We start from the raw sequence: 53,842 nt of genomic DNA, 5'->3' as shown, positions 1-53,842 counted from the left end.
AGGTCGGCGAACGTGTGGTAGGTATGTTCGTTCCAGCGTCGGAGACGACCGCAGCTCGCGCCGCGCAAATCCTTGAGCGATAATTCGATAGGCTTAACCTGCGATAGAATCTCCGGCTGCAAAGCCAGAACGATCTTCTTGGATGAAGATGAAGAAGATGCTGGTTGGCTCGTTCGCCGAAGGCTGAAGCCTTGAAGAACAAATTCCGATCCTCTGCGTTCTGGCGGATGACGGATGCGATGGCGATCATCGCCCGATCCTAAGCAAGCGAGGTTCGAGATGACGTCGAGGACGCAGAACAGCGAAGCGCAGCAGACCACCGATCACGATATCATCAGGAAGTGGACCGAGGAGCGCGGCGGCAAACCCGCAACCGTCAAGGCAACCGAGGAGGACGGCCATGCGGGCATCCTGCGCATCGATTTCGATCCGCCCGACGAAGGACTGGAGCGCATCGACTGGGAGGAGTTCTTTACCAAATTCGACGAGAGCGATATCGCGTTCCTTCATCAGGAACGGACCAAGGACGGCAAGCTGAGCCGCTTCCACAAATTCGTCCGCCCCTGATCGCGGCGCACCGACGTGACAAACGGCTGGGTCGATGCTATGCGGGCCGGCGATTTCGCACGCGCCTGGGTCATCAACGACCGTGATTTGGCGCAGCTCGCGCTTCAGCCCAAGCATACGGGACCGCGTCACCTCCAGCGGATCTGGCGCGGGGAGCCGCTTGCCGGCAAGCGTGTCCTTGTACGCTGCTATCACGGGCTCGGCGACACGATCCAGTTCCTTCGCTTCATGCGTCCGCTGCGCGACACGTCACGCCATGTGACGGTCTGGTGCCAGCGAGAATTGCTGCCTCTGGTCGAGCGCAGTCCTGGTGTTGATCGCGCAATCGCACTTCATGACGGCGCGCCGGAGACCGGCTTCGACGTCGATATCGAGATTATGGAGGTGCCGCATGCCATCAAGGCGACCCGCAAGCAGGTCGTGACAATTGCACCCTATGTGACCCTTCCGCCGAGCGAGATACCGGAATGCATCGGAGGCGAGGGCCTGTCGGTCGGCCTGGTCTGGGAGGTCGGCGCCTGGGACAAGCGGCGATCCATTCCGTCCGCGTTGCTGCATCGCCTTTCCGTCACCGGGGTGACGCTTTACTCACTTCAACTGGGGGCGCAGCAGAGCGATCTAGCCAAGGTTGGCGCGCGCGATGTCAGCACGCCCGATATCATTTCGCTGGGTCATCGCCTCCGGCGGCTTGATCTCGTCATCTGCGTGGACACCATGGTCGCACACCTTGCCGGAGCCATTGATTGCGAAGCCTGGATCTTGCTGCATTCCGATTGCGATTGGAGGTGGCCCCTGTCTGGCTCTCGGTCGCTTTGGTATCCAAACCTGCGTCTGTTTCATCAGACTAAGCCTGGCGAGTGGGAACCCGTCATCAAGAAGGTGGCAGAGTGCCTGGAAAATCGGGCCGGACTATCACCCGGTACTGCGTGAGACGGTCAAGCCATTTCGACCTCGGCAGACGTCAGCCTCGATTGGGTGGATGGCTGGTCGCGGTGACGAATACCAAGATAGGTCGGATCGAAGCCGGCAAGACGAACCAGCCCCCGCCAATCGGTAATGGTCAAGATCTTGCCCTGCCATTGCAGCAGCCGTGCGCGACGCAGCTCCTGAAGGGTGCGGTTTGCATGAACGGGAGAGATGCTGCAGGCGGCAGCCAGATCTGACTGGGTGAATGGCGACGACAATTTCAGATCCTTCGCGAGTCCGACATTTTGCAAGCGCACCGTGATCTCGCAGATCAAATGTGCGACGCGGGTCAGGGCATCGCGGCTGCCGAGGTTGACTGCCCAGTTGCGTTGCATGGCATGGTCGGCGAGCAGCATCAGTAGAAGCGCGCGCGACATGGCAGATGAGCGCTCAGCAAGGTTCCTCAGGAATCGATGCGGCACGAAGGCAACGATGGCCGGTCCCAGCGCGATCAGATTTCCGACGACGCGAGATTGGTGAAGCGAGTGGAGATCGGCAATATCGCCGGGGACGGCGATCGACGTAATTTGCCCTTCGGTACTGCCGCTGTCCTGCCAGGAGAGGTAGCCCTGAAGCAGCAGGCAGCAATGTGTCGGGTCATCGCCGTGGCGCAGGACCGCCTGATGGGAGTTGAAGTGCGCAATTGTGCTCGGCATCTCCGCCAGGAGAGCGAGGTCGTGGCTACTCAGGTCACACAGACTCGCCAAGCGGTCGGCGAGCTTGGAGAAGGAAAAGCCTGCCTGCATTTGTCGTCCGATCGCCCGCGGCCCAGATGCACTCTGACACCAAAAGCCAGCCGAGACATTAACCCTTGATACATTCGCATCATTCGCGCAGCGAAGCGTCGATACATGCGATGAGGAGATGAAACGTCGGACTTCGCCGAACCTCTGCTGCTCGCCGCAGCCTCGGCGTCTGTCGGGAATGAACGCCGGAGCGCGGTTGGTTCCTACGCTCGCTCATTCACGGCCCCGACCGCGATGATCATGCCTTCGTTGCCACGGAGCAGGATCGAGCTATGCGGGATGAGTTCGGACGGGCGGTCAAGATGCGTCGAGAGCAGCAGGCGGCCATGCCCCCGCAATGACCATTTTCGCGGCTCGGCGGCGATGTTGAGCGCGACAATCAGCTCCTGCTCGCCCTGAGTGCGCGCAAAGGCAAGTACGTCATCTTGCGATCGGATAGGCCGGTAGCGACCGTCTCGCAAGCCCGCGTGCTCACGCCGAAGTGCGATCAAGGCGCGAAACAGCGCGAGGATCGATCGATCGTCGCGCTGCTGCCCGGCCACGTTGGCCATGCTGACCGGACCGAGAGGCAGCCATGGCTCGCCGTTGGTGAAGCCACCTTTGGCGCTGTCGTCCCAGCGCATCGGTGCCCGCTCGGGATCGCGGCAAAGATCGTAGCCGGGTACAAGCTTCTCGAAGGGATCGCGGACACGTTCGGGCGGGATAGGAACACGTTTCCGGCCGATCTCATCTCCCATGTAGAAAAACGGCGTTCCCCACAGTGTCATCAGCAGCGTCGCCAGCACACGCATCTGCGGCTCGCCGAGCTTGCTGGCAATTCGTTGTTTGTCGTGGCCACCGATGACCCACACCGGCCAGGAGTGTTCGGGCAGGGCGTTGAAATAGGCATCGATCGCCGCCTGGAGCGACAACGCGTCCCAGGGTGTATCGAGCAAGGCGAAGTTGAGCGGCAGATGCAGGCGCGGTCGCTTCGTGCCGTAGAAGTGTCCGATTCGATCGATTTTCCCCTGGACCTCGCCGCACAACAGCCGTCCCGGATAGTTGTCGATCACGCCGCGGATGAATTCGATACACTGCATCGTCTCAGGCCGGTCGTCGGTGAAGACAGGCGTCTGTCGCTGTGGCGGCGGCTTGCCGTGCGCCTGCGGGTTCGGCGGATTGTCACGCAAATACCGATCCTTGATCAGAACCGCACTGGCGTCGACCCGAAAGCCGTCGACGCCTCGATCGAGCCAAAAGCGCATCACATCGGCGATGGCTTCGCGCACCTGCGGGTTCCGCCAATTGAGATCGGGCTGCTCGACGAGGAAGGAATGATAGTAGTATTGCCGCCGCGCTTCGCACCATTCCCACGCGCTGCCGCCAAAGCGGCTCAGCCAATTGTTGGGCGGACCGCCATTGTCGGCCGCATCGGCCCAGATGTACCAGTCGGCTTTAGCGCTGTGGGAGGAGCTGCTGCTGTCGACGAACCAAGCGTGATCGTCGGCGGTGTGATTGGGGACGAGGTCGAGGATGAGTTTGATGTCCCTGGCATGGAGCGCGGCCAGCAAGCGATCGAATTCGCCGAGGTCTCCAAAGGCGGGGTCGATGGCGCAGTAATCGGAGATGTCGTAGCCGAGATCGCGAAACGGACTTTTGTAGATCGGCGTCAGCCAGACCGCATCGACACCGAGCCAGGTCAGATAATCGATACGGGACATCAGCCCGGCGATGTCGCCCTTCCCGTCATCGTTTGAATCCTGGAATGACACGAGCGCGATTTCGTAGATCACCGCAGATTGCCACCAGGCCTTTCCATCACCGGCCATCCGATCGTTCCCGCTAATTCCATAGTACCGACGCGCCTGAGCAGCAGGAGTTCCTATGCCATGCGACTCGCCGTCAGCCTGCCGTCGAGCAAGCGCGCCACCATGGCTGGGAGTGTCGGGCGGACGAAACACCAAAGGCAGGTCAATCCGGCGGTCTAGAAATATTATCATTTCCGAAATTCGGAAATATAGTATGTGTCGCGACAGCCTGGCCCATGGAAGAGGGGCGACGCGGGCCGGGCGGCGGTGGACGTGGGTCACATCGGCGCGAACAGCTTCGCAGGGCGGGAAACTGAGCGAGGCCATCGCGCATACGACCGGTGTACTGCGTACGGCAAAATCGTGTGGTCCTTTCCGCCAGCTATTTCTTTGGCTGGTTGAAAGCAGATCAAGCGATTGAAATAAAAAGCGTATTTCTGGTGTTGCAGAGGGGCGAGAGGCCGGGACTAAACCTGCTGGGCTCTATTAGGCCCTATTTCACAAATGAGGGGCGCGACTGCCCTGCAATCGCCCCGGGGTAGCCGAAGTGCTGCGTTGCCGTGGGGTGCCGGTGGCTCAGTTGTTCGTTCGGAACGCGGCCTAATCTGATCAGTTTGCAATCTGCACCGTCGCTGTAGGACGAGGCTCAGGCAATGCCCCGAGCTAAAGCGCATGCCGCCGCCATCCTGCGGGAATATCACCAAGCCGAGGCGGAATTGATCGGCAAGGCAGTCGTGCTCACGGACGGCAAGGCGGGGACCGTCGAGGGATTATACTTGGACGAGGCACACGGTTTGCGTCTTTCCGTAGCGGGCCATCCCGGCAAATGGCCTGTGTCGACAATCAAGCTGGTGGCAAAGTGATAGGCTCACCGAGGCGGCCTCAATGGACCTCCGCCGCTGCACGCGCCCATAAGGCAATCATCAAGACGCTAGCCAATGGTGATGCCAGCACGCCCCGGACCTATAGGCATTCGTTCAGGTCTGATTTTAGTTCGCGAAGGATCAGATCGCGGTGCACGACGAATTGCACTTGCGTGCGGAGAAAGGTGTCCAAGAGTGCGCGGGCCAGAGTTACGTCATACCCCTGATTTTCAAAGTCTTCGATACGCTGCTCTTGGTCGGACACGTTCTGCTCGCCACGCAACACGTGACGCTGGGCTTGTTCTAGATGTTGAAGTTGGCGGGATCGATCCATCGGCTCCTCCCGACAGGCGGGAGCACAAGCTGTCTCTCAGCCACCGACGCCTACGAGCCGAGCCTTTGTCGGTGATGTGTGAACTATAGACTAGTTGGCGGCTTATTTCCGTCGTGGGAGCACATTTAATCCACGCTGCCGCGAACGGGCTTTGCCTTGGGAACGCGCGCTCAATTGACGAGACTGAGAGCACGCGATCTTGCGGGCCAATAAGTGCCATCACAATGAAAGACGAGGAAGCTTACTCTTGCGTCCTGTCCTGCCCTTGCTCTGAACAGGAGCCGAGGACTTTGAACGACTGCTCCAAGACGATTTGGGACTGTTTAACCGCTGCGCGGGTCTGCTCAAGCGCTCGCTGCGCTCGTTCATAGGCCAGCTTCGCCGCTTTGATCTGTTGCCGTATCGCGAAGCGATAATTCGGTTCATTGGGGGAATGGGCTTGTTGGCGATCTTGCATGAAAGTCTCCCTCGCGCTTGCGGGTCCTAATCCGCATGGTTCAGCACCGACGATTACGTAGCAAAGTGCAGGGAGCGGCGAAACGTTCCCTGTGTGCAGCGCACAAACGGAACCTCACGGCCTTCAATGTCCCCTCAGCCACTACTAACTCGGTGCATGTCCTCTATGCGCGCGCAAAGGACGACCCATGCTAGAAAACGGTGCACACCGTCAGCATGAGCGATCCGTCTAATTCCCACGCACAGACTGCCATGCAGCTCTTGGTCTGGGCCCTGGAGGAAATCGAAAAAGCTGGCAACATGGAAGCCGCACAACACGCGCGAAGCGCATTAGATGCGATCCGTAAGAGCATGCAGCCGGACAAATTAGCCGCGCGCCGCATCACGGAACCTGAAGCAAAACCAAAGTAGGCCACCGCGTTTCGGCAATTCATTTGGCGGATGTAGCTCTGAGGATCGTAGCCACTCGCTCACGTGAGAGCCGGTCTCAGCCTGTCGCCTCGAAAAGAACGCAAGAGAGGCCGGGAAAACAAGGCAAGCTTGCCCTGTTGCTGCTCTTTCTCGATCTGCGTGGAGTAAAGTCGCATGGACGTCATGGAGCAAGTTGACATCGAGGCGGCGGCGGATACCCCTCCAAAAGCGACCGAAGACATCGTCATTGACGTGGCTTTCGGCGCAAGCCTGCTGGTTGCGATGGCTGGCTGGCTCTACATTTTAAGCCGGGGCGCGCTCCTCGCAATAAGCTGGATTATTGGTTGATCATTCGCGCGTCCGATTTTGCCAAACTTTCCCGTTGGCAGCGTAAGGTAACGAATTTGAAGTTTAACCCAGGTACGACGGAGCTTCACTCGGTGCCGAAGGCCCGCCGCGAGATATTGCCGTGTCTCCAGAATGCGAAGACGCATTAGCTGCTCTCCTCCGGGAGATCGAAGCCAAGCAACTCCGTGTCAAAGATCAGGCCGTCTTGATTGAGGTTCTTGATCACGACGGACACGCCGTGGATGAGCAGCGAAAGGCTCTTGCGAAGGATCAAGCAGAATTTGCACGACAGATCGCAACGCGATCTGTTGCAGAACACACGGTCAACTCTGGGAGTGAACTCATGAATGTTCGTTAGCGCGCGAGTTCGGACGGGCTCGGGGCCGGTAGCCCATAGTCTTTCGCTCGTTTAGCGGCCAGCTTCCGATAGGCCTGCGCCTGAGTAAGCAATTGCTCTTCGAAGCTTGCATCGCGCTCGGTCGCGGCCAAACGTTCAAGCTGTACGGCTCGCTCCAAATATTCGACCAGAAGCTTCATCCCGCTCTCCCTCTATCGTCCTCCCCTTACAATACGAAACCTTGGAGCCGCTAGCTTGTCAGGCAGAACGCGAACGGGCGTGAACTTTGTGTCGGTTCGCTGAGCGCGCTTGCAATTGGGGCAGAGGAAAAGGTGCGCGATATAAGGTTCCTCCGCGTCTTGCACCAACTCCGAGCGAAACCATCGCATGGGGTCACGACAATCGGGGCAGTCCGGTTTTTCGAGGCGACCTAGCGCGTTCCTTAGACGATTCATACCTGCCCCCAAATGTCCGGGAAAAGTAGCAAGGAACTCGCCCTCGGAATGTATCAAAAGATACACTCGGCCGTATTAGGACGGCTGAAATAACAACCTATTCGGGGTGCAGCTCGGCCTTTCTTCAAATGATATAGATAGCCCTAAGGCAGATTAGACGGCTTTCAATTCGGACCAAATCAGGGGCGCTCTTACTGCTTCGGCACTCTGATTTCCCCGGACTGTCATCTCGGCGAGAGCGACGGCATCACTAACGCCGCGCACGTGGATGTCGATCATCCTCTTGGCGACTAGATCACAAATCGGGTCGCTTCGATCCACCAAGTCGAGCTTGCGCAGGGCGTGGTTGAAGGCCAGTTCAAAAACGTGTTCTTGCTCGCGGGCAAGATCGATATTCGCAATGAACCGTGAAATCGGCCTGATCATTGCTCCCTTGTTTAGGCGGGAGCGCAACTGGTCTCTCAGTCACCGATTGAAGCCACGGACCGCGGTGATCGAACAACCCTGTTCGTTAGCGGCTTAGCAGTCAATGCCTGAGGGTGAAAAAAGAGCTCGATTAGCGCGCTTTCAACGTCCTGTCTCGGTAAGGGTATCAGCTTGGGCCTCGAGGTTGTCGGCGCGTAGCCGGTACTCTTCCGCGATTTCGAGCAAGGCCGCCTTTGTGCGCTCGTCAGCAGACAGAGCTGCTTGACGCCGGGCCTGTTGTTCGAGGCTTCGGAGTTCTCGTTTCATGGGGAGAGACTACCAGGCCGAAACGGTCGCCGCATTAAACTGTGCAAATGTGGACGCATTGTCCACTCGCTCGGGGGATTAAGGTCAGCTTTGGGACATCAGCGGGAATGCTTATAAGGCATAAGTCTTCCGCTTTGTGTCTTGAACCCAACCTAGTCGCCCCAAGCAGCCGCCGTGCTGCATCATCCTTGCCGAGAGCGCTACGGATTGCGTCTCGCAAAAAGCGGCCCCAACCCGCAGTCTGAGTTGGGGCCGAATGCACTAGGTCGAGACCAGCAGATGGGGATCGTGCTGGCCAAGGCTCAACGTGCGACGGGCTCGGGCGTTCTAGCGATATGGCAACAGATGTATGGGGTGGCGCGGCCGGCTTGCTCGGAACTTGGAACTGGCGTTCCATACACGTCGCAGCGCGTCGGGCGACCCCAACTCGCTGTCGGGCTGAGCTGAGCCGAAGTCCAAGTTCACCATGCATCCGGCGCCGATTAGGTGGGTATATGGCGACCGATGTATGGGCATGGCGCAACGGGCCATCTAGGGCCGTCCGGCGAAGTGTTTATCTTCACCGCCTTGTTGTCTGGATCTGCTCAGCTCGGCGGGCAAGGTCAGCGTATTTCTTGGCCGCCTCGCGCAGCGCGCCCTTGGTTGACGCTCGCTTAGCATTGCCAGCTTTCGCGCGAAACAGCGCCGCGCGCTTCCTGAAATAGTTTGCTGAGTGCATGCGTTCGATGCCCATGAAGCTGTCCCTTGTCTCGCGGCGTTCATGAACCTACGCGGACGAGCTTGCTCCCATCGTATCATTTGATACATCGCGAGGCGCAGCTTTTGCGTCGGTTGCCATTTGCACGTGGCCATAAGTCCGCGTCGGGCGGCCCATGCGGGTCCACGAACGGCCGCGACCGTTCCCGCTGTTGCGAGCCAGACCCCTGCGACCTCGCGTTCAACTTGCCTCAACTGATCGAAGATCGAAGTTTTGTCAGCGCGCCCCACGGGAGATATAGCGACTTCTATCATTAGCCTGAACTGCTTGCGATCCGGCCCCACGAGGTCGGGAAAAGTAGGAACTTCGTGGCTCGCTGCCGCTTTATCCCCTGCAATGCCAACCGTCTTTTTTGACATCCATCGCGAGACCGGGACCACGTTCGATGAAGAAGGCATCGAACTGCCCCACACGGACGCGGCCCGCGACCTGGCTCTGGAATTGTTGGGGCAGGCGATTTTGGATGGTGCGCGCCGCCCCGCTGGCGGCATGACGAAGATCGAAGTGCGGGACCGCAGCGGACCATTCTTGCGAGTGTCGGCCGTCGTGATGTTCGAAAAGCTGCGTCGGACGGGAGCCGACAGCAACTAGGAACGCGAAGCTCGACGCGATTGCCTCTCGCAGGCTGCATCTAGAATTGATCGAGCTCGCGCCGATATGCCGGATGCTTCGCGTTCTTCACCCAGTCAAAGACTACCAGGGCGAGCGGCTCAGGCCGAACGGCGGGAATTTCCATGCGGATGGTGCTTGAAGAAGAAATCAAGCTTCACAGGTTCGCCGGTATCTCGCCAGAACAATCTTTTGCCCATGCTGCCCGCCACCGCCAGGCGATGGTGGCCCCCGAGCAGAACATGATCATCCGTTGCTATGGCGATGACCTCGCCGGTTTCATCAACGATGACTTTCATGCGGCGCCTCCAATGCAGCGCGCGTCCGCCAGCGCAGCGCGATGACGCGCAAATGTAAACCTTGTGTCGGTCCCTGCGTTCCAACCGTGAAGGTCGCCGCTTCCGTGAGCCCTCCGCGCGGACCGCCATTCTGTGCGAGTTGGTACAAAACGAAAGCGCAAAATCAAAAGCTGCAAATATCCTCACGCGGCGCGGTCGCGCGTACCCCGCATTTGGCCCGGCCCCGGAGGACCCGGCTTGATTTGCTACCGTTGACCATCGAGTGAGATAGGACAGCATCAAGTTCGAGCTGGGCGCAGCCCGACGCGACAATATAAACTGTTCATTTTTGCACGGACCCTTGCTCAGTGCATGTCCTATATGCGCGGGCGAAAGACGACCCATGCTAGAAACAGTGCACACCGTCAGCATGAGCGATCCGTCTAATTCCCACGCACAGACTGCCATGCAGCTCTTGGTCTGGGCCCTGGAGGAAATCGAAAAAGCTGGCAACATGGAAGCCGCACAATACGCGCGAAGTGCATTGGACGCGATCCGAAAGAGCATCCCGCCGGACAATTTGGTCCAGGCCAGCATCACTGAACTCTGACGCGAGCCCGCAGCGCGCCCCAGGGCTTCAATGTCCCGATCATCTTCTCTTTGGACGGACTGGAGGTTCGCGGCGTGCGCCCCTGCCTGACGGCATTGCCCCGTCTCCGTTGTGCCCGGCACGTTGTCCACCGCAATCTGTAGCGGCTTGCCTGTCCCACGCGGTCCGGCGATCCTCCCTGTTGGCATGGGCACCAAATCACGTGAGACCATTTTCGGCGGCTTGGTCAGGGCGGCTGCGGAGCAGGCGGCGGAAGCACGGAAGCAAGCCGACCGGCTTGCCTGCGAGGCATGGACCCTGCGCATGCTAGGCTTCAAGGGTCCGGCGCAGCCGTCGCCGACGTTGGGCGACGCGCTGAATGCTTAAACTGCTATCTCGAAGTCCGATGTCTTGGCCGCGACACCAATCAGACCCCTCTCTGGCCCTCTGGAACCTTCGGACGTGCAACTTATTGAGCGGTTATTCACGTGAGGACCGCTCTGTGAACCACTTCGCTGTTATCTTGATTTTACTCGTTGGCGGCGCTTCGCTCGCGTTCGGCCAGAGTGCGGGTGGATCGAGCAGTGGCGGCTCCGCGGCGAGTGGAAGCGCGGCCACCGGCTCCACAGGTTATGCGGGCGGCACCCTATCGACGGGGCATACCCTAAGCGGCACTGGGAGCTCCTCCGGTCCCAACCTCGGCAATGCGCTCGGCCACGCAGCGACCGGTGACGTGGATGCTTCCTCGGTTAGTCCGGCTCCAACCTCGCATGACAACGCGGTGGATACGCCCGCCGCTGAACGGGCCATAAAGAACTTGGGAAACACCGACGTTGGCATTCTCAAGAAGTAAGACCATTCTGCACGCGGGCCTGAGCCGGAATGAAAAGCCGCCGCCCGAGTCGTCCAGCGACGGCTAATTCTTCCGCTTACTTCAGCTTGTAAGTGCCAGTCTGATGATTGCAGTCCTGAAACGTCCCGGCCTTGATAACAGGAAACGGGCCTAGCGGTTCGACTGTGCCCGCCATGACCATACCTTCGTATTTTCCGGTTCCGGCAACGTGCGTTCTTGTTGTCTTCCCATCGCCAACCGAGAAATGCGAAAGTCGCTTGTCGCCATCCGCATCGATTACCTCGCACACGGTAGATGCTGTGCTCTTCCCGTCAAAGGAGGCGTTCATCCCTATACAGCGGAACGTGTTCTTGTCGAATGCGCCTCCAGGTGGATTACTGCGGATAGTTCCTGTCAATTCAGTCGTTGATGCGGTGTGGCTCTTAGAGAAACTGATCGGGTTGGCAACGCCGGACCAACACGAGATGTAATCGTAGCTGCCCTCCTTTGGCAGTTCGGCTGCGAATGCTGAAGGCGCCCAAGTAAACGTAAGGAAGGCTACTAGATACCTTTTCATGGCACTTCCCTCCTAAATCGGTTCGAGATCTGCCCCGCTTGAGCGGAACAGCGAAGTGGTAGCACAACGATTACATTTGGACCATTCAACCTCTACGGTGCGGCTGTCTTCGTGGTCGTCGGCTTCAGACGGAAGATCATGCTCTCAGTCGCGCTGTCCCTGCTTTCGCTTGGGAGCTGCCGAAGGCCGCTCGACTTCGGGCACTGCGCGAGGCGGCCGAAATAGCGAAGCTTGAGACCTCGCTCCGCTCCCGCTTGCCCTAGATTGCCCCACGAAGCCGCCCACGGGCATTCCTGATCATGCCACCGCCATCGTCCGAAGCTCGACGCCCAGTATCGCGCTCGGGCCGGTGCTCGATGGCATCGCCTTGCGCCTGCGCACGCCAGATGAGCGCCACTTGCTCACGCTCGACGCGCTGCCAGTCGCGCATAATCTCAGCGAGCGTCTCTTCCGCCTCTTTGAACAACAATCGCGGGCGCCCACGCTGCTAAGCACGCGCCTGCCGTTGCCTCGGCTAATGTGCAGCTCACGAAGTATTAGTTCTAGGGGCATGAGCGGCCAACGCCGTTAAGGAGCGCCTCGATCCGGTTGATGGTCTCGTCGTCGAGTTGGTCAATATTCATGCTCCTCAAATCATCTAGCATGGTTTGAACCAGAGCATTGGCGTCGGCATAATCGGGTATGTCGCCGTGCCAGCAATGCAGCAGTGCTTCACTTCACGATCCAATGCCTTGCCGCCGACGCGCCTTACCGCACCTTTGCTTCGGGTTTTGCTCGTCGTTGTCGGTGATGCTGGTCTGCCATTTCCGCTGCCCTTCGATGATCCCGATCTGGCCGGCGTTACGGTAGGAGAAGTGCTTGCCAAGCCGGATCAATTTCTCAGCAAGACCTTGTCCGATCCTTTCGAAGGCCCGGACTACGGTCGCGGCAAAGCAATTCTATACCGGCGCGAGGATGGATCGCTGTTCATTTCCTCGTTTGCTCACGGTGGCCGCTGCTACGAGTTAATCGAGCTGCGGCGCGAGTTTTGTCGCCTACATGCCTATGCACAAGTACATATTCTTGCCGACGCGAGAACTGTGGCCGGCCTCAAGCGTCAATGCGCGTCTAGCGCCGGTCAAAACCTCCGGCTCCGGCAGGCCGGTGTCGGCAAACAAATGGTTGGACCAGAATCGGCCGGTCGAACAGATGACATGGGCTCCGGGCGAGCCGACGCTTCTTGAGGGACATCTGATCTCAGAGGGGGGCTGGATCCCGCGCGCCGGCTGCACGATCCTGAACCTGTATCGGCCCCCAAGTTGCTGCAAGATGACCTCCTCGAACGCGCTGCCCGCGCGATTGCCGAGAGCAAGAAGCTCAAAGAGTGGACCGAGCAGATCCGGTAGCAGATCGAGCGAAGAGACCCGCCATTTACATATCAGCGAGAGTGACTCCGGTATCTCGCGCTTTGATCGAGGAGAGTGGGAGGTCGTGCGACAAGCACGGGCCGCCGAAGTCTGCCTCCAGAGGTGGAAAGACTCGTCCGGAACTATGAGTAGACGGCCTTTGCGTGATCCAAACACTTTATCACATCGCGTTCTCTTGCCGTTCGACTGGCGTTCTCGTTGACCTTGGAAATACAACCGGGAAAATGCGATTGCGGTTGTATCTGAGAACGCGCAGGAACTCCGGGCGCGGTTTTGCGTTCGTGAGTCATTGATTGAGGTAGGTAGACTGCCCGCTGTCGGCTCCAAGCCGACGGCGGGCTTTTTGTGAGTTGCGTGAGTGGCAAAGCGTACCAAGGCACCGGCAAAAAAGCCGGGTGCTCCACCGATGCCGGGGTTCATTGCTCCCCAGCTTGCGACCCTGAAGATGAAGGCGCCGTCGGGGACACAGTGGATTCACGAAGTCAAATACGACGGCTACCGCATCCAGCTCCGCATCAATGGAGATGACCGCTGCGCCTACACGCGAAACGGACATAACTGGGTCCAAAAAGTCTCCGTCATCGCCGGCGCCTTCGACATCGAAGGTCAGGCGATCGTTGACGGCGAGGTCGTCGTCATTCATGAGGGCCGCGCGAACTTCTCAGAACTGCAGGCCGATCTCGCTCGAGGCGACCAAGATCGGCTCGTCTACTTCGTCTTCGATCTCCTTTGGCTTGATGGCCAAGACCTCCGGAAGCTTTCCCAGCTTGCCAGGAAGGACCTGCTGAAGGAGTTGATCGAGAGCAATCAAATCAAGGAGCCGATCCTCTATAGCGAGCACCACGAAGGCGACGGGCAGGCGCTCTTCGAGGCCGCCAGTAAACTGAACTACGAGGGCATCGTCTCCAAGCGCGTAGATGCTCCTTACCGATCGGAGCGGGTTGAAGCGTGGCATAAGATCAAGGCCGTTCAGACGGGCAAATTCCCCGTCGTTGGCTTCATAAAAGATCCCACAGGTGTTGCCGCTCTCTACCTCGGTAAGAAGGAAGGCAAAGAGTTGGTCTATATGGGCAAGGTCGGGACCGGTTGGAGCCAGACCACCTCACGCAAGATCAGGGATGCCTTGGATACGGTCGTCAGCCCAAAGCAAAAGCTCACCAAGCCCATCAGGAAGCCAAAGGCCACATGGGTCGAGCCGAAGTTCTACGCTGACGTTGAGTACCGGGACATCACGTCGGAAGGACTCCTTCGCGCCAGCTCGTTCAAGGGCCTAACTCGCAAATGACGACTTCCTCCGACTTCAGGAACATCGGTGGCGCGTTGACGTTCTGACCTGGAGGACAGGAAGATGACCTTCGGCAAGCGTGTTCAGCCCGACCGCAACAAGATCGATATGAACGACGATTACGCAGTCAAGTACTGGACACATGAGCTCGGCATAACGAGAAGCAGACTACAACACATCGTCGAGAAGGTCGGCAACTCCGCTGCAGCAGTCCGCAAGGAATTGTCGAGGTAGCGTTGAAGCGAGCGGACAGAGAGCAGCTGCTATTGATGGTAGACGTCTGCATAGCTGCTTGCCTCGCGGGCCTCATCGTCGCCGTTCTCATTTCGGTGAGAAGGGTGTTCCTCGACTAATCGCGAAGTGCTGCCTACGACGCATTAGGATTCCTCGACGCTCGTTTGAATCTCCTCCCGATTGATCCGTCATCCCATCACCGGCGGGTGCGAAGAAGGCGCTCGTAGCCGAGGCAGATAGTCGCTCCGAGCCGACGGCCGCCTTTGCAGCTTGGATAAGCGAGGTCCGTTCACCGCCTGGTAGCGGACGGTGCGACAGTCCCGGAGACGGTCAGCAACGGGCCAGCAGCGGAAGTCACCGTGGGCTGAATGAAGGAAGCGCCAACTGAGGCGGGCTTACCTTGCCAGTTCACCTAGCAGGCACTTAATCCAGCTCATGTAGTTCTTGCGTGCGCCTCAACGTAGCGAGCACGCCTATGGCGGCCGTGGTGTCGTGGCCAAGGTCCAATTCTGCGCGATCAGCTGTTCCTGCCGGGCAAGGTGATGCTCACCCATCGCGGCATGTCGTCGGGCTTGGTTTAGGTGCTCTACAAGGATGGCACGGTCCATGCCGCACTGTTCACCTTAATCATCCCAGATGCGCTCGCCGCACGGCATTGGTAGAGCCGGACGGTCTTACCCTGCCGGGTGTCGAGCAGGGATTGGGTCAAACGGGGAATGCGGCGCAGGTTAGGGAACGTGGGCCATCCGCTCTGCCGCCATGAGCGGACCTCCGTTAGGCACGGCGCAACTTCGCCGATGGGCGACTTCCGGACGCCCGCAATTCAACAAGAAAGCCTATGCGGTCCGCACCGGTGCGGTGGGCGCTAGCGCCGCGACGGCATCCGCTATTCCCGCCGCATCTGCATAGGTAACCATGTGACCGGCATCCTCGACCAGATGAAGCAGGGAGCGGGGCAACACCGCGTGGAGGCGGCGCGACTGGTCGGCCACGATGAGCCGGTCAGCCTTTCCACGCACGATCCTAACTGGACACCGGATATCCCGATATTGGAGCCGCAGCTGCGCAGCAGCTGGAACAAGGAACGCACTCTCCTCGGCGGCCGCCCTCAACTGCTTGGGTCGGAGAGCCAACGAGATCGGAAATTCGTTCTTGAATTCCGGCGGGATGGCGCGCGGCGCGAACAAGGTGCGCATCAGCCTCGGCATAATGGCGCACGATATGATCGGCGAGATAGTGTAGCGCATCAGATCGCCGAGCAGCGGCAGTGCCGGAGCTGACATGAGCCAAAAGTCCGTCCGAGCGGTTGGAAAATAGTAGCCGGACACAAGCACCAGCCCACTCACGGCATAGCCGCTTCGCAGCGCAAGCGCGATCGCCACCAGCGTTCCCCAGGAGTGGCCGAGCACCACGGGGTTGCGCACCCCAAGCTGATCAAGAGCCTTCGCGAACAAGGCAGCTTGCCTTGTGGCCGTCCAGACGCGTGTGCGCGGACGGTGGCTGTAGTCAAACCCCGGACGGTCGAAGCAAACGACGCGATAGTTCTGGGCCAGGCGGTCGACCAAACCGCTTAGGACGAGATCCTGAACCATGGTGCCATTCCCATGAACAGGACCACGCAAGGCGCGGCGGGATCGCCTCGTTCGATATGGTGAAGGCGGACGCCGTCGCAATTGGTAAAGACGCCGATCGGGGGATTGTTTCGCTCCGCTGCCACCTGAAACGCGATGTTGGCGAGGATCAAAACGACAAGTCCGGCCAAAACGATCAGCAGCGCGGTTTCAGTTGTGGACATGGTGTCAACCTATTCGCCGATGGCAGGCACTGATTCCACTCCCTCGTTGTGAGCCGCGCTCCCCAGCCGACAGCAACCAACCGTGATCGGCGCGTGCGTGATCCGAGTTCGCGTCCATCCTTTGCCGCCAGTTATCATCCCGGCAGAGCCGTGAGCTCTCGGGGCGGATTGATGCGCCAGAACGGATATGCCGCCAGTTCTTTCGAATGCTGCCCGAACATATCGAACCGCCTGTTTGTAAACTCCGTAATGACGCCGAAAAATTCAGTTGGTGACCTGATCGACGCAAGTCTGAGGCCGAATTCAAAAGCTAATTGCGCGTTGGCCCCGGCAATCTCAAGAAGCTTCGCTTGATACGCCTGCATGTTTGCGGTCGCTAAAGCAAAGCCTTCCATTGGATCGCTACCCGTCATTCTCTGACTGAGGTCATCGGGTAAGGCATCCACCCGAGGCTCTTTAGGATCATCATGAAGCCCAAGAGGCGGCTCGATCGGGACTTCCGCAGCAGAGCGAAGTAAATGCTCTTTCTGGCTTCGAACAATGGCCTGCTTGTTCCGTTGGGCCTGAGCGGCCAATTTCGGATTGCGGGCGCGCTTCAGCGCTGTCGCCGGTTTGCGTTTGCTCATCTGACGCTCCCGGCAAACGGGGGTGCGACTTCATTTCTGAAGGTCAACAGGCATTGTGATGAGGCGTTCCAAACCCGTGGATTGTTGGAGCTTCGCATAAACGAGATCAATCGTGCGTTCTGCGATGTCGAGATGATTTTTGGTAGCAACTCCAACCAACAAACGTCCAGCTAGCGATCTTCCAGATCTATGCTCAGTGGCATCAGTTTGAGAACAATCAGCCCTCCGCGCGTTTAGTCTCCAAACGCCATTCTATCGCCGACGTTCTCATCACTGAGGTCAAGCTGCCGGAGGCATCGACGGATGGCTGATCGCCGAACGTTGCGGAAGCCGGCATCAGTGCCCCACTCGACGAGCGGCCGAACGCCGCCGCTCCTTCGGCAAACATTCGATTTCACGAGAAAGGGGAGTATTGCAGATGCGAAACATTCGGCGAGCCTTTTGCCAGCTCCTCGTCGTACATCCGTTTGATCCTCTGGCGCATCACACCGTAACACTCACAAGCGACGTTTTCGAGCCGCGGTCGATGGACCTCCAACACGCCGCGCCGCTCCGATATGATGCAGCCGACTGCCCGGAGTTTACGCATCGTTAGAGTCACGGTCGTTCGCCGCACCCCAAGAAGTTGTGCGAGCGCCTCCTGCGTCAATCTAATCTCGCCGTTGCCAACACGGTCATGAATCTCGAGCAGCCATCGTGCCGTACGGCATTCCACCGGGTGCACCGCGTTGCACGCGGCAACAGTCTGAAGCTGCAGCAGTTGAGTGCGGAGATGGAGGCGCAGAACTCGCTTTATGGCGCCACTTCGCTCAAACGCTTGGTGCAATCGTGAAGCGGGTATCTTAAGCGCAGCTCCAGCCACATAGGCAGTTGCTGTGACTGGCGAATGCGAGGGACTTAGAACAGTGAGAGCCCCGACCGCTCCTTCCGAAGCCATGAGAGTGGAAGCGACAATGTGTCCGTCCGACATCTCGACTAAGAACGCTAAGACCCCGCTAATGGGAAAGTAGACTTCTTTGAGCTCATCTCCGGTTCGCACCAGTACAGCGTCAGACGCGAACGATATCTTCTGAAGGTAAGGTTCAAGCAGGTTGAGATCCGATGGCGGCAAAGCCGCCAGAAGCCCATTCCCGAGGCCAGTCTGGAGCGCCATTGCGGATGTTCCTTAGCCACGCACAAGCACCCAAAGCCTCAAACCAGCGTTCGGGGGGCATGTTCCAAATTTTCCCGACAACCCATGGTGCGACGTGGTCGGCCACGCTTTCACGCTGCGCTGCTCCTCTGCGGGAACACTCCGCTGCCAAGCTGCAAGACCTTCAGCCCTCGCTCGGTGGGACAATGATCTCGTGCAATCGAGCGAAACGTGGCCCTCTTACGTTTAACGTTACCGGGAAAATCAAGACCATGAGTGCCACAGCAGGCTTTGTCCAGTTCCTGGTATGACGGAGTCTGCTAAGGGTCACGAGCGCCCCTCGGAAGGGAAGACTGGTCCGATCTACCCTAAAAAAATGACCTGAATTTTTGGCCTGACAGCGAGGCTAATTCGACGTCTTGTTCTGCTCCTGCGCGGTGCCCTGTTCGGACACAGCTTGATCGAAGGCTTCTTGGTCGGTCTGGGGACGTTTCGTTAGGAGGCCGAGCCAACCCTGAGCCACACGCAGCCATGAGGCCATATCGTCGTCATTACGCGCGCGATCCGCCATCTTCTGTGCCTCGGCAGCGTGCTGCCGATATTCACTTTCTTTGTTGTCCTTGGCGGCCTCTCCTATCTCGAACACGTACTTCACTTGCACCACCGGGCCATTGGCGTCGCGGACTTCGACTGCCATTTGATGACCCGTTCTGTCGGGTGAGCGGATTGCATCTCTGGCGATTTCCGACAGCGCTTTGGCTGCTTCTTGCTGCGCAGACAGCACGTCCGGCAACTCCATGCCCTCTTCATCGTGGGAAAGGTCGCTTCCATCTTTCAGGTCAAAATAGTAGCGCTTCATAGGACTAATCAAATCCATCAACCGCAAGCATTGAGCTTGGACGGGGATCGGGGGCCACATAGTTCCTGTAGGAACCGTCCATGCCCGAACTACCTTACTACTGTTTCCGCAAATTGCATCGTGCGCCGTAATCCATCGCTTACATTCCAGGGGTCTGACTCGGCTTACTGGGCGGATTTTGAGGCAATTCAGCCACTCGCGTTCCACCAACCTGCCCCCCACGATCGCCGCGACGAAGATGCCGGCGGCCAGTAAGCATACGCCCACAAATCCGTAAATGTCTCGACCATTCTTGACGTGGTGAGTCGAACGACGGGCATGGGGTTTACCGCAGTTGCCCGCGTCACCGAGGACAGATGGATCACCTGTGCATCGCGAGCGACCTTGCCTTCGGGCTGAAGCCGGGTGACGAGCTGAAGATCGAGAGCACGATTTGCCACGAAATTCGCCAAAGCCGCGAGGCTGTGATCATCGACAATGTCAGCGAGGACTCAGAGTACTGCAACCACCATACTCCGGCTCAGTACGGTTTTCAGAGCTATATCTCGGTCCCGATTGTTCTTCCGGATGGTTCATTCTTCGGAACGCTCTGTGCAATCGACCCGAAAACGCGCAAGCTAAATACCCCTGAAGTCGTTGGCATGTTCAAGCTGTTTCCGGAACTGATTGCAGCTCATCTCGACGCAGCCGAACGGATGGAATTGACCGAAAGTAAGCTTGCAGCGGAACGGAAGAATGCGGAGCTTCGTGAGCAATTCATCGCCATCCTCGGCCATGACCTCAGAAATCCGCTTGCCTCGATTCAGGGCGGCCTGCGGCTCTTAAACAAGAAGGTCGATCAGGAAGGGAAAGATTGGATCGCGCTTTTGCAGGGCAGCATCAATCGGATGGCGGGTTTGATAGACAACGTCATGGATTTCGCCCGCTTCCGCCTGGGTGCCGGGATGCAACTGAGGTCCGAACGCCAGGACTTGCGACCCATCATAATGCAGATCGTATCCGAGTTCGAAAGCGTGCACTCCGAGCGCCGCATTTTGTTGGATGTTGACGCACCAGCGGCGGTAAACGTTGATGCGGGTCGATTGAGCCAGATGATATCCAATTTGCTCGGCAACGCGATTACCTATGGTGCGCCCGACGAGCCCATCAATATCGTTGCGAGGTCCAGTGATGCGGGCTTTAGGATCCAGGTGATCAACAAAGGACCGCCGATCCCAGCGCAAGCGATGCCGCACCTTTTCACCGCCTTTCACCAAGGCGACGTTCTGCCTAACCAGAAGGGATTGGGGCTTGGTCTCTACATCTCACAGGAAATCGCAAGGGCGCATGGTGGACAGATCTCTGCCACTTCGACGGATGACAGCACGATTTTCACGGCAACCTTTGCAGCACGCACCGACCAACAGAAGCGATGAAGGCGCAGCACTCTCGTCGCAGAAGAGTGTTTTAGGCCAGCAGCAGACCACCACGGCGCACGTTCTACAGGAACCTCTCTGCTACGCTTTCGTTGTGCCACCGTCTTAAGAACGGCAAAGGAACACGATCATGGACCGCGAACATGTGAAGGGCGTCGCCGACAAGGCAAAGGGCGCGATCAAAGAGGGTGCTGGCAAGCTTACCGGAGACAAGGACCTCGAAGCCGAAGGCAAGATGGATGAGGCAAAGGGATCGGCCCACAAGGCTGCAGGAGATGTGAAGGACGCAGCGCGGGACGCCGCTGACGCCCTCAAGAGATAAGCAGAAGAAGGAAAATTGGAACCTAGCCGCCTCGGGGCGGCCTTTTCTTTTCTGTCATGAAAGCGGACAGGCTTGAATTTACTAGTACACGCCCTAATCAGAACTGATCCTGCAGGCGGCGATAGGCCGGATGCTCGGGGTTCTTGTTCTTGATCCAGTGATCGCAGCGGCCTTCGCGATAGGCGCGATCTGCCGCTTCGAGACCATGCCCTCCAGCCCCATGATGCAAGCGTGTTGGAATAGATCGGGGCCGACCTCGCCCTGCTCGAACAGTGCAGCGAAGACGCTCACGGGGCGGCGCGCCAGCAGCCGCGCGAGGTGTGGCTGCGCAGCTTAAGCGGCAGGCGGCGGTAGTGGTCGCCGTCCCGCGCGACATCTTCGGAGACGTCTCGCCAACCCTCGACCGGATTGAACGCGACGACGCGAAGCACCTGATCATATTGTCCGGCGAGCAAAGGCGGTGTGAGAGAAGGTCTGATAAAGCCCGCCGGTCCTTCGCCTTTACATAACCGGCGACGATCAGTTCCATTGCTTTGGACATACGAGCACACGCTTGCTAATTCAGCATTCCCTGTCGAAGATCATTCAGGAGCGCCAATGTGATCGCGCAATTAGGCTTGTGCTTGAAGACTTCCATGTAGACGCGCAGCGCTTCCTGATATTCGCCCTGCTTGAGAGAACCATTTGACTGCAGAGTCAGAACGAGAACCTGAAAAGCGGCCGTCATTGCCTCGAAATAGGCCTTTATGACTTCAGCCGGCGGCGCATCACTTGACGGTGCGGTGGGAGAGGTCATGCTCGGACCTCCGTATCACTCGGCGAGCTCTTTGGTGGGACGTTGATCGGGAAGCCCGAGGCGACAAGCTCATCCATTTTCGAGAGCTCTTCTGCGAGCCGCCGCTCAATAAATTGACACTCCAGATCCGACAGGTTCGTCTTGAGCAGTCGACGGTAGCGATAAACGGTGTTTCTATATGCGCGCATGCGGGCCGATTGTACGTCGAGCATCGTCGTCTCTCCAGACGGTCGCGTGTGGTCCTTGATTTTCTAAAATCGGGATTGGTGTTCCCGGTGCGAAAATAGGCAGCCGGAAATTGATGTCAAGAACGATGAACCGGATCAAGTTCGAGGATCGCCGCGAACCCGACCGAAGCCGTCAATGCACGATCCAATAGACCCAGGCGGCCCCAACCAGCACCATCAGGACCCATGATATCGCCACCAACGTCCAATCTCGTTTGCTAAGTCAGCCTGAAGCATCTGTTCCCCCAAAGGCCGCCTCTGTTGGCGGCCTCTCATTGATCACTCTTCAGCTTGCGGCGACGCATGCGGAGTTGAACCAGACCCTTGAGGCCATAGAACAGGAGCGTAAAAAGTGAGGTCGGAAGCTGTCCGTATTTGAGCCCACGTGTCCTATGTTGTTTTCAGGCGCGTAGCTGGTGGTACAATCGTTCCATATGGGGAACGGCCGCCATGGACTACCGCGCTTACATCCTTGATGATGACGGGCGCATTACCGGCGTTGTGCATGAGCTGGATTGCGCCAACGATGAAGAAGCCAAAGAGAAGGCGGCCCAATTACTCGATGGGCACGACCTTGATGTTTGGCAGCTAGAACGACACGTCGGTCGGCTGAAGCACCACACAAGGCAGTAAGGCCGCCTCAGTTTGCGGTTCCCTTTTGCGGGTGCGCTAGAAACCTGAGCCCGTTTTGGTACTTATACGTGATGCAACGGGTTTATTTGGTTCGGGTCACAACCGACAGCGGCGAACGCCAGCTCTGGCTAGCAGCGACGGAGCGAGGCGCCGCTGTGGATCGAGTGCTCGACGCCATTCCCGAAGGCTGGGCAGCGAGCCTAGTTGAACGGGAGTTGGATGCGGACCTGACAGCTTCATTGAACGTGCAGCCCGGCGAGTCCGGCGACACCTGGTGTCCTAATTCCCCTGTGCGGGTACGAACGGCCCCGGGCATCTCCGGGCTGGAGGACCGAGAGGCACCGGGACCGCCCGACGCGCCATATTCAAAGCGGCGCGCCGGCCGATAGGGTCGCGCCCGGGACTCACCCCTGGAGTCTCAAATGATAGAGCGTCCTAAATTTAATCTGAACAGCACCTATGGCTCGCTTCAGAGAGGCCGCGCACCGTCTTTGTTGAGCAGCCTGACGTAAGTTCCGCTCTCATGCAGCTCGAGCCAGCCGTGCTCGATCGCATATCGGAGGCCGTTCCCGAACTCCGGATGGCCACGGCTGCCCTTCAAGAGGGCCACGAATTGCGCGTTGATCCGCTCGATGTAGATCCGGCCGTCCTGCACGGCAGGCGTGGCAGCGGCGATTTCCACCAGTTTGCGCGCCGCGGCTTCGGGGTCAGAGTAGGGACGTTCTCCAGTCATCTTCAATCAGCGCTCCCCCGGCCAATGAAAGTGGGTTAGTGGCGGATATCTTGGTGGTACGCAAGGCCACCAGCTGGCTGCGATCAGCGGTTCTTCTCGGTCGAAGCCTCGGCGAAGAAGGCTGCCAACTCGATCGCTGCGGCCCCTTGATTTCAGCAAGCTTCAAGGTAGGGCGCACGCCCGCCGGCTGGCCGGTGACGAGAGCAGGGCCGCCGGTTCACGCTGGTGAGCCTTGAACTGAGATGCCCTAAGTTCATTTGTCAACTTTCCTGAGTCATCCGTTGCAGTACATCGCCAATCTCAGTTCGATGCGCACGGGGCTTGGAATGCTGACTGCCGAAGAATGCCGGAAGTTAGCGTTGGATTATCGGAGGAAGGCAGACGTTTCCGGCGTCACTCCACGAACCGCCACCGTACTTAGGAACATCGCGAAGAGCCTCATAGGACTGGCCAAGCAGTATCGAGGATGAAGAACGACGCGCGCGTTGAGCCGCCTCAATTGACGGCCTGGGCGGGCCTTCGCTTCCCTGTTGAGCGGCCGAGGAACCAATCTCCAGGTCCAAGGGTTTACGGTTCGCTTCTGGCCGCGTCGGGATGTGTATTCACGTAGACCGTGTTCTTTGTTTTCTTTGCGCCGACGAGAACACCAATAAAGCCGGCGACCACAAGGAACGCCCCTGCGATCATCAGCCAGTGGGGCAACTTCAGCATTGCGACCAGCGATAGCCATGCAGTCTCCGCCAATATCTCTACTCCTTGCCGCGGGTTCACGCTCGCGGGCCTGTACTCCGTTAATCACCCGTACCGAAAAGAATAGACGCCTGAGTTCCCTGCCTGCTGGCTGCCGCCGGAATTCAGTCCGGCGCTTCACGCCCCTGGGTAGTCAGCTCGTATCGATCGCCGTTCTTCGTCAGCCAGCCGCCCTCGACCAACCTGAGTGCAAACGCTTTCGTGCAAACGGGATGAAAGGCGGCCAACTGATAGATCTGGTCGTTTCGCTCGATCAGGTAGCCGTAGAGCCGGGCCCGCCGCAGAATCCTACGTACCTCTGGCGATAGGACCAACATGATAATCGCTCAAGCATCGGTTTGAGGGAGTGTTCCTAAGAATGGCGAGACACTGCGGGGTGCTCATTGCCGCACCTCGCCGGTTCACGCTGGTGGACCTCTGTGCTAGCAAATTGGCGTGTCGCGCCGATCGTGCGGAACGTCGCGGCCCCGGCCGCAGGAGCTCTTCCAGAGCGGCGCCTGCGGCCGATCGTTCTGGATCCCAGAGTTGTTTAACATGGACGCTGTGGAGCGAGAGGCTGCGCGGACCATGGCCGATGCAGCAGCGGAGAATTTCCAATTGCCAATCAAGCCTTCCGAGGCTTCAATCGAGGTGCGCGACGATGCCGGGCCGCTCATGCAGGTGCGGTTCACAGTTGAGATAGAGCGCCTGAGGAGCCAACAGACTCCTCTCAATGTTCATGACGCCTGAAGAGGGCTGAGGCCGAACGGTATCGCCTCAGAATGCGCGCGAGCTACTGTGCACAGTGGGTGTGGAAGACTCAGATCTACGGTCTTGGACTCGCGAGATGCTGCTCACACTCCTGGTGAAGGCTTCGCGGCCGTTGATTGTTTTCAAATATTTCTGGATTGTCGTAAAGGTTTGGCACCAACCATAGAGTGTGCCGAGCCCGCCAGTTATGAATTTTGTCCGAAGAGTGAAGCGTAAGTTTTTCCGGCCGCGGCAAGTCATCGAAGGGTACGAAGACCCTGAGCTGGTTGAGACAATCTTCCTCAAGACAATCAATCACACGCCTCAAGGCGGCTGGCCCTTAGTTTCGGCGATTAAGACTGTCCTCGATTTTGGCGGCGGTGCGGGCCTGCATTACAAGATTGCCCGGCAGCAATCCCCGGACATCCGATGGGCGGTAGTTGAGACGCCAGCAATGGTCCAGCGCGCGAAGGAGCTCGCCACCGACAAGTTGATGTTCTTCGAGGATATTGAGTCGGCTGCCGCCTGGCTCGGTAGTGTGGACCTTATGCACTCGAATGGAGCCATACAATACGTCCCGGACGCACTGGCAACCATCAGGACGCTGTGCTCCGTTCGCCCAACAACCGGCATTCTGCTGGAGCGCCGGTCAGTTCTTTTGAGCTAGATCAAAAGCCTAGACTTTGACTATCCGGTTCGGCTGAGGTCTGCTTCTGCCCTTCTCGGACCTCGTGCAATGTCAGCTCCTACGCCGCTGTCGGGGGTAAGCTGACACGTCACCCGGGGCTTTGGCTGCGAGGAACTTTGGGACCGACCTTCGCTTATTTTGCCGGTGACTGTCTCAGTCCCACGAGGCAAGAGCCTGTCCGGAGGCCCCAGCATCATCATGCCCCCCGGCCCGATGCTGGGGCCACCACGGGGAGGCTAAATTGGACGAGACTTGGAGAGTCGTTTTCGCGATCAGTGCGACGATTGCAGTCGCCGCTGGCTCCTTCTTCGCCATCCGGTTCATTATCGGATTGCACCTCTGACCGCTCGTTCACGTCCTAAGTTCAATTTTGAACCAATGCGGTCTGTTGCTGCCGAAGCCTGACACCTCTCTCGGCCGCAAGATGCAGGAGCCATTCAGCTCAAAAAAGGCCCCGCAGCGCGGAGCCTTTGTCTTGTCGAGATTGACGAGGCCTATCGCCGCGCACCGGCGCCGTAGAGCTCGCGCTCGCGGCCGATGTCTTCCGGAGACAACGGTGGGCTTGCGGCATCGAAGTCGGTCCAGCCGGCCTTTTGCCAAGCGGAGCTGCGCTCTTGAAGGTTGACGGACCTCTCATGGAGAAGCGCATCGAGACGCGCGCGATCGTTGTCGGGCACCCTTGCGGAGACGAGCGTGCCGCCGCGGCGAACGCCTTCCGCATAGCGCGATGCGTCTTCCCTGGAGACGCCTGCCTGGGTTAGCGCGCCGACGATGCCGCCCGTGGCCGCGCCCGCGGCCGCGCCGGCGGCCGTGGAAGCGAGCCATCCCGCAGCCACGACCGGCCCCAAACCGGGAATGGCCAATAGGCCCAGGCCGGCGAGGAGACCTGCCGCGCCGCCGATTCCGGCGCCAATGCCGGCCCCCGCGCCCGCCCCCTCGGCGCGATCATCGACGCCGTCGTGGTCACGGTCGACTTTGCCGCGCTGTGAAGCGTACCAATTGTCGGAATTGTTGGCGACGATGCTGATGTCGGAGTGCGGCACGCCGGCACTCTCGAGCCGGGTGACGGCCCCCTCGGCATCGGAATAACTGTCGTAGAGGCGAGAAATTGTGGTCGTCATGCTATCTGCTCCTTATTTTGCGGGGTTCACGTTGCCCTTGAAGTCGACGCTGACGTCGGTCTTGGTGCCGGCCTTATCGGCCTTGCCCCGCCAGACGCCTTCGTTGTCCTTCTGCAGGCCGGAGACGTTGGAATATCCCGCGTCCTCGATCCGCGATTTCGCTTGGCCCTCGGTAAAGCTGTTGCGGCCCGAGACCGGTGCGTTCGAATTGTTCTTATCGGAACTGTTGACGGCGTTGTTGCCAGGCCCGCTTTGTGCGGGCTGCGACTGGGCACCCGCTGGCGGGGACGCGAGCAGCAACAGGGTTGCGGCCAGCAAAGTTAGACGTTGCATGTTTGTTGTCTCCTGCAAGTGATTGTGCCGGCTACAACAAGTGAGATTCGAATTAGTTTCTACTGCGCGAAGGTGCGTAGTGCCGTAGTCCGCTCTCGCTTTACGAAGCGGCCGTGCGATACAGTCGTGATCGGATCGAAAGTTCTAGGACCGTGCGTGCCCAAGCATTCGAGGCCAATTCGGACGGAACTCCCAACTTCAGTAAGCGGCAACGGCTTGAGATCGGACAATCGAACGGCGTCAGGTCAACGATCGGCGTCGAGGGCGACATGGCCGCAGTGGCAATAGAGTGGCGGTTGCTGATCTTTTCAGGCCCTCTCTCAGCAGATTCGGTCGCTTCCTTAGCCTCTCGAGTAGGACATTGCGAGCATCAAGGCCAGCTTTCAGGCGCTTTCAGAGCGCGCCACGGCATGGCTGCCGTCGGAGATTTCCACGCCCTTGGGTATTGCCCGTTGCATTGAGGTACGGAAACATGCGGGATCATTGAGGACTATCCATGGGGCTTTCGATTCGTTTTTATCTGTTTGCCGAAGACGGCCTTCAGAGCATCTCGCAACGAGTGATGATGGGTTTGATCCGCAGCAAAGACGCGATGCCGCAGTACGCCGGGACAAAGCAGAAGGTCGCGGACGTAATCCTGGAGAGCGAGGGCAAGAGGCCGGTTCGCATCGAGAGAGTGCAGGGCAGCTATCTGACGTTCGATGAGAACGACAAGTGCACAAGGATCTCGTGGCTTCGGGTTTCGCAGCGCTGTAGACGGGCATGGCGCTCTAAGAGGCTCTGAAGAAGCCTCAGACGAAAATCGTTGATCTTACTCCTAAGCTCAATCGGGAGAAGTGGGAGCGCGAGAACCGGTGGACGCCCCCCCAGGAGGACCTGGACGCAATTGCGGATGATATCTGGCGGCGCAAGCGCGCCGGGCAGCCCAAGGTCGAGCGGGCCAAAGGAGCGGCTCCCAGGCCCCTCAAATTGACGTGGGAGGCCGAGGAGGCCGTCCGAGAGATCGGCAAAAATCTCATGACCATCGACAACAAACTCAGACGGCTCACTGAGCCAGCGCTGAAGGGCGTCGCTTTCAAAGCGCGCGAGAACGCGAAGGTCGAGGCCGACGCGGCAATGTGGCTAGGTGTTGCCGAAGCGGCCGATCGTTGCCGCGAAATACTTGTCCGGCGGCGAACGGGTCGCGGCGTTTGGTACGCGATCGTGCAACTGCTGAAGTGGGAGGCGTCTCGCCGGACCGCAGAAGCGGCGGCTTCCTTCCACGAGCGGCATAACTCTAGGGCGGAGGCAGAAGACGCCGCTCGGCGAATGCTCGCGGAGCATGCAAAGCACTTCTACAGCGACACCTCTGTGGAGGCGGAGGTGCTGTGCGAGCTCGAATGGGACGAAGAGACCGGGATGAGGCTGCTGTAGGGTCGTGCCTCTGGTAAAACGTGACATACCCGATGGTGAGGCTTTGGCGCTCCACAAACGAGTTGAAAACCTGCGCCATGTCGGCAGACCCGAGGATCTGCCTTTTTAGCAATCCGAGTTCGCTCTGAGGTGATCAATCGAGATGGGCGAGCAAGGTGCCTCGCTGGGCGCGTCCTCGACTTCGCCGGTCGCTATCCTGCCGATCAGCATGGCGTTCTGTGCGGTGTCGGCGTGGCGCTTCTCGCCCTTATTGCCCTTGGGCATCGGTCCACTATCCTTCGTGATCTAATTGAACGCGCCAGCGCGCCACCGAGCAGCATAGGCCAGTCGGTCTCTTTCCTCATTTTCTTTGGTTTGGAGATTGCCCCGCGTCCATCTCACTTGGCCGTCGCGCCAAACCTCGCCTCTGGCGGTCTGATCGCTGAAATCAGCCAATCCGGCTCCGGTGATCCAGCGAATGGCCGCGCCTTCTTCGGCGAATTGGCGCGTCTCAATGTGGTTGTCGGACTCCCCGATCAATTTTGCCGTGTACATAAGCCGCCTCCGTTGACGGCCATTCTATCACGCGAAGGGCGGTCTAATGAGGGCGTCAAGCTGACGAAATTTCATCTGAGGCACGACCTGCTGTAGCGAGGAACGTGAGGCGAACAAATTCCCCGCTCTTTCCCCGCCTGTTGCTCCTTAGTTCTGCTTTTTCGTGCCTGTAACTGCCGAATAGGCACGAGGGCGAATTTTCAGAAAGCGCTGCGTTTTCAGAGGTTTTAATGGTGGGCGCACAAGGGATCGAACCTTAGACCTCTCCCTTGTGAAGGGAGCGCTAAATGACCGGGGCACCCCAGGTGGGGCGGAAGGTGGGGCGGCTGGCCAGAATTCAACATCTGCTATGGAAAAAAGTAAGGCGCGACTGGCATCACCACAGCACCGACGTCCCGCAGCGCCGCTCAGGCGCTTCCGCGGCTCGAGCCGCCGACCATCGACGCGAAGGCTGACCTCGTCGAGGAAAGGGAACGCCGGTCGACCTCGCAGCCTAGCTCCGTTCAGGGCCGTAAACGTACCTCACCGCTCGATGGCATGAGGAAGTTTTCTGAGGTCGGCCTGCAACGTCCTATGAGACGCCGTTCACCATCAACGCCGGATATTGTGCCGGACGGCACACGGTTCATCGCCGGCAGCTACAGCAACGCGGCGGGGAGCCGGACCTACAAGCTGTTCGTTCCGAGCCGCTCTGAGGGAAGGCAGCTTCCCCTTATCGTCATGCTCCATGGTTGCACGCAATCGCCAGAAGATTTCGCCGCCGGCACCCGGATGAACTTCCTGGCGGAAGAGCAGAATTGCTTCGTGGTGTATCCCGAGCAGCCTAGCGGAGCCAACCAGTCAAAGTGCTGGAACTGGTTTCGCACGAGCGACCAGCGCCGCGGCGAGGGCGAGCCCTCGATGATCGCCGGCATCACGCGTCAGATCATGCGCGACCATGCGATCGATCCGAAGCGTGTCTATGTCGGGGGCCTGTCTGCCGGCGCCGCCGCGGCTATCATGGGCGCGACGTATGGCGACCTGTACGCTGCCGTGGGTGTTCATTCGGGACTGGCGTGCGGGGTCGCGAGCGATCTTCCCTCTGCGTTCGCCGTCATGCGGCACGGAGGCGGCTCCAAGGCAATTGCGGATGACAAAACATCTGTCATCCCGACCATCGTCTTCCATGGCGATCGGGACACGACGGTGCATCCAAAGAATGGCGATCGGATCATCGAGCAGTCAGCGGGCGCGACGAGACTGACAACGAAGGTACTTCGCGGACGCGTACCCAACGGTCACGCCTATACTCGCACCGTCCTGAGCGACGTGGGCGGTCGAAAAATCTTCGAACGCGCGGGACACGCGTGGTCGGGCGGCAGCCCCGCAGGATCCTATACCGATCCGCAAGGGCCGGATGCAACGAGAGAAATGCTGCGCTTCTTCCTTGAGCATTCGCTTGATGAATAGTCGGACTTCGCCAACGCGTTCAGGTACGCCGCTGGGCGCATTTCTTGCGATCTCAGAATCACCGGGCTTCTGACCTCGCGCCTCGGCCCCTGCGAGGTGTTGCGTTGAGCGATGCTTTCGCACCTGGGCTATGAATGAATGTGCAGTGTGAATGGCTCCGCGTTCGGCGCTCCGACGCCTCTGCACTTTTTGGCAGGCCGGGGCCCCGAGCAAGGCGGCTTTGCAAGAAGAAAGCCTACGTGATCCTCATTGGTGCGGTGAGTCCCAGCGCCGCCACGGCATCCGCTATTCCCGGCGGATCTGCATAGGTAGCCATATGACCGGCATTCTCGACCAGCTGCAGCAGGGAGCGGGGTAACGCTTCGTGCAGGCGGCGCGATTGGTCGGCCTCGATGAGCCGGTCACCCTTTCCATGCACGATCCTAACGGGGCACCGTATGTCCCGATATTGATGCTGCAATTGCGCGGCAGCTGGGATAAGGAACGCGCTCTCCTCGGCGGCTGCCCTCAACTGCTTAGGCCGGAGAGTCAAGGAGATCGGAAATTCGTTCTTGAATTCGGGCGGAACCGCACGCGGCGCGAACAGCGTGCGCATCAGCTTCGGCATAATGGCCCACGATATGATGGGCGAAATAGTGTAGCGCATCAGGTCGCCGAGCAGTGGTAATGCCGGACTCGACATGAGCCAAAAGTCCATCCGAGAGGTTGGAAAATAATAGCCGGACGCAAGCACGAGCCCACTCACGGCATAGCCGCTTCTCAGCGCCAGCGCGATTGCCACCAGCGTTCCCCAGGAGTGGCCGAGCACCACCGGCTTGCGCACTCCAAGCTGATCAAGAGCCTTAGCGAACAAAGAAGCTTGCGTTGTGGGCGTCCAGATGCGCGTACGCGGACGGTCGCTGTAGCCAAATCCGGGGCGGTCGAAGAAAATGACGCGAAAGTTGTGCGCCAATCGATCGACCAGACCACTTAGGATGAGATCCTGAATCATGGTGCCATTCCCGTGGAACAGGACCACGCAAGGCGCGCCGGCATCACCGCGTTCGATATAGTGCAGGCGCACTCCGTCGCACTCGATGAAAACGCCGATCGGCGGATTCTTTCGCTCGGCGGCCACCTGAAATGCGATATTGCCGAGTATCAGAACGACAAGTATGGCCAAAATGATGAGTAGGACCGTTTCAGTTGTGGACATTTGTCAATCCTTAGACGGTACGCGCTGGCGCGGTATTTCGACTGAACAACTGAGGACCTCGGCTCGAAAGGCCAATGGGCACCAAGCGGAGGCTCACTACGGGGCACGCGCGGGCTCACAACGAGGGAGCGGAATCGGGCAATTGGCCCCTCAGCCGAAGGCAAGCAAACCCGTGCAGCGGTGAGGCTTGCCGTTATCGTGCCACCGCCTCGATGCGCCAGAACGGATATGCAGCCATTTCTTTCGAATGCTGCCCGAACATATCGATCCGTTTGCTTGCAAATTCAGAAACGACGGCGAACCATTCAGCTGGCGACCTGATCGCTGCAAACCTCAGGCCGAATTCAAAGGCAAATTGCGCGTTAGACTGGGCTATTTCGAGAAGCTTCGCCTGATAAGCCTGCATGTTTACCGTCGCTAAGGTGAAAGCTTTTAATGGATCGCTGTCTCTCATCCTCTTACTGAGGTCATCTGGTATGGCATCCACCCGAGTCTCAATGATGGGAGCCTCGTGTTTTGGATCGTCATTCGGAGTCGGTTTAATTGAGACTGTCGCAACAGAGCGAAGTGGATTCTCGTTCGCGCTTCTAACAATGGCCTGCTTGTTCCGTTGAGGCCGCGCGACCATTTTCGGATTGCGCGCGCGCTTTGACGGTGTTGCCAGCTTACGTTTGCTTGACTTACGTTTGCTCATCCGAAGCTCAACAATAGGGGGAACGACCACAACGGTCATTTCTGAAAATACAACAGGGTTTGGAAGTCGGCGTTCCAAACGCGCGAAATGTGCGAGTTCCGCACGGTCGCCGCTCAATCGCGCGCTCTGATGTTGATGATGATTTTAGGTAGCAGCTCCATCCCACGAACGCCGAGCTTGCGATCCGCGAGATCCATGTCTGACGGCGGCCAGTCCTAGGACAGTCAGCCCCGCTCGTTATGCCGATGCGGCGCGGCGGCGCTTTTAGCGCCCGTACAGAGATATCGCCGTCGACCGGGTAGAGCTCGCTGACCAGCACGTCGAACGCCTCACCGAGCATGCTCATCAAGAAGAACAGGATCGTTGGTCAGCTTGAAGAGAACCGCGAGTGCTGCGTCCTGATTTTTCGCGACGACGATAGCAGTCACCGTTACTCGCAAGGGAAGAAGGGGAGGGACGGGAGAGGGATAGCCTCCTGAAGAGCGGTCGACCTAGAACTATCGCCTCTTTCACGCCATTGATCTTCTTTCCATCGGGAGAAGGCCATGAACCGAAAATCTCCTCTTCTTACGCCTGCGTTGTCCCTCGCTGTTACACCTGTCCTCGCCCAAGGTGGCGGAGGCGGTGGCGGTGCTGGTGGAGGTTCACGGCAACGAACGGCGCCAACAGCACCAACAACAATCGGCAGATGAGCCCCGCCGAACAAGCAAGAACTGGGATCAAGACGCTTCCTCAGGACCAAGCTCCCGGCGCCGTCAGTGCCCCAGCCGTTGGCGTGGGTCACGCCGCGAACGGCTTGCCGATCGGCACTCCAGGCTCTCGGACCAGCAACGTCGATCAGAAACAGCCTTTTCCTGCCTTTCAATGAAGATAATCCGAAGTGAATATCTCAGGCGGTCGCGAAAACTTGTGACGGAGTTGCCCTTGAGGCTTCGTTGGCCGAGATAGGTTCGCTCTTTTGTGGAAGGAGAAGTGCGCAAAGACGTGATGACGAGGAAGAGGCCGCCATTGAGGCAGCTCTATTTCCCCATACACTCAGCCATGGCTCTGCTCGCGCGTCCGGAACGGAAGACCTCTCCTTTTGTTCAATCTCTAGAGAGTTCAGGAGAAGGGTCATGATCGCTAACAGACTTACTATTTTGGGCGCGGTGCTCGCCTTCGGCACCAACTCCGTAAATGCCGGTCCCTGCAACACGGCGAGCCGCGATGCGGGATCAGGAAACGTCCCGGGCTATACCGGGCAAACCATCGGTTCCACCGCATCTGATGCCAAGGAACATCCGCCGACATCTTCGATGGGCAAAGCTTCAGAGCATACCGCGACGTCGTCGGAAGACGCGCAGCGCCAGATGCAGAGCCAGCCTACCGCTGCCGAGCAGTCAACGGCAACCCAACCCGCACCCTCCACGCAGGCACCGGATAGGACGGCAGGCACGGTCGAGCAGACCCGTCCCGCGCCCACTGAGCAATCAAAGAAGGCAACGGCCGGGGCGGCCGAGCCTGCACCGTCCCAGAAAATGGCGACGGACTGCTAGAAGCGCGGGGTTCAAAGGGTCCAATCTGACCGACCGTGGGGCGTCGCGTCTGGGTGGTTCCTAATTGACAAGTAGGCCCGCTTTGGCAGAGTCGGGGCCTGGGGATGCGATCTCCCCATGAGGCGACATGCCCAAGCATCGCGTCCGGACTCCTGAAGGACGCAGCATGTCAACCGTCAACGACAGGTTTTCGCCAGATCGTTCGGCGCCTTTGCTGAGCGTGAAAGACCTGACCAAGCACTATGGAAGCGACGGCGCCGCCATAGACCGCGTGACGTTCTCTGTTGTCGCGGGCGAAATCCTCGGCATTATCGGTCCAAATGGCGCGGGCAAGACGACGCTGTTGGAAGCCGTTGCCGGACTTCTGCCGGTGAATTCGGGGGACGTTTTTTGGCGCGGAAAGCCGCTGCACGCCGACCTTCGGCGGGGCGTCCTGTTCTACTTGCCTGACGGCGTCCGTCCGTACCAAGATCAGTCCGCACTCCAGGTCGTGTTGTTTGTCGGAAACGTCTTTCGACGATCGGACGCAGATATCAGGTCGACCATTGAAGCGCTCGGGTTGCAGCCGGTGCTTCGAAAGCGCGTAGACGCTCTGTCAAAGGGCTATGCCCGACGCCTGATGCTAACCATCGGACTGCTCGCGCCGCACGACCTGCTACTGATGGACGAGCCGTTTGACGGATTTGACTTGCGGCAAACGCGCGACGTCATGGGCGTATTGCGTCGCCAGACGGTACGCGGGCGCACGCTGATACTCTCCATTCATCAATTGGCGGACGCCGAACGGGTCTGTGACCGCTTCATCCTGCTCTCGGCAGGGCAGGTGCGCGGGTCCGGAGGACTTGCGGAACTACGTGCGCAGACGGGACTGCCGAACGGCTCACTGGAGGACATCTTCCTTGCACTCACGTAAGGCATCCGTGCGGCGTACCGCCCCGATCGTTCCGCTGCTGGCAAAGGAGCTCCGCGAGGTCACGGCCGGGCGAGCGCTTTGGACCATGTTGCTACTGGCTTGCCCGCTCGTCGGGTACAGCTTCGTCCAGGCGGTGTCGCTGTACAGCGAGTCAAGTGCAGCGGCCCTGCAGTCGCCAGTTCTGGCGAGGAGCTTGTCACCACTCGATGGAATCTTGGTTCCGACATTTGGGGCGTTCTATGTGGCGGTGACGCTGTTGTTTCCTTTCGTGGCAATCCGGGTGCTGAGCCAGGAGAAGGAAAGCGGCGCATTGCGCCTGTTGGTTCAATTGCCGTACCGACCGTCGACCCTGATCGCCGCAAAATTCTGCGCCGTGCTCGCAGCTTGGCTCATGGTGAGCATCCCTGCGCTTTCCTCGCTTGTCGTATGGGCCGTATTGGGCGGCCATCTGGCTGCACCGGAGACGCTGAACCTTTTGTTCGGTCATTTGCTCTATGGTCTTCTGGCTGGCTCCATTGCGCTGTTCGCCGCAGTTATCTCCGACAATTCGGCTACGGCCGGCATTACGGCGCTTGCAGTTACGATCGGGTCGTGGGTGTTGGACTTCACGCTCATGGGCCGCCCAGGTCTGTCGGCTTGGCTTGCGCAGTTGTCGCTGACCCAGACGCTGCGTCCCTTCGAGCAGGGACTTCTCTCGTCCGGCCTGGTGTTCGGCATAGCGGCCGTCGTTGGTGGGCTCGCCGCGCTGACAATCGTTTGGCTTCCGCCTGGTACTCCCGTGCGAGTAAAAATGATCCGCTCCGGGATATGGGTACTGGTGATCGTGGCTGGGCCCGGTGCCGCGACGCAGATCAAGGCGTCCGTGGATCTTAGCGAGGATCGCCGCAACTCCTTTTCGTCTGCCGATGAACGCTTACTTGCCACACTCCAGCGTCCCTTGGTCATTAGGGTCAACCTCGCGACTGAGGACCCCCGCTACGTCGATCTTCGGCGGAATGTCCTCGGGAAGCTCGAACGCGCCATGCCTGACGTCAGCGTCGTTCTCGCGAGCGAGCGGTCGAAGGTTACCAATCCATCAGATGCCTATGGCCAAATCGAATATGTCTACGGTGATCGAACCGACGTAAGCCGCTCCACCAGTCCGAGGGAAATACTGCCGCTGCTCTATGCGCTTGCGGGCACACAGCCGCCGGCGCCCAGCGTTGGTGAAGACTACCCTGGTTATCCTTTGGTCGTTAGCGCCGACGCGGCGCTGCTGTGGTTCTTCGGCGGACTGCCGCTCCTGATCGCTCTCGCATGGCGACAGATTCGCCAGCTCCCTCCAGACAAAGGATATCTCGTTCATCAAGGAGTTAAGCCATGAGCACTAGCAAGAAAATCGGAGCAATCATCCTTTCGGCCATCGGATTTGCGGCGCCCGGTTTGGCCGCAGAACCAATTAAGATCGACCTCTCGAGTGAGGCCATCGGCGCGGAGCCAAAGTCGCTGGTGCCAGTGGTGGGCGTCTGGAGAGTCGAGGAGGAGGGCGGCAAGAAGGTGATCACGGTCGATGGTCGCCAGTGGAAGGAAGGACAATCGTCGGCGGGGATCGCGGACAAGGCACGTGCGCTCTACGGGGAACGATACGCAGAGTTCCTCGATCGCGTGCAAGCATATGCCTACTATCCGTACGCGGTTGCGCCGAAGATCGACAATTTGACCGATGGCGAGATTTCGGTGCGCTTCGAAGGCCTGTCCGGTCGCATCGACCAGGGCGCCGGCATCCTATTCAACCTCAAGCCAAACGGGGACTACCTGACAGTCCGCGCGAACTGTCTTGAGAACAATATCGTGCTGTGGAAGTTCGAGAACGGCAAGCGCTCCTCCGTGAAATGGGTACGCAATACGCCGACCGCGACGCGGCAGTGGCATGACCTCAAGGTCCGCGTGAACGGCACGAAGGTGGACGGCTATCTCGATGGCAAGCTCTATCTGGAGCACGCGCTGGCTCAACCCATCTCCGGGCGGATCGGGCTCTGGTCGAAGGCCGACAGCCACATGTATTTCGCGGATTACATCGTGGCGGCCGGCAATTGAACAGTACTGAGGCGATATGGATGCGACCGACAATATGCCCGTCGCACCCTTTCACGTTTAGAGCCGTCTCAGGTTTGCTGCGCCAGGAAAAAAGTGCAATCTGTGAACTAAATCATTTGAGGTTGAAGGAGGTCGTGCCTCACTGAGGGAAGGCGAGTTCGAGGATTGCACCAGGAGGAGGGCAATGCCGCTCACCACGGAGACGACCTCGTTCACCAAAGACGTTCAGGGCCGTTACCTCTGCAACAACCTTGCGGAGCTCATGCGTGGAAATCCGCAGGCGGGCGTCCGTTCGACTTCATCATTGTGGGGGGTGGGACGTTCGGCTCGGCGATTGCCGAGCATTTGTGGTTCCGTCAAAAACAGACCGGCGGCGGATTGCGGACGCTGATCGTCGAGGCCGGGAGGTTCACCGTTCCCGAGCACGTCCAGAACACCGGGATCCAGGGGTTCGCTGACCCGACTAATCCATTCTTCCTGAACGAGAACCTGCCGCAGCCGGAGCAGCCACGCAACGAGGTCTGGGGCATCCCTTGGAAGTCGACCATTCCCTTCAAGGGTCTGGCATATACGCTGGGTGGCAGATCGCTTTATTGGGGCGGCTGGTCGCCACGTCGATCGTGTCCGCGGCCTCGTAGCCTATCTTGCTGACCTCGGGATCAATGCCATCGAGATCATGCCGCTATCCAACGTCGGCAACTCGGTCGACTGGGGGTATCTGCCGATCGGTTACTTCGGAGTCGATGAGCGCTTCGGCAAGCGGTCGGATTTCCAGCAGCTGGTCGACATTTGCCACCAACACGGGATCGCCGTGATCGTGGACGTAGTCTATGGCCATGCGGGCGTGGATTTCCCGTACTACGATGCCTATACGCGGCTGAAGTACCGCGAGAATCCGTTCATGGGGCCGTTTGCCAAGGACTACTTCAGAAATTTCGGCAAGAGCACGGATTTCAATCGGGCAATCACGCGAGACTACTTCTTTACGGCCAATCACCATTGGCTCGACGTGTATCACGTCGATGGCTTTCGCTACGACTGCGTCCCGAACTACTGGGACGGGCCGATGGGTGTGGGCTACGCGGGCCTTGTCTATGAAACGCACCAGTTGACGAAGGCGAACATTGCGGCAGGTCGTCCGTATTGGAGTCGCTTCGACGCGGGAGCCGGCAAGCCGCTGGCGCTGGTGCAGATGGCCGAGCAGCTCGAAGCCCCTGAGGAGGTGCTGCGGTCTACCTATTCCAACAGCACGTGGCAGAATGGCACCTTCGGCGCGGCGCGCGCGGTGGCCCAAGGCGACCGCGGTCAGCTTTCCGACCTCGGCCTGAAGCTCGGGCTGTTCGGCTACCCGGACCGCGAAAGTGTCAATGGCGACGAGATCCCCAAGACCGCGCTCCAGTACATCGAGAACCACGACCACGAACGATTCCTCTGCAACTTCGGCACCTCCAATCCGGATGACGCAGGCAATCCGCTGTTTGCGGAGGGCGACCGCAGGCGCTGGTACCTGCTGCAGCCCTATTTGATCTGTTTGCTGATGAGCAAAGGCATTCCGATGCTCTGGCAAGGCGAGGAGTTTGCGGAGAACTACTTTCTGCCCGATTTCGGAATGGGCCGGGTATTGCTGCTGCGACCCATGCGTTGGGACTTTTTCTACGACGAGTCAGGCCGGCCGATCGTGAGCCTGGTGCGCAGGCTGCTGCGCATTCGGCGGCAGAGAGACCACCTTCGCCAAGGCACGTATTTCTTCTTCAATGATTGGGACCGGTATCAGCAGTTCGGCATCCTGCTGTTCGCGCGTTACGACGGCGCCAAATACACCTTGGTCGCCGTCAATTTCGGCGATACCGACCGGACCATCCCCTTCTGGTTTCCTATGGCTGGCGACTACGTCGAAGAGCTACATGGGGGCGCTCTAGATTTGAAGAATGTTCCGGCGCTGCAGCAGGTCTGGCTGAACATTCCCTCGCACTACGGACGAGTATGGACGCTGACGTAGGAGCACAACGCAAGTGTTTGGTCGTCGAGAAAGACTGCCCAACGCTCAGCTTGGTGAGGGCGCGGTGGAGAGAGGCTCACCCGACGGACGGGGCCCAGACGTCCTCTGAGATTGCCGCTGTCTCCAGCACGTTGTCGGCTCCGGATTGAGTTTACGTAGAGGGTGTCACACGCTGGCCGCTTCCTCGCGAACAAGGCCACAACGCTAGCTGATGTCCGCTTCTGGGCACGATGCGAATCGTCACTTCGCGTTTGGGTCGCGTGAGGTTTCATCAGCTTTTTTAGATTGAAAATGGGCTTGAGTCGCAGAGTGTTAGCCAGTTCATAATTCATGTCGGGCCTGCCGCCTTAAGCTTTGTAAGACAACCGCTCGGGAGGCAACGATGACACCCGATTGGCTCATTTTCCCTGCGACTATCGCCTGTGTCTGCATCCTGATCATTGTGAGTCTGATGGTCCTTGGCGCTTGGTAGGCGACTGAAAGAGTATCTTCGAAGAGTTCTGGATATTTGCCTTATACCGACGTGGACTCATATAGGTCAGCAGTTCGATCGGGTGCGACATGGATTGCCCGAGTTGCGGCAGAGTCAACCCAGAGGGAAGAAAGGTCTGCGGCGATTGCGGCGCGGCGCTATTCTTCCGCTGCCCAGCTTGCGGCGCGGACAACCCGCCGGGCAAGAAATTCTGCGGCGACTGCGGTGCCCAGCTCGTGCCGACTGTAGTGGCCTGCGCATCGACAGCCACCGTGCCACCGCTCACGGAGCGCTCAAGCCTGTCACCCGGGCCATCTTCATCCGCCGAGCGTCGCCAGCTGACAGTAATGTTCTGTGACCTCGTCGGCTCGACGGCGCTTGCGACAAAGCTCGATCCGGAAGATCTAGGGAAGATAATCGCTGAGTATCGCGACAGCGTCGCCGCGGCCGTTCGCAAGTACGGTGGTACCATTAGCCGCTACATCGGCGATGGCATGCTCATCCTGTTCGGCCATCCTTTGGCCCATGAGGATGATGCCGAACGCGCGGTGCGCACCGCGCTTGAGATCGCCGCCTCCATGCGCGCGCCGCGAGGCCCACCGGCGTTCGAGTTGCGGGTTCGTCTGGGGCTCGCAACTGGTCTCGTCATGGTCGGCGACCTTATCGGCTGCGAAGCTGCGGAGGCACAGGCGGTCCTTGGCGAGACGCCGAACCTGGCCGCTCGGCTGCAAGCACTCGCCGAGCCAGATGGGGTGGTAATTGCTGAGGACACGCGGCGGCTCATCGGGGGGCTCTTTGACTACGAGGATCTTGGCGCGGTCACGCTAAAGGGCTTTGTCGCGCCGGTGCAAGCCTGGCGGGTATTGCATGAGGGGAGGGCTGAAAGTCGTTTTGAGGCGCTACACCCCTCAGTCCTCACCCCACTGGTTGGGCGTGACGATGAACTAGTGCGGCTCGAGCGGAGCTGGCGGCGTGCGCGGGCGGGTTCCGGCCAAGTGGTGCTGCTCGCCGGCGAGGCAGGGATCGGCAAGTCGCGCCTCGTCGCAGCTATCCAGGAGCGTATCGAACGCGAACCGCACACCTGCTTGCGCTATTTCTGCTCGCCGCATCATCAGGAAAGTGCGCTCTATCCCTTCATTGCGCAACTCCAGCGAGCGGCTTGTTTCGATCGCGAGGACACACCGAGGGCCAAGCGTGACAAGCTTCGAGTGCTGCTATCCCCGGCATTGCCGCCCGACGAGGATGCGGCGATCCTGGCCGAACTGCTGTCGATCCCGAACGGTGATCTGTACCTGCCGTCTCCCTTAACGCCGCAACAAAGGAAGGAGAGAAGCTTCGCCGCCCTGATTAGACAACTCGAAGCTCTCGCGCGACGACGTCCAACCATGATCGTGTTCGAGGACGTGCAATGGATTGATCCGAGCTCGCGCGAGTTGCTAGACAGGACGGTCGATCGTATATCGGCCCTAACGGTCTTGGTGCTTGTCACCTACCGTCCGGACTATCAGATCGTTTGGACCGAGAAGCCGCATGTCAGTTTGTTAGTGCTGAACCGGCTTGACCAGAACGCGGGCGCCGCGTTGATCCGGAGCGTGGCCGGTGCCCGCACGCTGCCGACCGAAATCGTCAATGAAATTTCTGAACGAACAGATGGCGTTCCGCTGTTCGTTGAGGAGTTGACCAAAGCGGTGCTTGAAGCGAGCCCCGAGGAGATCCCGCGGGCCATTTCGTTCGCGCCGCTGCCCGGAGTTGCTGTGCCGGCCACGCTGCATGCTTCGTTGATGGCGCGCCTTGACCGCATCGGTCTGATAGCAAAGGAGGTGGCGCAAGTCGGCGCTGCCATTGGCCGCGAGTTCTCCTACGATCTGCTTGCCGCGATCGCACAGCGGCGTGACAGCGAACTGCAGGCGGCGCTCGACCGGCTGATAAGCGCCGGGCTCGTATTTGGGCGCGGCGAACCGCCCGACGCGAACTTCTTGTTCAAGCACGCACTGGTGCAGGACGCGGCATACGGCACAATGTTGCGCAGCCAACGCCGCAAACTTCATGCGCGGATCGCGGACGTGCTCGAGGAGAGGCTCGCTAGAGGCATCCAGGAGCAACCAGAGATCCTTGCTCACCATTGCGGACATGCTGGTCTGATTGAGAAGGCGGTTTCCTATTGGCGGGAGGCGGGTGAGCGTTCCAAGGCTCGATCGGCAATGACAGAAGCGATCGGGCAGATGAGAAGGGCGCTCGACCTGCTTCTCCAACTGCCGGATACCCCCGGGCGCCAGCGCGTCGAAACAGAACTTCAACTCGCGCTCGGTGGAGCGCTAATCGCCGTGAAGGGCCATGCGGCCGAAGAAACAGGCAAGGCCTATGCTCGGGCCCGCCACCTCTGCGAGCTCCTGAACGACAGCCCGACCCTGCTCAAGGCGCTCTGGGGCGAGTTCGTGCATTTTCACGTACGGGGTGAAACAAACAGATCCCATCATATCGCCGAGACCCTGCTCGACTTCGCCAAACGACAGAAGGATACGGCGATTCTGGTCGCAGGTCATCGCGCAGTCGGTGATAGCTGGCTCCATCGCGGCCACTTGACCTTGGCGCGCGCTCATCTCGAGCAGGGGCTCGCTCTCTACGATCCGGCGCAGCAGCGTTCTCTGACGGCTCTGTTCGCGGAAAACGCCCGCGTGGCAATGCTCTCGTTCTTGTCACTGACATGTGGTCTTCTTGGCTTCGCAGATCAGGCGCGCAATCAGAGCAATGATGCTTTGGCAGAGGCGCGCGAATCGTTGCACCCGATCAGCCTTGCATTTGCACTTAGCGTCACGTGCCGGCTGCATTTCGTTCTCGATGATGCGGCCATGGTGGGCTGCCGGGCAGAGGAGCTAATCGCGCTTACCAAGGAGCACCGCTTTGGCTTCTTTCTCGCGATGGGCACCGCATATCGCGGCTGGACGTTGGTCGAGGCTGGTGACACCGAGGCTGGAGTGGAGTTACTCCGACGCGGTATTGAAGGATTCCAGGCGTCCGGCGCCGCATGGATTCTGCCGTTCTATCTTGCCCAACTTGCGACAGCGGAGGCAAAAGCAGCGCGGTTCGAAAATGGGCTCGGCCAGCTAAGCGAGGCGTTGGTACTAACCGAAAAATCTGGGGTGCGATGGTTTGAGGCGGAGCTGTTGCGGCGGAGAGGTGAGCTGATGCTGACTGTTCGACCAGGTGCCGAGGCCGACGCGGAGTCCGATTTTCGCCATGCCATCACGATTGCGCGCGAACAGAAGGCGAAACTTTGGGAACTCCGCTCTGCCCTGAGCTTGGCTCGGCTTTGGCGCAAACAAAACAAGCGCGATGAAGCACGCCGTCTACTGGCGCCGGTCTGCCGCTGGTTCAACGAGGGTTTCGACGTGCGCGACTTGACCGACAGCATGGCGCTGCTGGAAGAACTAGGCGTGTAGATGTGTGGCAATCCCTGTAAAGGCGTCCCAACCGCGCGAGAGCCTTGCGGTCGCCGCCGGAGAGTGGCGTCGGGTGGTGTTTCGGTGCCATGGCCGTGCGCCGGCTATGGCATGTCGAACGACGGCCAGCAGCCGTCTTCCTCGTTGCCGCCCGGTGCGCTGCGAGCACGTGGTGTCCAGCAGGCGCTGTCCGACGTTCTTCCACAGAGCCTCCAGTCCGTAGCGGCGCACTGCATCGGCCTTCTGATCTCGACGATCCGGGCGCAACGGCGACAGTTCACCCTCAGAACATGTTGGCTGATCTGGCTCAGCCGTAGCGCCGCTCCAGAGGGGACCGGCCGAGTATCGGCGCAGGGATCGTCCAGGAGGGCTTGCCAGTATTCGGGTGGTAGATCAGGCATCCGGGCCAATCCCGGCTTCGCAGCCATCTGTTTCGGGGTCGGCATGCGCCAGCTCGCGGGTCGATCGCTCATGCCAGAGAACAAATGTCGGGTCCGACCAAAGGAGGCTCGCCAAAAATTTGGGGTTGGAGGTGTCGGAACCAGCCGCTTTGGATCGTCTTGAATCCAGGCCGCCCCGAAACGGAGTTCTGCGTAAATACCCCGCGCGCCAACTGGAAAGGCTTCCTGCGTCTGTCCCTCGTGACGTGCCCGTGGCGCTGTACCCGGCGACATCCGAATCCGAGAAGATCTCCTTCAATCAGCTCAATCGGCAGACGGGCCACCGCATCAAGTATCTCAAGGTTGATGCGGACACCGGTGACGAGGTCGCCATGAGGACATCGTCAAGGGATAAGAGCTGGAGAAGGGGAAGTTCATCGAGGTGACCAAGGAAGAGCTCGAAGAGGTCGCGCTGGAGTCCACCCGCACGATCGAGATCGATGAGTTTGTCGATAAAACCGATATCGATCGTCGCTATCTGATCCGTCCCTACTATCTGCGGCCTGATGGCAAGGTCGGTCATGATGCATTTGCTGTGATCCGTGAGACCATCCGCGAGATGAACAAGGTCGCGATCGGCCGTGTGGTGTTGACCAATCGCGAACACATCATTGCTCTTGAGCCCATGGACAAGGGGCTCGTGGGAACGCTCCTGCGATACCCCTATGAAGTCCGCAGCGAGCAAGAATACTTCGACGAGATTCAGGACGTCAAAGTCACCAAAGACATGCTGGATCTAGCCAAGCATATCGTGAACCAGAAGGCCGGCAATTTCGATCCCGAGAAGTTCGAGGACCACTACGAGAGCGCATTGGTCGAACTGATCAACCAGAAGCGGGCAGGCAAGGTGATCCGGCCGATGGAGCGGCCAAAGGGCGAGAATGTCGTCGATCTGATGGAGGCGCTGCGACGCAGCGTCGGAAGGGAAGCACCGCCCGAAGCAGCAACAGCTCCGAAGAAGTCAGCCAAGAACCCGCGCAAGGCGGCGACTGGTCAGAAGGAAATGCTGATGCAGATAGCCGGTAAGAAGCAGGCGAAGGCGACGGGGATAAAGAAGCCGTCGGCCAAGCAACAGCGTCGCTCTGCGTAGTTTGCGATTGGTAGGCGGCGACCAGATACCGATGCTAGGTGCGACGCCGCATCTCGGACTCGCTACGAGACCGCCAAAAGGTCATTAGACGCTTCCAGAATGGCAAGGATGGTGCATCGTCCTGGTCAAGAACGAATGCCGGTGCGCAGCCGTCAAACTCTGTAAATCGCTCTAACAGCCCCTCCAGTTGCGACGGTAGTGGGGGAGTATCTCTGCGCGTTCTTAACGCGCGAGGCTACTCCTACCTCCGCCCAAGCCGCCAATATTTTCGCGTAATTTCATCCGCCGGGCGCAAGCGTCCGTTGTCCTCCGGTTTCCCGTGGTATGATTAAACGTTCCTGGCTGGGGAGATATCCGAATGTCTACCTACCTACGCTTACACACACTCAATTTGCAGCCGGATATGGTCAACCGCATCCACGCGGCTTATGAGCAAGCGTTGCACTCGCTTTGTGTCAAGGATCGCGACGACCCGCTGACGGAAATGATTGCAAACAAGATCGTCAAGATCGCCCAAAGCGGCGTCCATGATCCGGCGGAGATTTCGCGTCTGGCTATCGAACAACTCGAGATGAGGTAACTGAGTGGGAGCTGTTAGGGCTCTTAAGCTGCTTCGTGAGCTCAGCTTAGCAACTTTCGCTCCTGCAGACAGTTGCCCCGATCACCGGCTAAGACTGACTTTCTGTAGCTAAGGTGGCTGAGAGAGCGATCGAGCTCCCTGAGGGAGCAACACAATGCTGAGACGGCTTCGTTTCAAAAATACAACTTTGGAAGAGCTGCTCGTGGCGGGGCAGCGTCTGCGGGAGCGGACAGGACTTTCGTCCGGCAGGGGCCGATTTGTCCGCCCAACGCGTCGAGCTAAGGCTGCTTCTCACCTGAGAGAATGGTTTGTCTCGCCGGGACGTTCACCGAAGTGAAGAGAGCGCCCCAGTTGGCGATCTTCCATTCCCTGTAAGCGAAGGGAAGAACGACGGTGATACATCCCCTGTGCGGTTGAAGGGAAAAATGAGCGCGAGAAGCGGCGGCTTCGCGTTCGAGATCAGTTACGAGAGCAACGCGGGCGCCGTTAGCCCCGCGATCAAGATCGGCGGATCACCATCTTTCAGCCGAGCAACCCTGCAGTCGGATGCTGGCCATCTAACCGACGTTCAGGCTCGAAACCGCACCGCAGCATCCGTCGTAGCGGGTGGCTTCCGGGCCAGCATTTACGGTCGTCAATCGCCGCACTCCGTGCGCGCTGATCGCACTCCTTCTTATCGTGACGAGCAACCGCCAGGCCACGCGAGGAACAATTCAACAAAGCGTGAGTTCGTCACCAAATAGAGAAAGTAAGCAAGAGGATGAATCGATGACACGATCCGTGGAGGAGTTGAGGCGCGAGTCCGAGCGCAGCCGCGCGGAGTTGGCGGCGACGGTAAGCCAATTGAAGGATCAGATATCGGACACCGCCGACGACATCCGCCATAAAGTCTCGCCAGCGCACATTAAATCCGAAGTCACCGATTACGTCAGCCACAAGACCCAGAGCTGGCTGGACGGGCTGAAGCAACAGATCATGAACAATCCGATGCAGGCAGTGGCCGCGGGCGCTGCAGTGGGCGTTCCGTTGCTGCGTTTGATGCGGGGTACGCCGATGCCCCTTCTCATGATCGGCGCTGGGCTTGCCCTGACTTCGAAGACGGTGCGGGATCGCGCTGCCGATGCCGCCGATCCGATCATGGACAAAGCCGGTCGGATGCTTAAGGAGGCGACGAAAGGCGCGCGGGCCATGCAGGGCGATGCCAAGGAGACGCTATCCTCCGCCCAAAGCCGAACTGCTGGGATGGCTGGTGACCCGCAGGATAAGGCCCCTGGTCTCGCCGCTGATCTCCGGGCGAGCGCGGCGGGGGCCGTCGATTTGGCAAGTGAAAGGCTCAAGAGCGGTGTGGATGCAGCCAAAGATGCCGCTGCGAGCGCGCCTGATCAGGCGCGACAAGTCATTGGCGACAATGCTGCACTCATAGCAGGCCTGGGCGTCGCGATTGGCGCCATCATTGCTGCGGCTCTTCCTGAGACGAAGGCTGAGGCAAAGGTGATGGGACGCGCAAGCGACGGAGTGAAGCAGGCTGCGGGCGCGGCCGCGCAATCCGGATTCGAGGCAGCGAAAGACGCGGCCACATCGGCAGCCGATGCTGCGGCGCAGAAGGTCGCCGAGGCTGATCTTGGCAACCAAGCTAGTCGTATGACCCAGAACATGGCTGACACATTGAAAGAGGCTGCGGACGATGTGGTCAAAGCTGCCTTTAGCCCCTCTCAAAGCAACACTTGAAGGAAAACTATCATGAGCGATCTGGACCCGCACAACGTTACCCAATTTGGAAAGAGCCAGGACAAGGGCACCCCGAAGGATATGAAAGAACAGATTGGCGATACCGGCGCGGAGATAAAGCAACGCGCCGGCGATGCTTTCCAGGCATCGGCCGATCTCGCGCGCGACAAGTTTGGCGAGGCCGCGGATGCAGCAAAGGGGGTCGCGGAAGGAGCCGTGGACCAGATCCAGAGCCAGGCGCGCGAGCAGCAGCGATCCGGTGCAGATTTTGTCGAGCGCCTGGCCGGCAACATCCGTGAAGCCGGCAGAGCTTTTGAGACCGACGTACCATTCGCGGCACGTGGCATCGATTCCGCCGCCGACTATGTCGAGGGCGCCGCGCAGAAGATCCGGGAGGGGAGCTTCCGAGATCTCGTCGAAAGCGCAACCGATTTCGCCAAACGTCAGCCTGCCGCCTTTCTCGGGATATCGGTGCTTGCGGGCTTCGCCGCCGTCCGCTTTCTGAAGGCATCGGAAGGACGGTCCTCATCCCCAGGGCAGCGCGACTCGACGGACAGATCGTCGTCGGGAAGCGGTCAGCAGCCGGGCGGGACCGCGTTTTCGGCGGGACAACAAAGCTGGGCTCAGGAGTCGGTGCGGCGCGGTCCTAGTTCGCAACAAACCTCATCCACACAGGGCAGCAAAGCACCATGAGCATCGAGCGCGATATCAAAACCAGCCAGAGCGAGTTCAGGGCGATCTCGACGCTGCTCGGCGATGCCATGTCGCAGTTCGCCAAGCTCTTCCAGAACGAGATTGATCTGGCGAAGGCGGAGCTTGGCGACAAGCTTCAAAAGATCGGTGGGGCGCTGGGCCTGATCGTAGGTGGCGCCGTTCTGGTGATCCCGGCTATCGTCATGGCCCTGTTTGCCCTATCCGCGGCATTGATCTCCGCGGGATGGTCGCAGCCGCTGTCATATCTGACATCGGCGGTTATCGCCGCAGCCGTAGCCGGCGCGCTGGTCGCAATGGGCATCAACCGGCTTGATGCGCGTCATCTGGCCCCCCGGGAAACGATCGGCCAGCTCGAAAAGGATAAGGATACCGTGAAGGGAATGGTGCAATGAACAGCACAAGAACCAGCTTTATGGATAATTTGGTGACCGCCGCCCGGGAAAACCCGGTTGCCGCCGCGCTGATCGGAGGCGGAGCGCTCTGGTTGCTCGCCGGTGACCAGAAGCTGAAGACTGCGGCGCTTTCGGCTGTGGAGGCGGTCGCACCCGCCGCGGACATTGGGACAAGTGGTCTCAGATCGGCGGTATCCGCTGTCAAGCAGACCGTGGCGCCTCCGACCGCACCTGAAATGGAAGACGACAGTTCGCTAGGCGTCGGAGAAGCTCTTCGCGGCGCGAACGCCGCCGCTTCCGATGCGGTCTCGGGAGCTGCGGACAACGTCCGAGATCGTTTCGAGGAGGGCGTCGCCTTCGCGCAGCAGAAATTTAGCAACCTCGGCAACTCGCTTCACGATAGAGAAGCACTAAACAATGCGAAATCGTCACTCGCCGATCTATTCGAACGGCAACCCCTCGTGCTCGGGATCATGGGCATCGCCATCGGTGCGGCGGTTGCAGGCGCGTTTCGCGCGTCCGAGATCGAGAACAAGTATATTGGCGAAGTCAGCGACGATGTGAAGGCCGACCTGAATCGGCGCGCCGGCGCGGTCTCGCAAGCCGTGCGGGAAGCTTCGGACACGGTCGTCGCAGAAATCAACGACACTGGCGCGGAAATGGTGGACCGGGTTAAGCAAGCCGGCATGGAGGCCGCGACAGCTGCTCGTGCAGAGGTCAAGTCTCCTTAATCAGACAAATGAGGCGGGGCGCGCCGGTAATCGGCGGCGCGCCCTTTGCGTGTACTTGATCAGGCACGATTCGCTTCAAAAAAAGGATCTGTGAAAAAAGCCGCTCTTCAAATCGCGCGCCGTTGCCGTCCGGCGAAGAGGCCATACACGAAGAGCACCATAATGGCGCCGACCACGGCGCCGATGAGTCCGGCACCCTCTCCGGGACGGTACCAGCCCAGGGCCTGGCCCAGATATGTGGCAACGAAGGCGCCAACGATCCCGAGGATGGTCGTAAGGATGAACCCGGAGGGTTCGTTGTCCCCCGGCATGATGAATTTTGCGATCACGCCCGCGATAAAGCCGATAATGATAGTCCAGATAATACTCATGCTTCGCTCCTCCTGCATAGATAACAGCGACAGTTCGAAGGTTATGAGGTGGGTAAACGCCCCTCAGGTGTGTACTTGTCGATTGCCTGGGGCAGCTCGCGCGACAACCTTCCGAGAATTTCCTCTTGAGAAAGCCCGGTCTCCTTCTCGAGTTTGTCTAACACGTCGGGGCCGATTGCTTCCCGCAGCTGCGGGGGCGATATCACTTTGTTCGGCCCCGAACTGACCCAAGACCGAGCCTCGTCCCCGTGGCCGTTTTGATTAAATTTTTCCAGCAGCTCGCCAATTCCGCCCTGGAGCAGTCCGCCGACACCTGCCCCGCTCAGCATGCCCGTGAGGTTGCTGAGCAAGCCGCCAAGCGGCTGTTGGGCATTGGCGGGCTCGAGAGATCCAGAACCCGGGCCTTTGAGAAACTCCGCCAGCTTGTCCCGATTCTGATAACCCGCGATGGCGAGCAATCCGAGAAGTGCAGTCATGGACGGCATTCCGCGGCTCATTTTGTCACTCCGTAAAAGGTTAGACAGCTCGAACTCAGTCAGTCCGGTTCTGTTCCTGGCCCTGCCTTCTCGGTTTGCCGCATCCGGCGCAGGCCTGATAAAAGAGGGTGGATGAGCGGCAGCGAAAGATGCGTCAATCAGTCCCAGTGTCCATCGCACTCTACGTGGTGGTGACCGGCAGCCTTCTGGCTGCCTGTGGTGTGCATGCAAATACGAATGCGCGAACGTTGCCTTTCGCGCGATCGAGACGGACGCCAAGCTGCCTGCCGCATATTGCCGTCTCTTCCGCTCGTGGTTCGCATTCGGATTTCCGGCGTTCGCAGCCGTGCTGGCGATCTTCTGGCTGATGATCGCCCACCCAGCTACTCCATCGCCAAGGGAATACCCGTTCGACCAGGCGAGCCATGTGCCCGTGATCGGCTGCAGGATCACGGCATTTACCGTGAACAATCTCTCTACCTAAGGCGGCATCGATCGGCCGCAGCACGGTCCCGCCGTTACCGCGCGCTATCTAAGTGGGCAATAAATCTAGGCTGAGGCTCAGGTGACGAGACTGACGAGACGCAGGTCGGCTTTCGCGGGCATCGCAGACGCGGGCTCGCCGACGATCCGGCGCAATTCGGCCGCGACGCCATTCAGCACTGCGCGTTTCTCCTTCATCCGCTTCGAGTGATTGTAGACCTTGCCGGTAACGGTCGGTACGATCTGCTCCGCTTTCTTGCCCGCAGCATGATCGAGGCACTTCGCGATCCACACGTCGTCAAAGCCGAGATCGCCGGCCAACGTCGCTGCTGTCCGGCGAAGGTCATGCGGCGTGAATGGCTTGAGGCCGAGCAGTTCGCAGAGGCCGGCGGTCTTAGTTTTGTCCTTGTTCCTCTCGTGCTTAGTGCCGCGCAGCGCGTCCGCCATTGCCTTGCGGTGGATCGGCTGGCCCTTGTACATCGGGCTCTCGAACACAAACTGCTGACGGTCCGAGGCGAGCGCCTCCTTGATGATTTCGACGGCCAGATCAGACAGTGGCTGCTGGATCACCCGGCGCTTCTTAACCCGCTTGAGCGGGACGTCGAAGCGCGGGTATTCGCCATCGAGGTCAAATAGCTCGTCCCGGTGCGCACCGAGCAGTTCACGAGAGCGCAGCATGGTGACCAACTCGAACTTGAGCGCCAGCCGCGTCCGTGGTCATAGGGGAGGTCGTTGCGGTCTAGCCCGTGCCAGAAGATCCTGATTTCATCCTCGGACAGAACCCGAGTACGAGGATGCTCAGCGTCCAGCTTGGGCAGGTTGACGCAGGAGCTGGCCGTCACGTAGTCGCGGCCCGCTTCTGCCGCCCCGTTGAACAGGCCCGAGGCCCCTTTACGCATATGGCGCGCGTTGCTGACCGAGGGCTTGCCGAACTTGCGCCGACGATATCGTTCGAGAGCGTGGCGATGTCGTGCTTGGTGACCTCCATGGCCAGCTTCTTGCCGAGGCGAGGGCGGATAAAGCGGTCAAGGTGGCTCGCCGTGTTCTCCCAGCTTTCCAGCCGAGGTCGCATCTCGCCGTCCGGCTTTTTGCCTGGCGTCTTCATCCGTTTGATGCGCTCGTCGATGATCTCGGCGACGGTCTTGCCGCGTTTCGCTTTTGCGGTCTTCTAGTCGTGGAAGGTCTCGGCAAGCGCGTTGCCGCCCATGGCCTTGAGGCCGTAGACCTTGCTGCGGGCGTCCTCGATCGTGAAGGTTTCCGGATTGTAGACGCCGAGCCAGCCGGTGCGCTGCTTGCCGGACTGCCTGTCGGTGAACTTGAAGGCGAAGGTGGCTAGGCCTGCCGCGGTGATGCTGACGTAGAGGCCAGGGCACTTGCGGTCGTAGAGCTTGGTCCGCTTGGGGACCCGCTTCTCGTACATCCGGTCGGTCAGAATGACGCTGCTGTTGTGGCCCCGCTTGCCGGCGCGGGAAGGGACAATGCTACTATCCATGTGGTTTCGGCTCCTAAGGCTCGGGACCAAAGGGCTCGGCTTTAGGGCTTTCAGTCTGTCGTGCGGACGCTGAAGGCTTAGGGCCGGGCCCTTATTTTGGTGAAGCCCGCTGAAACAGCCCATATTAGGTAGTGGAAAAGCACTTGTTTTAAATGGCTTTCTTAGTTTCGGCGTGTTTCACCGAATGCCAAAATAGAGACGCGTGGTCCTGACGCCCGGAGTTTGTGCGCCAAGTCTTGTGGTGATGCATGTGGCCCAACCGGGCTCGCGCACCAGTGATCCGCAAGGCGACGGGGGCAATAGTGTATCGCTCCCCAGGGAGATCACGACATAAGCCGTCAACGCACTGCGCAGGGAAGGCTGGATGTCCTGTCTTCACCTCTATGCCGTTGTGCAGCCTCTTGTAGCGCAATATTCGCACAGTGAACCGCGGGTGCCAGCCGGCACCCGGCCTTCCCTGCGCCCTCTTTGGCGACAGTGCAGAGCTCGGGCGCATTGCGTCGCGAGAACGCCAGTTCGTGTCGGATAATCGCGCGGTGTAAATTGATCGACGTTAATCATATTGATATGCAGGAACCGTTGTTCCCGCGCAAGCCCGCAGCCCCGGCACATCGCGAACGTGAGCGGTCAGGCGGCGCGCTGCGACCCACGTCGGCCTCTAAGGGCTTCCTCCTTGGAACGGGCATCAGTCCAGGGATTTGGAGCAGCAGCCTGATTGGAAACTTCATGAACAAGCCTGATGCCATGATTTCGACGGCCCGCCTCACAAGGGTTACCGATGATATCTGGATGGCCGATGATCGACCGATAAACGCTGCTGGGTTGCAACTGCCGGTGCGCATGACGGTCATCAGGCTCTCCAACGGCGATCTCGTGTTGCACTCACCGGTGCGATATTCTTTGGCCCTTCGCGATGAAATGGGAAAATTGGGGTCAATCAAGTTCCTTTTGGCGCCGAATGTCGCGCACTGGATGTTCCTGCCTGCGTGGCAAAAGGAGTTGCCGCATGCCGTGACATTCGCTGCGCGGGGCCTTGCGGCGCGGCGGCAGGTTCGAAAGGCCGGTGTTCGGATCGATCAGGAACTCGGCGACATTGTGCCCGACGCATGGACGGCGGAATTCGAAACCATCGCCGTCAATGCTCCGATGTTTTCCGAGGTCGAGATATTCGACAAACGCAGCCGCACGCTGATCCTCACGGATCTCGTCCAGAATCTGAACGCGAGCCACCTTCCGGCTCTGACCGAGGCTGTCGCAAATGTGCTGGGCATCACCAAGCCCGACGGACGAGCTCCGATTTACTTGCGGCTCCTGTTGCACCTCGGCGGCCGTTCGGTGCAGGCCGCAGCCGAGCGGCTTGTGGACCTTGCTCCCGAGCGTGTCATTTTCGCGCATGGCGATTGGTTCGCTACGGAGGGATCTGCCCGACTTCGACGATCCCTGCGCTGGATCCTTCCAATGGTAGACGCGGCGGCACCGACGCGGCCAAATGCCGGCAGACGCGTGGTCATCACTGGCGCATCCAGCGGAATTGGCCGAGCCGCGGCGCTTGCGTTCGCGCGCGAAGGCGCCAGCGTCACGCTGGCCGCGCGACGCGGTGAAGTTCTGGCGCGGCTTGCAGCCGAATGCGAGGCGCTCGGGGGGCGGGCGTTGGCAGTCCCGACCGATGTCACTGACGCGCAGGCGGTAAAGATTCTAGCCCCGCAGGCAGAGGACACGTTCGGCGGCATCGATGTCTGGATCAACAATGCCGGCACGGGCGTGTTCGGGGCCTATCAGGACGCCGATCTGGCGCTTCATCGCCGCACGATCGAGGTAAACTTGCTGGGAACGATGCACGGTGCTTTCGCCGTGCTTCCGATCTTTCTGCGTCAAAAGCGCGGGATCCTGATCAACAACATTTCGCTAGGAGGCTGGGCGCCCACGCCGTTCGCCGCCGCCTACACGGCAAGCAAATTCGGCCTGCGCGGGTTCACCGCTAGCCTGCGTCAGGAGCTCGGTGCGCAGCCCAACATTCATGTCTGCGGCGTGTTTCCGGCGATGGTTGACACGCCGGGCTTCGTGCACGGCGCGAACGTGTCCGGAAAGCAGCTCGATCCTGGTCCGATGCTGTATCAGTCCGAAGACGTCGCCCGGACATTTTTGAGTCTGGTTCAAGCACCTCGCGACGAGATGGCTCGGCTGGCCGGCACGCGCCGGTCAGATGTCGTATGCGATCGCTCCGAAGCTGACGGAGGATCTGCTGGGACGAGCGTTTCGTTTCCTGCTGTCGCGCGCGCGACGCGCGCCGATCAACGAGGGTAGTCTGATCAACGTCTCGTCGGACGGTACTTCGGCGGATGGCGGTTGGCTGGCGAGGAAACAGCTTCCGCCGGCTGGCATCATCAGCGCGGGGCTTGTGATGGTCGGTATTGCTGCCTGTGTGGCATTGGCCGTGTCCGCGGCCCGCTCTCCGCGCAGGCCCAAAGTGAGAGCGGCGCGGAGGTCGTCGCCGTCACGGCAATGCGTAGGCCCTAATGTAATCACCGAGTTTGGTACCGAACGAGCCGTGACCGCCATCGACCGTCACGACATACTGCTTGCCGCCGGACTCGTACGTCATCGGCGTCGACTGCCCGCCAGCGGGAAGCCGATCCTGCCAGAGCAGCTTGCCATCGTCGACGTCGAACGCCCTGATGTAGTTATCCATCGTTCCCGTGATGAAGAAGATGCCGCCAGCCGTCATCATTGGTCCGCCCAGCATGGGCACGCCGAGCTTGAAGGGGAGTGGAACAGGTGCCTGATCGCGGATCGTGCCGATGCGATGCTGCCAGACGACCTTGTTCGTCTTCAGGTCGATAGCTGCAACGGTTCCCCAGGGCGGCGCAAGGCAGGGGATGCCGAGCGGCGAAAGGAAA

The 53,842-nt window shown here is 59.5% G+C and carries 61 protein-coding genes and 5 pseudogenes (1 of these 66 running past the window's edge); 33 read left to right on the top strand and 33 right to left on the bottom strand.

Features of this window, described 5'->3' with window-relative positions; all coding sequences use genetic code 11:
• The first annotated feature begins 279 nt into the window (after positions 1–279).
• Together BRAGE_RS0134660 and BRAGE_RS50705 are read left to right on the top strand one after the other, a co-directional pair.
• Positions 280–567 carry a hypothetical protein gene (locus BRAGE_RS0134660; protein ID WP_027561337.1) on the top strand — a complete coding sequence of 96 codons (288 nt, stop codon included), beginning with the start codon at positions 280–282 and terminating at the stop codon, positions 565–567.
• Between the two features lie 15 nt (positions 568–582).
• Positions 583–1,497 carry a hypothetical protein gene (locus BRAGE_RS50705; protein WP_035730410.1) on the top strand — a complete coding sequence of 305 codons (915 nt, stop codon included), beginning with the start codon at positions 583–585 and terminating at the stop codon, positions 1,495–1,497.
• A 5-nt stretch (positions 1,498–1,502) separates the two neighbouring features.
• On the opposite strand, the gene BRAGE_RS0134650 is transcribed toward BRAGE_RS50705, so the two are convergent.
• Complete coding sequence (locus BRAGE_RS0134650) at positions 1,503–2,279, bottom strand: Crp/Fnr family transcriptional regulator (protein WP_027561336.1); 777 nt, start codon at positions 2,277–2,279, stop codon at positions 1,503–1,505.
• A gap of 203 nt (positions 2,280–2,482) precedes the next feature.
• Complete coding sequence (locus BRAGE_RS0134645) at positions 2,483–4,087, bottom strand: alpha-amylase family glycosyl hydrolase (protein ID WP_027561335.1); 1,605 nt, start codon at positions 4,085–4,087, stop codon at positions 2,483–2,485.
• 632 nt (positions 4,088–4,719) lie between these two features.
• Between BRAGE_RS0134645 and BRAGE_RS0134640 the strand changes: the two genes are divergently transcribed.
• A complete protein-coding gene (locus BRAGE_RS0134640) occupies positions 4,720–4,929 on the top strand; it encodes a PRC-barrel domain-containing protein (protein ID WP_027561334.1) in 210 nt (69 codons plus the stop codon).
• 100 nt (positions 4,930–5,029) lie between these two features.
• Here the strand turns inward: BRAGE_RS0134640 and BRAGE_RS53730 are convergent, their stop codons facing one another.
• Positions 5,030–5,263, bottom strand: a complete 234-nt coding sequence (locus BRAGE_RS53730) for a hypothetical protein (protein WP_084334576.1) — start codon at positions 5,261–5,263, stop codon at positions 5,030–5,032.
• A gap of 241 nt (positions 5,264–5,504) precedes the next feature.
• Positions 5,505–5,720: a hypothetical protein gene (locus tag BRAGE_RS0134630; RefSeq protein WP_027561333.1), complete on the bottom strand. Its 216-nt coding sequence runs from the start codon at positions 5,718–5,720 to the stop codon at positions 5,505–5,507.
• Positions 5,721–5,971: 251 nt separating this feature from the next.
• Between BRAGE_RS0134630 and BRAGE_RS53725 the strand changes: the two genes are divergently transcribed.
• Both BRAGE_RS53725 and BRAGE_RS55285 read left to right on the top strand, forming a co-directional pair.
• Complete coding sequence (locus BRAGE_RS53725) at positions 5,972–6,130, top strand: hypothetical protein (protein ID WP_231164192.1); 159 nt, start codon at positions 5,972–5,974, stop codon at positions 6,128–6,130.
• Between the two features lie 174 nt (positions 6,131–6,304).
• Complete coding sequence (locus tag BRAGE_RS55285) at positions 6,305–6,478, top strand: hypothetical protein (RefSeq protein ID WP_156950900.1); 174 nt, start codon at positions 6,305–6,307, stop codon at positions 6,476–6,478.
• A 354-nt stretch (positions 6,479–6,832) separates the two neighbouring features.
• On the opposite strand, the gene BRAGE_RS0134610 is transcribed toward BRAGE_RS55285, so the two are convergent.
• From BRAGE_RS0134610 to BRAGE_RS56180, 3 genes are all read right to left on the bottom strand, one after another.
• Positions 6,833–7,015 carry a hypothetical protein gene (locus BRAGE_RS0134610; protein ID WP_027561332.1) on the bottom strand — a complete coding sequence of 61 codons (183 nt, stop codon included), beginning with the start codon at positions 7,013–7,015 and terminating at the stop codon, positions 6,833–6,835.
• Between the two features lie 408 nt (positions 7,016–7,423).
• Positions 7,424–7,696 carry a hypothetical protein gene (locus BRAGE_RS0134605; protein WP_027561331.1) on the bottom strand — a complete coding sequence of 91 codons (273 nt, stop codon included), beginning with the start codon at positions 7,694–7,696 and terminating at the stop codon, positions 7,424–7,426.
• Positions 7,697–8,561: 865 nt separating this feature from the next.
• Complete coding sequence (locus BRAGE_RS56180) at positions 8,562–8,735, bottom strand: hypothetical protein (protein ID WP_167336539.1); 174 nt, start codon at positions 8,733–8,735, stop codon at positions 8,562–8,564.
• Positions 8,736–9,095: 360 nt separating this feature from the next.
• Between BRAGE_RS56180 and BRAGE_RS50700 the strand changes: the two genes are divergently transcribed.
• The gene (locus BRAGE_RS50700) at positions 9,096–9,350 is read left to right on the top strand and encodes a DUF6894 family protein (protein ID WP_035730406.1); all 255 of its coding nucleotides are present in this window, start codon (positions 9,096–9,098) and stop codon (positions 9,348–9,350) included.
• Positions 9,351–9,469: 119 nt separating this feature from the next.
• On the opposite strand, the gene BRAGE_RS53715 is transcribed toward BRAGE_RS50700, so the two are convergent.
• Complete coding sequence (locus BRAGE_RS53715) at positions 9,470–9,667, bottom strand: hypothetical protein (protein ID WP_084334570.1); 198 nt, start codon at positions 9,665–9,667, stop codon at positions 9,470–9,472.
• Positions 9,668–10,112: 445 nt separating this feature from the next.
• Between BRAGE_RS53715 and BRAGE_RS53710 the strand changes: the two genes are divergently transcribed.
• Positions 10,113–10,256, top strand: coding sequence for a hypothetical protein (locus tag BRAGE_RS53710; RefSeq protein ID WP_231164193.1), 144 nt, complete (start codon positions 10,113–10,115; stop codon positions 10,254–10,256).
• A 186-nt stretch (positions 10,257–10,442) separates the two neighbouring features.
• Positions 10,443–10,669 (top strand): annotated as a pseudogene (locus tag BRAGE_RS57310) (hypothetical protein); the annotation flags it as partial.
• A 495-nt stretch (positions 10,670–11,164) separates the two neighbouring features.
• Here the strand turns inward: BRAGE_RS57310 and BRAGE_RS55280 are convergent.
• Complete coding sequence (locus BRAGE_RS55280) at positions 11,165–11,644, bottom strand: hypothetical protein (protein ID WP_141263109.1); 480 nt, start codon at positions 11,642–11,644, stop codon at positions 11,165–11,167.
• A gap of 259 nt (positions 11,645–11,903) precedes the next feature.
• Positions 11,904–12,113: a hypothetical protein gene (locus BRAGE_RS0134565; RefSeq protein ID WP_027561328.1), complete on the bottom strand. Its 210-nt coding sequence runs from the start codon at positions 12,111–12,113 to the stop codon at positions 11,904–11,906.
• Positions 12,114–12,291: 178 nt separating this feature from the next.
• Between BRAGE_RS0134565 and BRAGE_RS55275 the strand changes: the two genes are divergently transcribed.
• The 3 genes from BRAGE_RS55275 to BRAGE_RS0134540 all read left to right on the top strand — a co-directional run bounded on the left by BRAGE_RS55275 (position 12,292) and on the right by BRAGE_RS0134540 (position 14,569).
• Positions 12,292–12,867 (top strand): hypothetical protein, encoded by a 576-nt coding sequence (locus BRAGE_RS55275; protein WP_141263111.1) that lies wholly within the window; start codon positions 12,292–12,294, stop codon positions 12,865–12,867.
• Between the two features lie 541 nt (positions 12,868–13,408).
• A complete protein-coding gene (gene ligD / locus BRAGE_RS0134545) occupies positions 13,409–14,335 on the top strand; it encodes a non-homologous end-joining DNA ligase (RefSeq protein ID WP_027561327.1) in 927 nt (308 codons plus the stop codon).
• A 63-nt stretch (positions 14,336–14,398) separates the two neighbouring features.
• Positions 14,399–14,569, top strand: a complete 171-nt coding sequence (locus tag BRAGE_RS0134540) for a DUF3606 domain-containing protein (RefSeq protein WP_035730403.1) — start codon at positions 14,399–14,401, stop codon at positions 14,567–14,569.
• 836 nt (positions 14,570–15,405) lie between these two features.
• Here the strand turns inward: BRAGE_RS0134540 and BRAGE_RS50690 are convergent.
• From BRAGE_RS50690 to BRAGE_RS57780, 5 genes are all read right to left on the bottom strand, one after another.
• Positions 15,406–16,161 carry an alpha/beta fold hydrolase gene (locus BRAGE_RS50690; RefSeq protein WP_231164194.1) on the bottom strand — a complete coding sequence of 252 codons (756 nt, stop codon included), beginning with the start codon at positions 16,159–16,161 and terminating at the stop codon, positions 15,406–15,408.
• Complete coding sequence (locus BRAGE_RS57305) at positions 16,140–16,364, bottom strand: hypothetical protein (RefSeq protein WP_231164195.1); 225 nt, start codon at positions 16,362–16,364, stop codon at positions 16,140–16,142. The genes BRAGE_RS50690 and BRAGE_RS57305 overlap by 22 nt, the downstream gene beginning before the upstream one ends.
• Before the next feature lie 134 nt (positions 16,365–16,498).
• Positions 16,499–16,990 carry a phasin family protein gene (locus BRAGE_RS0134525; protein WP_027561325.1) on the bottom strand — a complete coding sequence of 164 codons (492 nt, stop codon included), beginning with the start codon at positions 16,988–16,990 and terminating at the stop codon, positions 16,499–16,501.
• Between the two features lie 394 nt (positions 16,991–17,384).
• Positions 17,385–18,143: a Crp/Fnr family transcriptional regulator gene (locus BRAGE_RS0134520; protein WP_027561324.1), complete on the bottom strand. Its 759-nt coding sequence runs from the start codon at positions 18,141–18,143 to the stop codon at positions 17,385–17,387.
• 385 nt (positions 18,144–18,528) lie between these two features.
• Positions 18,529–18,981 (bottom strand): DUF6894 family protein, encoded by a 453-nt coding sequence (locus tag BRAGE_RS57780; RefSeq protein WP_063617197.1) that lies wholly within the window; start codon positions 18,979–18,981, stop codon positions 18,529–18,531.
• A gap of 356 nt (positions 18,982–19,337) precedes the next feature.
• Here BRAGE_RS57780 and BRAGE_RS50680 point away from each other — a divergent pair, with 356 nt between their 5' ends.
• Both BRAGE_RS50680 and BRAGE_RS0134505 read left to right on the top strand, forming a co-directional pair.
• Positions 19,338–20,396 (top strand): GAF domain-containing sensor histidine kinase, encoded by a 1,059-nt coding sequence (locus BRAGE_RS50680; RefSeq protein WP_347336529.1) that lies wholly within the window; start codon positions 19,338–19,340, stop codon positions 20,394–20,396.
• 130 nt (positions 20,397–20,526) lie between these two features.
• Positions 20,527–20,718: a CsbD family protein gene (locus BRAGE_RS0134505; RefSeq protein ID WP_027561323.1), complete on the top strand. Its 192-nt coding sequence runs from the start codon at positions 20,527–20,529 to the stop codon at positions 20,716–20,718.
• Between the two features lie 556 nt (positions 20,719–21,274).
• Here the strand turns inward: BRAGE_RS0134505 and BRAGE_RS53695 are convergent.
• Positions 21,275–21,514 (bottom strand): hypothetical protein, encoded by a 240-nt coding sequence (locus BRAGE_RS53695; RefSeq protein WP_027561322.1) that lies wholly within the window; start codon positions 21,512–21,514, stop codon positions 21,275–21,277.
• The gene (locus BRAGE_RS53690; RefSeq protein WP_084334564.1) at positions 21,511–21,726 is read right to left on the bottom strand and encodes a hypothetical protein; all 216 of its coding nucleotides are present in this window, start codon (positions 21,724–21,726) and stop codon (positions 21,511–21,513) included. The genes BRAGE_RS53695 and BRAGE_RS53690 overlap by 4 nt, the downstream gene beginning before the upstream one ends.
• 465 nt (positions 21,727–22,191) lie before the next feature.
• Between BRAGE_RS53690 and BRAGE_RS0134480 the strand changes: the two genes are divergently transcribed.
• Complete coding sequence (locus tag BRAGE_RS0134480) at positions 22,192–22,374, top strand: hypothetical protein (protein WP_035730401.1); 183 nt, start codon at positions 22,192–22,194, stop codon at positions 22,372–22,374.
• A 469-nt stretch (positions 22,375–22,843) separates the two neighbouring features.
• Here BRAGE_RS0134480 and BRAGE_RS0134475 read toward each other — a convergent pair whose 3' ends face one another.
• From BRAGE_RS0134475 to BRAGE_RS0134465, 3 genes are all read right to left on the bottom strand, one after another.
• Positions 22,844–23,113: a hypothetical protein gene (locus BRAGE_RS0134475; protein ID WP_027561320.1), complete on the bottom strand. Its 270-nt coding sequence runs from the start codon at positions 23,111–23,113 to the stop codon at positions 22,844–22,846.
• A gap of 561 nt (positions 23,114–23,674) precedes the next feature.
• On the bottom strand, positions 23,675–23,851 hold the full coding sequence (locus tag BRAGE_RS55270; RefSeq protein WP_156950899.1) for a hypothetical protein: 177 nt from the start codon (positions 23,849–23,851) through the stop codon (positions 23,675–23,677).
• Between the two features lie 110 nt (positions 23,852–23,961).
• Positions 23,962–24,174 (bottom strand): hypothetical protein, encoded by a 213-nt coding sequence (locus BRAGE_RS0134465; protein ID WP_027561319.1) that lies wholly within the window; start codon positions 24,172–24,174, stop codon positions 23,962–23,964.
• 217 nt (positions 24,175–24,391) lie between these two features.
• On the opposite strand from BRAGE_RS0134465, the gene BRAGE_RS50675 reads away from it, so the two are divergent.
• Both BRAGE_RS50675 and BRAGE_RS0134455 read left to right on the top strand, forming a co-directional pair.
• Positions 24,392–24,586 carry a DUF6894 family protein gene (locus BRAGE_RS50675; RefSeq protein ID WP_035730396.1) on the top strand — a complete coding sequence of 65 codons (195 nt, stop codon included), beginning with the start codon at positions 24,392–24,394 and terminating at the stop codon, positions 24,584–24,586.
• Between the two features lie 208 nt (positions 24,587–24,794).
• Positions 24,795–25,253, top strand: coding sequence for a methyltransferase domain-containing protein (locus tag BRAGE_RS0134455; RefSeq protein WP_027561318.1), 459 nt, complete (start codon positions 24,795–24,797; stop codon positions 25,251–25,253).
• Positions 25,254–25,768: 515 nt separating this feature from the next.
• On the opposite strand, the gene BRAGE_RS0134445 is transcribed toward BRAGE_RS0134455, so the two are convergent.
• Positions 25,769–26,395, bottom strand: a complete 627-nt coding sequence (locus tag BRAGE_RS0134445) for a hypothetical protein (RefSeq protein WP_027561317.1) — start codon at positions 26,393–26,395, stop codon at positions 25,769–25,771.
• 12 nt (positions 26,396–26,407) lie between these two features.
• Positions 26,408–26,728, bottom strand: a complete 321-nt coding sequence (locus BRAGE_RS0134440) for a hypothetical protein (RefSeq protein WP_027561316.1) — start codon at positions 26,726–26,728, stop codon at positions 26,408–26,410.
• Positions 26,729–27,224: 496 nt separating this feature from the next.
• Between BRAGE_RS0134440 and BRAGE_RS0134435 the strand changes: the two genes are divergently transcribed.
• Positions 27,225–27,512 (top strand): hypothetical protein, encoded by a 288-nt coding sequence (locus tag BRAGE_RS0134435; protein ID WP_027561315.1) that lies wholly within the window; start codon positions 27,225–27,227, stop codon positions 27,510–27,512.
• A gap of 233 nt (positions 27,513–27,745) precedes the next feature.
• Entirely contained in the window at positions 27,746–28,141 is a 396-nt protein-coding gene (locus BRAGE_RS0134430; protein ID WP_141263113.1) for a hypothetical protein, read from the top strand.
• A 105-nt stretch (positions 28,142–28,246) separates the two neighbouring features.
• On the opposite strand, the gene BRAGE_RS56530 is transcribed toward BRAGE_RS0134430, so the two are convergent.
• Entirely contained in the window at positions 28,247–28,405 is a 159-nt protein-coding gene (locus BRAGE_RS56530) for a hypothetical protein (RefSeq protein WP_181411709.1), read from the bottom strand.
• A 21-nt stretch (positions 28,406–28,426) separates the two neighbouring features.
• The gene (locus BRAGE_RS0134420; RefSeq protein WP_027561313.1) at positions 28,427–28,675 is read right to left on the bottom strand and encodes a hypothetical protein; all 249 of its coding nucleotides are present in this window, start codon (positions 28,673–28,675) and stop codon (positions 28,427–28,429) included.
• A gap of 387 nt (positions 28,676–29,062) precedes the next feature.
• Between BRAGE_RS0134420 and BRAGE_RS50665 the strand changes: the two are divergent.
• Positions 29,063–30,124: pseudogene (locus tag BRAGE_RS50665) on the top strand (extracellular catalytic domain type 1 short-chain-length polyhydroxyalkanoate depolymerase); the annotation flags it as partial.
• Between the two features lie 235 nt (positions 30,125–30,359).
• Here BRAGE_RS50665 and BRAGE_RS0134405 read toward each other — a convergent pair.
• Both BRAGE_RS0134405 and BRAGE_RS0134400 read right to left on the bottom strand, forming a co-directional pair.
• Positions 30,360–31,319, bottom strand: a complete 960-nt coding sequence (locus BRAGE_RS0134405; RefSeq protein ID WP_027561312.1) for an alpha/beta fold hydrolase — start codon at positions 31,317–31,319, stop codon at positions 30,360–30,362.
• A 193-nt stretch (positions 31,320–31,512) separates the two neighbouring features.
• A complete protein-coding gene (locus BRAGE_RS0134400) occupies positions 31,513–32,130 on the bottom strand; it encodes a phasin family protein (RefSeq protein ID WP_231164196.1) in 618 nt (205 codons plus the stop codon).
• 998 nt (positions 32,131–33,128) lie between these two features.
• Between BRAGE_RS0134400 and BRAGE_RS56525 the strand changes: the two genes are divergently transcribed.
• The 6 genes from BRAGE_RS56525 (at position 33,129) to BRAGE_RS50650 (ending at position 42,448) form a co-directional block, all read left to right on the top strand.
• The gene (locus BRAGE_RS56525; protein ID WP_181411710.1) at positions 33,129–33,548 is read left to right on the top strand and encodes a hypothetical protein; all 420 of its coding nucleotides are present in this window, start codon (positions 33,129–33,131) and stop codon (positions 33,546–33,548) included.
• A gap of 166 nt (positions 33,549–33,714) precedes the next feature.
• Positions 33,715–34,461: an ABC transporter ATP-binding protein gene (locus tag BRAGE_RS0134385; RefSeq protein ID WP_051378241.1), complete on the top strand. Its 747-nt coding sequence runs from the start codon at positions 33,715–33,717 to the stop codon at positions 34,459–34,461.
• Entirely contained in the window at positions 34,403–35,824 is a 1,422-nt protein-coding gene (locus BRAGE_RS0134380) for an ABC transporter permease subunit (RefSeq protein WP_283808090.1), read from the top strand. Before BRAGE_RS0134385 ends, BRAGE_RS0134380 begins: the two co-directional genes overlap by 59 nt.
• Entirely contained in the window at positions 35,821–36,537 is a 717-nt protein-coding gene (locus tag BRAGE_RS0134375; RefSeq protein ID WP_027561308.1) for a hypothetical protein, read from the top strand. Before BRAGE_RS0134380 ends, BRAGE_RS0134375 begins: the two co-directional genes overlap by 4 nt.
• 577 nt (positions 36,538–37,114) lie before the next feature.
• Positions 37,115–38,536: an alpha-amylase family glycosyl hydrolase gene (locus BRAGE_RS50655; protein WP_231164197.1), complete on the top strand. Its 1,422-nt coding sequence runs from the start codon at positions 37,115–37,117 to the stop codon at positions 38,534–38,536.
• A gap of 561 nt (positions 38,537–39,097) precedes the next feature.
• Entirely contained in the window at positions 39,098–42,448 is a 3,351-nt protein-coding gene (locus tag BRAGE_RS50650) for an adenylate/guanylate cyclase domain-containing protein (RefSeq protein WP_084334562.1), read from the top strand.
• Between the two features lie 104 nt (positions 42,449–42,552).
• Here the strand turns inward: BRAGE_RS50650 and BRAGE_RS57300 are convergent.
• A pseudogene (locus BRAGE_RS57300) lies at positions 42,553–42,921 on the bottom strand (hypothetical protein).
• A 12-nt stretch (positions 42,922–42,933) separates the two neighbouring features.
• Between BRAGE_RS57300 and BRAGE_RS50645 the strand changes: the two are divergent.
• From BRAGE_RS50645 to BRAGE_RS0134335, 6 genes and pseudogenes are all read left to right on the top strand, one after another.
• Positions 42,934–43,978 (top strand): annotated as a pseudogene (locus tag BRAGE_RS50645) (Ku protein).
• Positions 43,979–44,336: 358 nt separating this feature from the next.
• A complete protein-coding gene (locus BRAGE_RS0134355) occupies positions 44,337–44,558 on the top strand; it encodes a hypothetical protein (RefSeq protein WP_027561307.1) in 222 nt (73 codons plus the stop codon).
• Between the two features lie 768 nt (positions 44,559–45,326).
• Entirely contained in the window at positions 45,327–46,286 is a 960-nt protein-coding gene (locus BRAGE_RS0134350) for a DUF3618 domain-containing protein (RefSeq protein ID WP_027561306.1), read from the top strand.
• A gap of 12 nt (positions 46,287–46,298) precedes the next feature.
• Positions 46,299–46,979 carry a hypothetical protein gene (locus BRAGE_RS0134345; protein WP_027561305.1) on the top strand — a complete coding sequence of 227 codons (681 nt, stop codon included), beginning with the start codon at positions 46,299–46,301 and terminating at the stop codon, positions 46,977–46,979.
• Positions 46,976–47,392 (top strand): phage holin family protein, encoded by a 417-nt coding sequence (locus tag BRAGE_RS0134340; protein WP_027561304.1) that lies wholly within the window; start codon positions 46,976–46,978, stop codon positions 47,390–47,392. Before BRAGE_RS0134345 ends, BRAGE_RS0134340 begins: the two co-directional genes overlap by 4 nt.
• Positions 47,389–48,123, top strand: a complete 735-nt coding sequence (locus BRAGE_RS0134335) for a hypothetical protein (RefSeq protein ID WP_027561303.1) — start codon at positions 47,389–47,391, stop codon at positions 48,121–48,123. Before BRAGE_RS0134340 ends, BRAGE_RS0134335 begins: the two co-directional genes overlap by 4 nt.
• 107 nt (positions 48,124–48,230) lie before the next feature.
• Here the strand turns inward: BRAGE_RS0134335 and BRAGE_RS0134330 are convergent, their stop codons facing one another.
• Both BRAGE_RS0134330 and BRAGE_RS0134325 read right to left on the bottom strand, forming a co-directional pair.
• Entirely contained in the window at positions 48,231–48,494 is a 264-nt protein-coding gene (locus BRAGE_RS0134330; protein ID WP_027561302.1) for a GlsB/YeaQ/YmgE family stress response membrane protein, read from the bottom strand.
• Between the two features lie 41 nt (positions 48,495–48,535).
• The gene (locus tag BRAGE_RS0134325; protein WP_027561301.1) at positions 48,536–48,991 is read right to left on the bottom strand and encodes a YidB family protein; all 456 of its coding nucleotides are present in this window, start codon (positions 48,989–48,991) and stop codon (positions 48,536–48,538) included.
• Positions 48,992–49,127: 136 nt separating this feature from the next.
• Here BRAGE_RS0134325 and BRAGE_RS57295 point away from each other — a divergent pair, with 136 nt between their 5' ends.
• A complete protein-coding gene (locus BRAGE_RS57295; protein WP_347336533.1) occupies positions 49,128–49,454 on the top strand; it encodes a DUF2269 family protein in 327 nt (108 codons plus the stop codon).
• A gap of 77 nt (positions 49,455–49,531) precedes the next feature.
• Here the strand turns inward: BRAGE_RS57295 and BRAGE_RS57290 are convergent, their stop codons facing one another.
• The 3 genes from BRAGE_RS57290 to BRAGE_RS57280 form a co-directional block, all read right to left on the bottom strand.
• A complete protein-coding gene (locus BRAGE_RS57290) occupies positions 49,532–50,131 on the bottom strand; it encodes a tyrosine-type recombinase/integrase (protein WP_231164359.1) in 600 nt (199 codons plus the stop codon).
• A gap of 160 nt (positions 50,132–50,291) precedes the next feature.
• Positions 50,292–50,558, bottom strand: a complete 267-nt coding sequence (locus tag BRAGE_RS57285; RefSeq protein WP_231164198.1) for a hypothetical protein — start codon at positions 50,556–50,558, stop codon at positions 50,292–50,294.
• Between the two features lie 63 nt (positions 50,559–50,621).
• Positions 50,622–50,945: an Arm DNA-binding domain-containing protein gene (locus BRAGE_RS57280; RefSeq protein ID WP_231164199.1), complete on the bottom strand. Its 324-nt coding sequence runs from the start codon at positions 50,943–50,945 to the stop codon at positions 50,622–50,624.
• A 726-nt stretch (positions 50,946–51,671) separates the two neighbouring features.
• On the opposite strand from BRAGE_RS57280, the pseudogene BRAGE_RS50635 reads away from it, so the two are divergent.
• Positions 51,672–53,427, top strand: a pseudogene (locus BRAGE_RS50635) (SDR family oxidoreductase); the annotation flags it as partial.
• A 12-nt stretch (positions 53,428–53,439) separates the two neighbouring features.
• Here the strand turns inward: BRAGE_RS50635 and BRAGE_RS0134310 are convergent.
• A protein-coding gene (locus BRAGE_RS0134310) for a membrane-bound PQQ-dependent dehydrogenase, glucose/quinate/shikimate family (protein WP_430642258.1) crosses the window boundary here: on the bottom strand, positions 53,440–53,842 show its final stretch. The gene runs 1,910 nt beyond the window's last position; the window shows 403 of its 2,313 coding nt (coding positions 1,911–2,313); the start codon falls outside the window, past its right edge; its stop codon occupies positions 53,440–53,442.

Origin of the sequence: Bradyrhizobium genosp. SA-4 str. CB756 (assembly GCF_000473125.1) — a bacterium.
Taxonomy (GTDB): Bacteria; Pseudomonadota; Alphaproteobacteria; order Rhizobiales; family Xanthobacteraceae; genus Bradyrhizobium; species Bradyrhizobium arachidis.
The sequence above is the reverse complement of the archived record's forward strand: the minus strand, read 5'-3'. Positions and strand labels throughout refer to the sequence as shown.

Coding starts and splice junctions, on each gene's coding strand:
- BRAGE_RS0134660 (WP_027561337.1), top strand. CDS start 280: ATGACGTCGAGGACGCAGAACAGCGAAGCGCAGCAGACCACCGATCAC.
- BRAGE_RS0134650 (WP_027561336.1), bottom strand. CDS start 2,279: ATGCAGGCAGGCTTTTCCTTCTCCAAGCTCGCCGACCGCTTGGCGAGT.
- BRAGE_RS0134645 (WP_027561335.1), bottom strand. CDS start 4,087: ATGGCCGGTGATGGAAAGGCCTGGTGGCAATCTGCGGTGATCTACGAA.
- BRAGE_RS0134640 (WP_027561334.1), top strand. CDS start 4,720: ATGCCCCGAGCTAAAGCGCATGCCGCCGCCATCCTGCGGGAATATCAC.
- BRAGE_RS53730 (WP_084334576.1), bottom strand. CDS start 5,263: ATGGATCGATCCCGCCAACTTCAACATCTAGAACAAGCCCAGCGTCAC.
- BRAGE_RS0134630 (WP_027561333.1), bottom strand. CDS start 5,720: ATGCAAGATCGCCAACAAGCCCATTCCCCCAATGAACCGAATTATCGC.
- BRAGE_RS53725 (WP_231164192.1), top strand. CDS start 5,972: ATGCAGCTCTTGGTCTGGGCCCTGGAGGAAATCGAAAAAGCTGGCAAC.
- BRAGE_RS55285 (WP_156950900.1), top strand. CDS start 6,305: ATGGACGTCATGGAGCAAGTTGACATCGAGGCGGCGGCGGATACCCCT.
- BRAGE_RS0134610 (WP_027561332.1), bottom strand. CDS start 7,015: ATGAAGCTTCTGGTCGAATATTTGGAGCGAGCCGTACAGCTTGAACGT.
- BRAGE_RS0134605 (WP_027561331.1), bottom strand. CDS start 7,696: ATGATCAGGCCGATTTCACGGTTCATTGCGAATATCGATCTTGCCCGC.
- BRAGE_RS56180 (WP_167336539.1), bottom strand. CDS start 8,735: ATGGGCATCGAACGCATGCACTCAGCAAACTATTTCAGGAAGCGCGCG.
- BRAGE_RS50700 (WP_035730406.1), top strand. CDS start 9,096: ATGCCAACCGTCTTTTTTGACATCCATCGCGAGACCGGGACCACGTTC.
- BRAGE_RS53715 (WP_084334570.1), bottom strand. CDS start 9,667: ATGAAAGTCATCGTTGATGAAACCGGCGAGGTCATCGCCATAGCAACG.
- BRAGE_RS53710 (WP_231164193.1), top strand. CDS start 10,113: ATGCAGCTCTTGGTCTGGGCCCTGGAGGAAATCGAAAAAGCTGGCAAC.
- BRAGE_RS55280 (WP_141263109.1), bottom strand. CDS start 11,644: ATGAAAAGGTATCTAGTAGCCTTCCTTACGTTTACTTGGGCGCCTTCA.
- BRAGE_RS0134540 (WP_035730403.1), top strand. CDS start 14,399: ATGACCTTCGGCAAGCGTGTTCAGCCCGACCGCAACAAGATCGATATG.
- BRAGE_RS50690 (WP_231164194.1), bottom strand. CDS start 16,161: ATGGTTCAGGATCTCGTCCTAAGCGGTTTGGTCGACCGCCTGGCCCAG.
- BRAGE_RS57305 (WP_231164195.1), bottom strand. CDS start 16,364: ATGTCCACAACTGAAACCGCGCTGCTGATCGTTTTGGCCGGACTTGTC.
- BRAGE_RS0134525 (WP_027561325.1), bottom strand. CDS start 16,990: ATGAGCAAACGCAAACCGGCGACAGCGCTGAAGCGCGCCCGCAATCCG.
- BRAGE_RS0134520 (WP_027561324.1), bottom strand. CDS start 18,143: ATGGCGCTCCAGACTGGCCTCGGGAATGGGCTTCTGGCGGCTTTGCCG.
- BRAGE_RS57780 (WP_063617197.1), bottom strand. CDS start 18,981: ATGAAGCGCTACTATTTTGACCTGAAAGATGGAAGCGACCTTTCCCAC.
- BRAGE_RS50680 (WP_347336529.1), top strand. CDS start 19,338: ATGGATCACCTGTGCATCGCGAGCGACCTTGCCTTCGGGCTGAAGCCG.
- BRAGE_RS0134505 (WP_027561323.1), top strand. CDS start 20,527: ATGGACCGCGAACATGTGAAGGGCGTCGCCGACAAGGCAAAGGGCGCG.
- BRAGE_RS53695 (WP_027561322.1), bottom strand. CDS start 21,514: ATGACCTCTCCCACCGCACCGTCAAGTGATGCGCCGCCGGCTGAAGTC.
- BRAGE_RS53690 (WP_084334564.1), bottom strand. CDS start 21,726: ATGCTCGACGTACAATCGGCCCGCATGCGCGCATATAGAAACACCGTT.
- BRAGE_RS0134480 (WP_035730401.1), top strand. CDS start 22,192: ATGGACTACCGCGCTTACATCCTTGATGATGACGGGCGCATTACCGGC.
- BRAGE_RS0134465 (WP_027561319.1), bottom strand. CDS start 24,174: ATGTTGGTCCTATCGCCAGAGGTACGTAGGATTCTGCGGCGGGCCCGG.
- BRAGE_RS50675 (WP_035730396.1), top strand. CDS start 24,392: ATGGACGCTGTGGAGCGAGAGGCTGCGCGGACCATGGCCGATGCAGCA.
- BRAGE_RS0134455 (WP_027561318.1), top strand. CDS start 24,795: ATGAATTTTGTCCGAAGAGTGAAGCGTAAGTTTTTCCGGCCGCGGCAA.
- BRAGE_RS0134445 (WP_027561317.1), bottom strand. CDS start 26,395: ATGACGACCACAATTTCTCGCCTCTACGACAGTTATTCCGATGCCGAG.
- BRAGE_RS0134440 (WP_027561316.1), bottom strand. CDS start 26,728: ATGCAACGTCTAACTTTGCTGGCCGCAACCCTGTTGCTGCTCGCGTCC.
- BRAGE_RS0134435 (WP_027561315.1), top strand. CDS start 27,225: ATGGGGCTTTCGATTCGTTTTTATCTGTTTGCCGAAGACGGCCTTCAG.
- BRAGE_RS0134430 (WP_141263113.1), top strand. CDS start 27,746: ATGACCATCGACAACAAACTCAGACGGCTCACTGAGCCAGCGCTGAAG.
- BRAGE_RS56530 (WP_181411709.1), bottom strand. CDS start 28,405: ATGCCCAAGGGCAATAAGGGCGAGAAGCGCCACGCCGACACCGCACAG.
- BRAGE_RS0134420 (WP_027561313.1), bottom strand. CDS start 28,675: ATGTACACGGCAAAATTGATCGGGGAGTCCGACAACCACATTGAGACG.
- BRAGE_RS0134405 (WP_027561312.1), bottom strand. CDS start 31,319: ATGTCCACAACTGAAACGGTCCTACTCATCATTTTGGCCATACTTGTC.
- BRAGE_RS56525 (WP_181411710.1), top strand. CDS start 33,129: ATGATCGCTAACAGACTTACTATTTTGGGCGCGGTGCTCGCCTTCGGC.
- BRAGE_RS0134385 (WP_051378241.1), top strand. CDS start 33,715: ATGTCAACCGTCAACGACAGGTTTTCGCCAGATCGTTCGGCGCCTTTG.
- BRAGE_RS0134375 (WP_027561308.1), top strand. CDS start 35,821: ATGAGCACTAGCAAGAAAATCGGAGCAATCATCCTTTCGGCCATCGGA.
- BRAGE_RS50650 (WP_084334562.1), top strand. CDS start 39,098: ATGGATTGCCCGAGTTGCGGCAGAGTCAACCCAGAGGGAAGAAAGGTC.
- BRAGE_RS0134355 (WP_027561307.1), top strand. CDS start 44,337: ATGTCTACCTACCTACGCTTACACACACTCAATTTGCAGCCGGATATG.
- BRAGE_RS0134350 (WP_027561306.1), top strand. CDS start 45,327: ATGACACGATCCGTGGAGGAGTTGAGGCGCGAGTCCGAGCGCAGCCGC.
- BRAGE_RS0134345 (WP_027561305.1), top strand. CDS start 46,299: ATGAGCGATCTGGACCCGCACAACGTTACCCAATTTGGAAAGAGCCAG.
- BRAGE_RS0134340 (WP_027561304.1), top strand. CDS start 46,976: ATGAGCATCGAGCGCGATATCAAAACCAGCCAGAGCGAGTTCAGGGCG.
- BRAGE_RS0134335 (WP_027561303.1), top strand. CDS start 47,389: ATGAACAGCACAAGAACCAGCTTTATGGATAATTTGGTGACCGCCGCC.
- BRAGE_RS0134330 (WP_027561302.1), bottom strand. CDS start 48,494: ATGAGTATTATCTGGACTATCATTATCGGCTTTATCGCGGGCGTGATC.
- BRAGE_RS0134325 (WP_027561301.1), bottom strand. CDS start 48,991: ATGAGCCGCGGAATGCCGTCCATGACTGCACTTCTCGGATTGCTCGCC.
- BRAGE_RS57290 (WP_231164359.1), bottom strand. CDS start 50,131: ATGCTGCGCTCTCGTGAACTGCTCGGTGCGCACCGGGACGAGCTATTT.
- BRAGE_RS57285 (WP_231164198.1), bottom strand. CDS start 50,558: ATGAAGACGCCAGGCAAAAAGCCGGACGGCGAGATGCGACCTCGGCTG.
- BRAGE_RS57280 (WP_231164199.1), bottom strand. CDS start 50,945: ATGGATAGTAGCATTGTCCCTTCCCGCGCCGGCAAGCGGGGCCACAAC.